Source organism: Erwinia sp. MYb416, from assembly GCF_037479575.1.
Lineage (GTDB): Bacteria > Pseudomonadota > Gammaproteobacteria > Enterobacterales > Enterobacteriaceae > Erwinia > Erwinia rhapontici.
Window position 1 is genome coordinate 553,172 of record NZ_JBBGYT010000441.1, and the last position, 48,541, is coordinate 601,712.

At 53.0% G+C, this 48,541-nt stretch carries 45 protein-coding genes, 1 rRNA gene and 1 pseudogene (1 of these 47 only partly in view); 31 read left to right on the top strand and 16 right to left on the bottom strand.

Features of this window, described 5'->3' with window-relative positions:
• Positions 1-59, bottom strand: partial view of a glutamate-1-semialdehyde 2,1-aminomutase gene (gene hemL / locus WH277_RS26010; protein ID WP_133842210.1) — the beginning only. Its footprint begins 1,222 nt before the window's first position; only the first 59 of its 1,281 coding nucleotides appear in the window; the start codon lies at positions 57-59; its stop codon lies off the left edge, out of view.
• A gap of 168 nt (positions 60-227) precedes the next feature.
• Here hemL and clcA point away from each other — a divergent pair, with 168 nt between their 5' ends.
• Both clcA and erpA read left to right on the top strand, forming a co-directional pair.
• A complete protein-coding gene (gene clcA, locus WH277_RS26015) occupies positions 228-1,643 on the top strand; it encodes a H(+)/Cl(-) exchange transporter ClcA (RefSeq protein ID WP_339507338.1) in 1,416 nt (471 codons plus the stop codon).
• A gap of 100 nt (positions 1,644-1,743) precedes the next feature.
• Positions 1,744-2,088, top strand: coding sequence for an iron-sulfur cluster insertion protein ErpA (gene erpA / locus WH277_RS26020; protein WP_133842208.1), 345 nt, complete (start codon positions 1,744-1,746; stop codon positions 2,086-2,088).
• A gap of 148 nt (positions 2,089-2,236) precedes the next feature.
• Here erpA and WH277_RS26025 read toward each other — a convergent pair whose 3' ends face one another.
• The 3 genes from WH277_RS26025 to mtnN form a co-directional block, all read right to left on the bottom strand.
• A complete protein-coding gene (locus WH277_RS26025; protein ID WP_133842207.1) occupies positions 2,237-2,491 on the bottom strand; it encodes a hypothetical protein in 255 nt (84 codons plus the stop codon).
• Between the two features lie 120 nt (positions 2,492-2,611).
• A complete protein-coding gene (gene btuF, locus WH277_RS26030) occupies positions 2,612-3,421 on the bottom strand; it encodes a vitamin B12 ABC transporter substrate-binding protein BtuF (protein WP_339507339.1) in 810 nt (269 codons plus the stop codon).
• Positions 3,414-4,112 carry a 5'-methylthioadenosine/S-adenosylhomocysteine nucleosidase gene (gene mtnN / locus WH277_RS26035; protein ID WP_339507340.1) on the bottom strand — a complete coding sequence of 233 codons (699 nt, stop codon included), beginning with the start codon at positions 4,110-4,112 and terminating at the stop codon, positions 3,414-3,416. The genes btuF and mtnN overlap by 8 nt, the downstream gene beginning before the upstream one ends.
• Before the next feature lie 196 nt (positions 4,113-4,308).
• Between mtnN and dgt the strand changes: the two are divergent.
• Positions 4,309-5,814, top strand: a pseudogene (gene dgt, locus WH277_RS26040) (dGTPase).
• 147 nt (positions 5,815-5,961) lie between these two features.
• Positions 5,962-7,407 (top strand): serine endoprotease DegP, encoded by a 1,446-nt coding sequence (degP, locus tag WH277_RS26045; RefSeq protein ID WP_133842203.1) that lies wholly within the window; start codon positions 5,962-5,964, stop codon positions 7,405-7,407.
• A gap of 98 nt (positions 7,408-7,505) precedes the next feature.
• On the opposite strand, the gene WH277_RS26050 is transcribed toward degP, so the two are convergent.
• The 4 genes from WH277_RS26050 to map all read right to left on the bottom strand — a co-directional run bounded on the left by WH277_RS26050 (position 7,506) and on the right by map (position 12,684).
• On the bottom strand, positions 7,506-7,898 hold the full coding sequence (locus tag WH277_RS26050) for a DUF3461 family protein (protein WP_133842202.1): 393 nt from the start codon (positions 7,896-7,898) through the stop codon (positions 7,506-7,508).
• A 229-nt stretch (positions 7,899-8,127) separates the two neighbouring features.
• A complete protein-coding gene (gene dapD, locus WH277_RS26055; RefSeq protein WP_212815673.1) occupies positions 8,128-8,952 on the bottom strand; it encodes a 2,3,4,5-tetrahydropyridine-2,6-dicarboxylate N-succinyltransferase in 825 nt (274 codons plus the stop codon).
• A gap of 173 nt (positions 8,953-9,125) precedes the next feature.
• Positions 9,126-11,783 (bottom strand): bifunctional uridylyltransferase/uridylyl-removing protein GlnD, encoded by a 2,658-nt coding sequence (glnD, locus tag WH277_RS26060; protein WP_133842200.1) that lies wholly within the window; start codon positions 11,781-11,783, stop codon positions 9,126-9,128.
• A 109-nt stretch (positions 11,784-11,892) separates the two neighbouring features.
• Positions 11,893-12,684 (bottom strand): type I methionyl aminopeptidase, encoded by a 792-nt coding sequence (gene map, locus WH277_RS26065; protein WP_133842199.1) that lies wholly within the window; start codon positions 12,682-12,684, stop codon positions 11,893-11,895.
• Positions 12,685-13,054: 370 nt separating this feature from the next.
• On the opposite strand from map, the gene rpsB reads away from it, so the two are divergent.
• The 21 genes from rpsB to WH277_RS26170 all read left to right on the top strand — a co-directional run bounded on the left by rpsB (position 13,055) and on the right by WH277_RS26170 (position 37,277).
• Positions 13,055-13,780, top strand: a complete 726-nt coding sequence (gene rpsB, locus WH277_RS26070; protein WP_133842198.1) for a 30S ribosomal protein S2 — start codon at positions 13,055-13,057, stop codon at positions 13,778-13,780.
• Between the two features lie 199 nt (positions 13,781-13,979).
• Complete coding sequence (tsf, locus tag WH277_RS26075; protein ID WP_133842197.1) at positions 13,980-14,831, top strand: translation elongation factor Ts; 852 nt, start codon at positions 13,980-13,982, stop codon at positions 14,829-14,831.
• Positions 14,832-14,985: 154 nt separating this feature from the next.
• Positions 14,986-15,711, top strand: coding sequence for a UMP kinase (gene pyrH / locus WH277_RS26080; RefSeq protein WP_339507341.1), 726 nt, complete (start codon positions 14,986-14,988; stop codon positions 15,709-15,711).
• 128 nt (positions 15,712-15,839) lie between these two features.
• On the top strand, positions 15,840-16,397 hold the full coding sequence (frr, locus tag WH277_RS26085; RefSeq protein WP_133842195.1) for a ribosome recycling factor: 558 nt from the start codon (positions 15,840-15,842) through the stop codon (positions 16,395-16,397).
• A gap of 149 nt (positions 16,398-16,546) precedes the next feature.
• Positions 16,547-17,761: a 1-deoxy-D-xylulose-5-phosphate reductoisomerase gene (ispC, locus tag WH277_RS26090; RefSeq protein ID WP_159336922.1), complete on the top strand. Its 1,215-nt coding sequence runs from the start codon at positions 16,547-16,549 to the stop codon at positions 17,759-17,761.
• Between the two features lie 293 nt (positions 17,762-18,054).
• Positions 18,055-18,807 carry a (2E,6E)-farnesyl-diphosphate-specific ditrans,polycis-undecaprenyl-diphosphate synthase gene (gene ispU / locus WH277_RS26095; protein WP_133842193.1) on the top strand — a complete coding sequence of 251 codons (753 nt, stop codon included), beginning with the start codon at positions 18,055-18,057 and terminating at the stop codon, positions 18,805-18,807.
• Between the two features lie 18 nt (positions 18,808-18,825).
• Positions 18,826-19,683 (top strand): phosphatidate cytidylyltransferase, encoded by an 858-nt coding sequence (gene cdsA, locus WH277_RS26100; protein ID WP_159336923.1) that lies wholly within the window; start codon positions 18,826-18,828, stop codon positions 19,681-19,683.
• Between the two features lie 9 nt (positions 19,684-19,692).
• Complete coding sequence (gene rseP / locus WH277_RS26105) at positions 19,693-21,042, top strand: sigma E protease regulator RseP (RefSeq protein WP_133842191.1); 1,350 nt, start codon at positions 19,693-19,695, stop codon at positions 21,040-21,042.
• 55 nt (positions 21,043-21,097) lie between these two features.
• Entirely contained in the window at positions 21,098-23,509 is a 2,412-nt protein-coding gene (gene bamA, locus WH277_RS26110) for an outer membrane protein assembly factor BamA (RefSeq protein ID WP_133842190.1), read from the top strand.
• A gap of 117 nt (positions 23,510-23,626) precedes the next feature.
• A complete protein-coding gene (gene skp / locus WH277_RS26115; protein ID WP_133842189.1) occupies positions 23,627-24,124 on the top strand; it encodes a molecular chaperone Skp in 498 nt (165 codons plus the stop codon).
• Positions 24,125-24,127: 3 nt separating this feature from the next.
• Positions 24,128-25,150 carry a UDP-3-O-(3-hydroxymyristoyl)glucosamine N-acyltransferase gene (gene lpxD / locus WH277_RS26120; protein WP_133842188.1) on the top strand — a complete coding sequence of 341 codons (1,023 nt, stop codon included), beginning with the start codon at positions 24,128-24,130 and terminating at the stop codon, positions 25,148-25,150.
• Between the two features lie 148 nt (positions 25,151-25,298).
• On the top strand, positions 25,299-25,754 hold the full coding sequence (fabZ, locus tag WH277_RS26125) for a 3-hydroxyacyl-ACP dehydratase FabZ (protein WP_133842187.1): 456 nt from the start codon (positions 25,299-25,301) through the stop codon (positions 25,752-25,754).
• 3 nt (positions 25,755-25,757) lie between these two features.
• A complete protein-coding gene (lpxA, locus tag WH277_RS26130) occupies positions 25,758-26,546 on the top strand; it encodes an acyl-ACP--UDP-N-acetylglucosamine O-acyltransferase (RefSeq protein ID WP_133842186.1) in 789 nt (262 codons plus the stop codon).
• Positions 26,547-26,549: 3 nt separating this feature from the next.
• Complete coding sequence (gene lpxB / locus WH277_RS26135) at positions 26,550-27,695, top strand: lipid-A-disaccharide synthase (protein ID WP_133842185.1); 1,146 nt, start codon at positions 26,550-26,552, stop codon at positions 27,693-27,695.
• Positions 27,692-28,324, top strand: a complete 633-nt coding sequence (gene rnhB / locus WH277_RS26140) for a ribonuclease HII (protein ID WP_159336926.1) — start codon at positions 27,692-27,694, stop codon at positions 28,322-28,324. The genes lpxB and rnhB overlap by 4 nt, the downstream gene beginning before the upstream one ends.
• 76 nt (positions 28,325-28,400) lie before the next feature.
• Entirely contained in the window at positions 28,401-31,883 is a 3,483-nt protein-coding gene (gene dnaE, locus WH277_RS26145; RefSeq protein ID WP_339507342.1) for a DNA polymerase III subunit alpha, read from the top strand.
• A 12-nt stretch (positions 31,884-31,895) separates the two neighbouring features.
• Positions 31,896-32,855 (top strand): acetyl-CoA carboxylase carboxyl transferase subunit alpha, encoded by a 960-nt coding sequence (accA, locus tag WH277_RS26150; RefSeq protein WP_133842182.1) that lies wholly within the window; start codon positions 31,896-31,898, stop codon positions 32,853-32,855.
• 101 nt (positions 32,856-32,956) lie between these two features.
• Positions 32,957-35,107 carry a lysine decarboxylase LdcC gene (locus WH277_RS26155; RefSeq protein WP_159336928.1) on the top strand — a complete coding sequence of 717 codons (2,151 nt, stop codon included), beginning with the start codon at positions 32,957-32,959 and terminating at the stop codon, positions 35,105-35,107.
• 90 nt (positions 35,108-35,197) lie between these two features.
• On the top strand, positions 35,198-35,593 hold the full coding sequence (locus WH277_RS26160) for a VOC family protein (protein ID WP_133842180.1): 396 nt from the start codon (positions 35,198-35,200) through the stop codon (positions 35,591-35,593).
• Positions 35,594-35,646: 53 nt separating this feature from the next.
• Positions 35,647-36,948: a tRNA lysidine(34) synthetase TilS gene (tilS, locus tag WH277_RS26165; RefSeq protein WP_133842179.1), complete on the top strand. Its 1,302-nt coding sequence runs from the start codon at positions 35,647-35,649 to the stop codon at positions 36,946-36,948.
• Between the two features lie 14 nt (positions 36,949-36,962).
• Positions 36,963-37,277, top strand: a complete 315-nt coding sequence (locus tag WH277_RS26170; RefSeq protein ID WP_133842178.1) for a c-type cytochrome — start codon at positions 36,963-36,965, stop codon at positions 37,275-37,277.
• Positions 37,278-37,314: 37 nt separating this feature from the next.
• On the opposite strand, the gene rof is transcribed toward WH277_RS26170, so the two are convergent.
• Both rof and WH277_RS26180 read right to left on the bottom strand, forming a co-directional pair.
• Positions 37,315-37,581 (bottom strand): Rho-binding antiterminator, encoded by a 267-nt coding sequence (gene rof / locus WH277_RS26175; protein ID WP_133842177.1) that lies wholly within the window; start codon positions 37,579-37,581, stop codon positions 37,315-37,317.
• Positions 37,565-37,768: a YaeP family protein gene (locus WH277_RS26180; protein WP_133842176.1), complete on the bottom strand. Its 204-nt coding sequence runs from the start codon at positions 37,766-37,768 to the stop codon at positions 37,565-37,567. Before WH277_RS26180 ends, rof begins: the two co-directional genes overlap by 17 nt.
• A gap of 132 nt (positions 37,769-37,900) precedes the next feature.
• Here WH277_RS26180 and WH277_RS26185 point away from each other — a divergent pair, with 132 nt between their 5' ends.
• The 4 genes from WH277_RS26185 (at position 37,901) to WH277_RS26200 (ending at position 41,499) form a co-directional block, all read left to right on the top strand.
• A complete protein-coding gene (locus WH277_RS26185) occupies positions 37,901-38,455 on the top strand; it encodes a YaeQ family protein (protein ID WP_133842175.1) in 555 nt (184 codons plus the stop codon).
• Positions 38,452-38,868, top strand: a complete 417-nt coding sequence (gene arfB, locus WH277_RS26190; RefSeq protein ID WP_133842174.1) for an alternative ribosome rescue aminoacyl-tRNA hydrolase ArfB — start codon at positions 38,452-38,454, stop codon at positions 38,866-38,868. Before WH277_RS26185 ends, arfB begins: the two co-directional genes overlap by 4 nt.
• A 26-nt stretch (positions 38,869-38,894) precedes the next feature.
• Entirely contained in the window at positions 38,895-39,305 is a 411-nt protein-coding gene (locus WH277_RS26195) for a copper resistance protein NlpE N-terminal domain-containing protein (RefSeq protein ID WP_133842173.1), read from the top strand.
• A gap of 337 nt (positions 39,306-39,642) precedes the next feature.
• Entirely contained in the window at positions 39,643-41,499 is a 1,857-nt protein-coding gene (locus tag WH277_RS26200; RefSeq protein ID WP_159336932.1) for a M48 family metallopeptidase, read from the top strand.
• A gap of 80 nt (positions 41,500-41,579) precedes the next feature.
• Here WH277_RS26200 and proS read toward each other — a convergent pair whose 3' ends face one another.
• The 6 genes from proS to metN form a co-directional block, all read right to left on the bottom strand.
• Positions 41,580-43,298, bottom strand: a complete 1,719-nt coding sequence (gene proS, locus WH277_RS26205; RefSeq protein WP_133842171.1) for a proline--tRNA ligase — start codon at positions 43,296-43,298, stop codon at positions 41,580-41,582.
• A gap of 90 nt (positions 43,299-43,388) precedes the next feature.
• Positions 43,389-44,096 carry a tRNA (N6-threonylcarbamoyladenosine(37)-N6)-methyltransferase TrmO gene (tsaA, locus tag WH277_RS26210; protein ID WP_339507343.1) on the bottom strand — a complete coding sequence of 236 codons (708 nt, stop codon included), beginning with the start codon at positions 44,094-44,096 and terminating at the stop codon, positions 43,389-43,391.
• The gene (gene rcsF / locus WH277_RS26215; protein WP_133842169.1) at positions 44,093-44,497 is read right to left on the bottom strand and encodes an Rcs stress response system protein RcsF; all 405 of its coding nucleotides are present in this window, start codon (positions 44,495-44,497) and stop codon (positions 44,093-44,095) included. Before rcsF ends, tsaA begins: the two co-directional genes overlap by 4 nt.
• Positions 44,498-44,637: 140 nt before the next feature.
• Positions 44,638-45,453 (bottom strand): MetQ/NlpA family lipoprotein, encoded by an 816-nt coding sequence (locus WH277_RS26220; RefSeq protein ID WP_133842168.1) that lies wholly within the window; start codon positions 45,451-45,453, stop codon positions 44,638-44,640.
• Between the two features lie 36 nt (positions 45,454-45,489).
• Positions 45,490-46,143, bottom strand: a complete 654-nt coding sequence (locus WH277_RS26225) for a methionine ABC transporter permease MetI (protein ID WP_133842167.1) — start codon at positions 46,141-46,143, stop codon at positions 45,490-45,492.
• Complete coding sequence (gene metN, locus WH277_RS26230; protein WP_133842166.1) at positions 46,136-47,167, bottom strand: methionine ABC transporter ATP-binding protein MetN; 1,032 nt, start codon at positions 47,165-47,167, stop codon at positions 46,136-46,138. Before metN ends, WH277_RS26225 begins: the two co-directional genes overlap by 8 nt.
• 188 nt (positions 47,168-47,355) lie before the next feature.
• On the opposite strand from metN, the gene gmhB reads away from it, so the two are divergent.
• Positions 47,356-47,916: a D-glycero-beta-D-manno-heptose 1,7-bisphosphate 7-phosphatase gene (gene gmhB, locus WH277_RS26235; RefSeq protein ID WP_133842165.1), complete on the top strand. Its 561-nt coding sequence runs from the start codon at positions 47,356-47,358 to the stop codon at positions 47,914-47,916.
• A gap of 411 nt (positions 47,917-48,327) precedes the next feature.
• Positions 48,328-48,541: ribosomal RNA gene (locus WH277_RS26240) — 16S ribosomal RNA — on the top strand; the annotation flags it as partial.

Genomic DNA, 48,541 nt, shown 5'->3' on the forward strand with positions numbered 1-48,541 from the left:
TTTACGCCACCGGGAATTAACTGCTGCGCCTGGGCGTACAGGTTTTCAGACTTACTCATGGAACCGCTCCTGATCATTCATTTAAAAACCCCTCTATTCTAAGTGAACATCATGGGGTAGCGAAAGGCTACTCGCATCTGCGACACGATTAGAGAGCCTTAAATGCGGGCATTCAGCGTGAGAATACGTAAAATGCTGACATGGATTGACAATGTTATGAATGGCTCATGAATCAACAATCACTTTCTACCAACGAACTGAATGTTGTGCCTGCCCGGCGCGGTGATTTCCTGCGGATGTTGTTACGCCGCGATAAAACGCCGCTGGCGGTGCTGGTGATGGCGGGAATTGTTGGCACACTGACTGGCCTGGTGGGCGTGGGTTTCGAGCTGGCCGTCAACGAGATTATTCACCAGCGCACCCGTTGGCTTGCCACGTTGGGAAGCCATCCTGGGGTGATGGTGCTGTGCGCATTTCTGGTCTCCGCGCTATTGGCCACTATCGGCTATTACCTGGTGCGCCGCTTTGCACCAGAGGCGGCGGGGTCGGGGATTCCGGAGATTGAAGGTGCCCTGGAGGAACTGCGTCCGGTGCGCTGGTGGCGGGTGATCCCAGTGAAGTTTATCGGCGGGATGGGCACGCTGGGAGCGGGGATGGTGCTGGGACGTGAAGGACCAACGGTTCAGTTGGGTGGCAATATTGGCCGCATGATGCTGGATATTTTCAGGATGAGAAGCACTGAGGCGCGGCACACGCTGCTGGCAACGGGCGCGGCGGCGGGTCTGTCGGCTGCCTTTAATGCCCCTCTTGCCGGGATCCTGTTTATTATTGAAGAGATGCGTCTGCAATTTCGCTACAGTCTGATTTCCATTAAAGCCGTGTTCGTTGGCGTGATTATGTCGAGCGTGGTGTTTCGGATTTTTAACGGTGAACATGCGGTGATCGAGATAGGCCGCCTGACCGATGCCCCTGTCAATACTCTGTGGCTCTATCTGCTGCTCGGTATGGTGTTTGGCGTGGTGGGGGTGCTGTTCAATCAGCTGATTTTCCGCATCCAGGATCTGTTCCAGCGTTTCCACGGCGGACGTTTAGGTAAAATACTGTTGGTGGGGGCTGTGCTGGGAGGGGCGTGCGGCGTATTGGGGGTGTTTCTGCCCGCGGCGGCCGGAGGGGGAGCCAGCCTGATCCCACTGGCGGCGGCGGGAAACTTTTCTATCGGCATGTTGCTGTTTCTGTTTATTGTTCGACTGATTACCACTTTACTGTGCTTCTGTTCCGGCGCACCCGGCGGGATTTTTGCCCCGATGCTGGCACTCGGCACGCTGCTGGGAACGGCATTTGGCCTGTGCGCCTCAAGCTGGCTCCCGGAGTATCACTTGCAGGCCGGCACCTTTGCCATTGCCGGGATGGGCGCGCTGTTTGCCGCCTCGGTACGTGCGCCACTGACCGGTATTATACTGGTACTGGAGATGACGGATAACTATCAGCTGATTTTACCGATGATTATTACCTGCCTTGGCGCGACGCTATTAGCCCAGTTTCTTGGCGGGCAACCCTTGTATTCGTCACTGCTTACCCGCACTCTGGCGAAACAACAGCAGCAGGAAACGGCTAATGCTACCGCACAGGGTGGTACAGCCTGAGCTTGATTGCTATACCAGTGTGTAAGATAATAACAACAATTATGGTCGATTTGTGACCTGTCAGGCACCCGGCCTGTACGTATGTATACTGGAGTTACCTATGAGCGACGATGTAGCACTGCCCCTGCAATTTACTGAAGCAGCGGCCAGTAAAGTCAAAAACCTGATTTCCGATGAAAACAATCCGGATCTGAAACTGCGCGTCTACATCACCGGCGGCGGTTGCAGCGGCTTCCAGTACGGTTTTACCTTTGACGATAAGATTAACGATGGTGATATGACCATTGAGAAAGCGGGCGTGGCGCTGGTTGTTGACCCGATGAGTCTGCAATATCTGGTGGGTGGCGCAGTGGATTATACCGAAGGGCTGGAAGGGTCGCGCTTTATTGTGACCAACCCGAATGCCAAGACCACCTGTGGCTGCGGATCGTCCTTCAGTATCTGATTTACCCTTCATACTTGACGCCGCTGCTGTGTTGGCTGCGAACCCTCACCCCGGTCACTTACTGATGTAAGCTCCCGGGGATTCAAGCACTTTCCGCCTTGCTGCACCGCCAATTATTCTGGGTAAACAGATACTGTTTAGTAAGAACTTACCATTCGACGGTCACTAACCTTGCTTCCTGCCGCGTATCCGCATTACGTGATATAACGCTTTGCGTCACTTTTGGCTGCGCATCAGGCTGAGCTCCACACACAACACCGGGTAAATTGACAGCAGACAAGCTGCGACTCTCTACGCTGCACTGTGAGTAGATGGTTAATTTCACGCCAATGCTGCCGGTAATCGAAGCGGCAAAGGCGTGACCCGTCATCATCAGCCCGAGGGCCAGATAAACGGTTTTCATGTTGCAATTTCCTGGTCAAAATCAGAGCAAAAAGCCCTGAATAAAAAACGAGCGTAAAGTCGCCCGTTATCTTTGGTTAACGGCAATTTTTGTCAGAACTTTACTCACCTTTGGCGGCGATTATTGCGGTTTTGACGTGCCGATGGTGTGTAATTCACTGCACAATTTTTGTGCGGCCAGAATCATACGCGGTCCGGCTCGGCTTATCCAGTCATCATTGATGGCGATGACCGGGAGTGTGAGCTGGGGTTGCCAGAACTGCACAATCTGCTGTGCATGAGTATGATCGCCGGGGATGACGACAGCGGCGGGATGGCGTAACAATACCTGCTCGCGGCTCACCTGTGGCCAGGGCACGCGGGCATCGGCAAAGATGTTCTCTCCGCCACATAAGCGCAGAACTTCATCCTGTAAGGTATTGCCCGATGCGGTAAACAGCGGTTTGAGGCCAAACTGAAGAAAGACGCGCTGCCTGGGTGAGTGCTGATAGCGTTGGCGCAGGTTAGCAAACTGCTGTTGCAGCGTGGCAGCCGACTGCTCTGCCTGTTGCGGTTGCGGGCTCCAGGCGGCAAGCTGACGCAGGCTGGCAATCAACTGATCGATAGAATCCGGTGCCAGCCAGACCACCCTGATGCCCAACGCCTGAAGCTGATCGACCTGGCGTTGCGGCGTGCCGCCTTTCCAGGCAACCACGACATCCGGCTTCAGCCTGAGTAGCTTTTCGCTGTTGATCCCCTGCCAGTTAGCGACCTGTTCGATGTGCTGTGCGGCGGCAGGGTAATCGGAATAAGCGCTGACGCCCACCGGAGTAATTCCGGCAGCAAAGGCCAGTTCGGTAATATTGGGTGCCAGCGTGACCACGCGGGGGGCGGCCTGAGCTGTGGCGGCGCAGGCCAGCCACAGCAGCAGGCAAACAAGGCGTTTAGCCACGAGACAGATGGGTCAGCAGGGTTTCCACCATCAGTGATGATTGCTGTGCTGCCACCACCAGGAATTCATCAAAGCTGAGGTGTGATTCTTGATCGGCTACATCGGAGATAGCACGGACCACGACAAACGGTGTGCCGAATTGATGGCAAACGTGGCCAATCGCGGTCGCTTCCATCTCAACCGCAATGGCCTGCGGGAAGGTGCTGCGAATACGTGACAGCGGCGCTGCGCCATTGATAAAGGCATCGCCGCTCACCACCAGACCACGGACTGCGTTGAGGTTCAGTTCGCCAATGCACTGTTCGGCAGCGGCAATCAGCTTATCATCCGCCTTGAACGCCGCCGGGCAGCCCGCCATCTGGCCAGGTTCATAGCCAAAGGCCGTCACATCGGCGTCGTGATAACGCACTTCATCAGACACCACAATATCACCCACTTTCAGCGTAGGGGCCAGGCCGCCAGCTGAACCGGTATTGATGACCACATCGGGTTTGCACAGTTGCAGCAGCAGGGTGGTGCCCAGCGCCGCAGACACTTTACCGATGCCCGACTTCAGCAGAGCAACTTGAACGCCATTCAGTGTACCGGTGTAAATTTCACAGCCCGCCAGGGTGAGGGTCTGACGGTTTTCAATTTTGTCACGCAGCAGCGTCACTTCCTGTTCCATTGCGCCAATAATGCCTGCTTTCATAGGGATACTCTCTGAAGTTGTGGAATGTATTATTCATTGCGGCGCATAGTTTATCATGACAAACATCATCGCTATACCCGTCATACTTCAAGCTGCACAGGCGTTGGCTGCATCAAAAGTAGGCCCCATGAGGGGACTCGAATTATTTTGGGTATACTGCGAGAATGACTGCGCCATTTATCAGAGGGAATAAGGTATGACTGGGATCGATTTTCGCATAAAAATCAACTGGCAGCGGCGCTATCGCCCCTATCAGGGACCGAAGGATGAACATGAAATCCTGCGCATATTTGAAAGCGATCGTGGTCGTATTATTAATTCAGCAGCTATCCGCCGACTGCAGCAGAAAACCCAGGTCTTCCCGCTTGAGCGTAATGCCGCCGTTCGCACCCGGCTGACGCATTCGCTGGAAGTGCAGCAGGTGGGGCGCTATATCGCAAAAGAAGTACTGACACGCTTGCAGGAAGCTGACCGTTTAGTCTCTTTGGGGCTGGCGCAGTTGACCGGGCCATTTGAGAGTATCGTCGAGATGGCTTGCCTGATGCACGATATTGGCAATCCGCCGTTTGGTCACTTTGGTGAGGCAGCGATCAATGACTGGTTCCGTCAGCAGTTTGATACAAGCTGGCAGCCGGAGAGCGGACGGGAAGATCGCTGTGTACCCGAGGTATTACGCCATCAGGATGATGGCTTGAATGCGCTGCGGGCTAAAGTCCGTCAGGACCTGTCTCATTTTGAAGGCAACGCGCAGGCAATCCGCACGGTGCATACGCTGATGAAGATGAACCTGACCTGGGCGCAGGTCGGCTGTATTTTAAAATACACGCGTCCTGCCTGGCATAGCGGAGCCATTCCCGCCAGCCATGATTATTTAATGAAGAAACCGGGATACTACCTGGCAGAAGAAGAATATATCGCGCGACTGCGTGAGCAATTAGATCTTCAGCCGCATTGCCGTTTTCCGCTGACTTATATTATGGAAGCTGCTGACGATATCTCTTACTGCGTAGCCGATTTAGAAGATGCCGTAGAAAAAAATATCTTTACTGTTGAACAACTGTATCATTATTTATTCCAACTCTGGCCTGACCATCAGGCAGGCGATCTGTTTGCCACCGTGGTGACCAGCGCGTTAGATAAATCACGCAGTCGCCGCACAAATCGCAGCAGTGAAGACCAGTTCTTTATGTATTTACGTGTGAATACGGTGGCAGAACTGGTGCCCCATGCGGCCAGCCGTTTTATCGAGCATTTGCCTGCGGTGTACCACGGCGAGTTTAATGAGGCGCTGCTGGAAGATGGTAGCCCGCATAGTCAGCTATTAGATATTTTCAAAAAAGTCGCTTTTCGTCATGTGTTTAACCATCCTGAAGTGGAACAGTTAGAGTTGCAAGGGTATCGGGTGATCAGCGGCTTGCTGGATATTTACCAGCCACTGTTGCTGTTGACGCGCGAAGAGTTCAGCGAATTGACGTAAAAGGATTATTTAAAAGGTTATCCGATTGAAACACGCCTGTTCCATAAGCTTTCGACGCGTTTTCGTCTTGCTTACAGCGAAGCGGTGGAGTCTCTGGATAAAAATCCCGACGAAGAGAATATATGGGAATACTATTATCGCGTTCGTTTATTGCAGGACTACATTAGCGGGATGACAGATTTGTATGCCTGGGATGAGTATCGACGGTTAATGGCCGTGGAATAAATCCATCAGTCGTGATGATTTGTAAAGAAGAACAATATTTTTTTACTTTTTCTTAGTGGTTAAATATGAACTTAGGGATAAAAAATTAATCTCACCTTCACAACCACAGCAATGGTTATCCCACAGAATCACTTGAGAATCCGACGAATGAAAAAAACCACGTTAGTATTGAGCGCATTGGCTCTGAGCCTTGGGCTGGCGTTAAACCCTTTAGCGGCGAGTGCTGCTGAAACGGCCTCTTCCTCTTCAAGCCAGCCATTACCCAGTCTGGCTCCTATGCTGGAAACAGTGATGCCTTCGGTTGTCAGCATTAATGTTGAGGGCAGCACGACGGTACGTACGCCGCGCATGCCTCAGCAGTTCCAGCAGTTCTTTGGCGATAATTCCCCATTCTGTCAGGACGGTTCTCCATTCCAGGGATCGCCGATGTGTCAGGAAGGTGGCCCGGAAGGGAAGGGCAACGGCGGCGCTGACAGCCAGCAGCAGAAATTCCGCGCACTGGGTTCCGGTGTGGTGATTGATGCCGCTAAAGGCTACGTCGTAACCAACAACCACGTGGTCGACAATGCGACAAAAATTCAGGTTCAATTGAGCGATGGTCGTAAATACGATGCAAAAGTGATTGGTAAAGATCCGCGTTCTGATATTGCGCTGATCCAGTTGAAAGAGGCGAAAAACCTGACCGCGATTAAGCTTGCTGACTCCGATAATCTGCGCGTGGGCGATTACACGGTAGCGATTGGTAACCCGTATGGTCTGGGGGAAACGGTTACCTCCGGTATTGTCTCTGCCCTTGGCCGCAGTGGTCTGAACCTGGAAAACTACGAAAACTTTATCCAGACTGATGCCGCGATTAACCGGGGTAATTCCGGGGGGGCGCTGGTGAACCTGAATGGTGAGCTGATTGGGATTAACACGGCGATACTCGCGCCAGACGGCGGCAACATCGGTATTGGCTTCGCCATCCCAAGTAATATGGTGAAAAACCTGACGTCACAGATGGTTGAATTCGGTCAGGTGAAACGCGGTGAGCTGGGGATCATGGGCACCGAACTGAACTCCGAACTCGCGAAGGCGATGAAAGTTGATGCCCAGCGCGGTGCGTTCGTCAGTCAGGTATTGCCGAAGTCTTCAGCGGCGCAGGCGGGCATTAAAGCCGGTGACGTGATTGTGTCGATCAACAACAAGCCGATCTCCAGTTTCTCTGCGTTGCGTGCGGAAGTGGGGTCGTTGCCGGTTGGCACCAAAATGGAACTGGGCCTGATCCGGGATGGCAAGCCAATGAAAGTGAACGTGGCGTTGCAACAAAGCGCCGCAGCGAAAGTCGATTCTGGCACTATCTATAACGGTATCGAAGGGGCTGACCTGAGCAACTTTGATGCGAAAGGCGTTAAGGGTGTGAAAGTGGACAGCGTTAAAGCGGGTTCTGCGGCAGCGCGCGTTGGCCTGAAGAAAGATGATGTGATTTTAGGCGTTAACCAACAGCCGGTCGCGAATCTGGGCGAATTGCGCAAAATCCTGGATACCAAACCGTCAGTGCTGGCGCTGAATATCCAGCGTGGCGATGCCAGTATTTATTTGCTGATGCAGTAAGTTATGCTGAAAAGTGCCGTTCGAAAATAAGAGCGGCACCGGACAAAAAAAAGGGGTGACCAGTATTCTGGTCACCCCTTTTTATGTCAGAAAAGGAATTAACGACCGCCGCGGGTCAGTTTATCCAGGTCTGATTCAATTTCAGCAATCTTGTTGGAGACCACGCTCTCCAGATGACGCAGGTCATCAAGAATTTTGCGCTTCAGATCAACTTCTACCTGGTCACGTTGGCAAATCTGGTCAAGTTCATCAATCACATAGCGCAGGTTCGGGCTGATTTCCTGAACTTCTTTGTAACCCTGGCTGGCATTGTCAGCTACCACGGTTTTGCGCTGGCGCGGATATTTAAATTTCACGCTTTTGGCAAAGAACTCGCCTTTATCTTTACGGAAATAGATTTTCAGGATGTCATTGTTGGCTTCCTGACGCAGGCTGTAACGGTCGATATCTTCCGGCGTCGCGATGCCCAAACCCTTGAGATTGTCGTACATGGTATTTTCCTTTAAGAGACTATCGATCCAGATGCGATCAGAGTAGTCGCTATCCGAGAAACGGAAAAGGATCGTTTAATTTAAATACAGTATTTTCTGGCGCGGATTATGGCGCAGATTGTGCACAATAGCACCACTTGTTTCGTGACGTGAAAGAGGTAGTTCAGGGCAGGAGTGTAAAACTTACTTTACAGTAAGGTGCGGACCACTGGTGTGGCCCGCAGGAGGATCAATCGATAGTGCGCAGGAGTTCGTTGATGCCGGTTTTGCTCAGCGTTTTCGCATCGACTTTTTTCACGATAACGGCGCAGTACAGGCTGTAAGTTCCGTCTTTCGATGGCAGGTTGCCTGAAACGACAACGGAACCCGCAGGGACACGGCCGTAATGCACTTCCCCGGTTTCGCGGTCGAAGATCTTGGTGCTCTGGCCGATATAAACGCCCATTGAAATCACGGAACCTTCTTCTACGATCACGCCTTCAACGATTTCTGAACGCGCACCGATGAAGCAGTTGTCTTCAATGATGGTTGGATTGGCCTGCAATGGCTCCAGTACGCCACCAATGCCAACGCCGCCAGACAGGTGAACGTTTTTACCGATCTGCGCGCAGGAACCTACGGTGACCCAGGTATCAACCATCGTGCCTTCGTCAACGTAAGCGCCGATGTTAACGTAAGAAGGCATCAGCACGGTGTTACGTGCGATGAATGCGCCCTGGCGTACTGCCGCTGGTGGAACAACGCGGAAGCCTTCTTTTTTGAAGCGTGCTTCGTCGTAGTCAGCGAATTTCATCGGAACTTTGTCGTAATAACGGCTTTCTGCGCCATCAATTACCTGATTGTCATTGATGCGGAAAGAGAGCAGGACCGCTTTCTTCAACCACTGATGCGTAACCCATTCGCCGTCGATTTTCTCAGAGACGCGCAGGGCACCGTTATCCAGCTGGGCGATAACCTGGTTGACGGCTTCGCGGGTTGCGGCGTCAGCGTTTGCTGGGGTAATGTCCGCACGGCGTTCGAAGGCCGCTTCAATAACACTCTGTAACTGTTGCATATTAGATCTCTCAATTTCAGTGAGTTCGGTGTAACAGGCTATTTTACTTGCCATTTTGAGCGCAGGCAGTGCTCGCCATCCTCACGTACTTCAGTACGCTGCGCTGTCTGCGCTCAAACTGCCTGCGACAATGACGCCTGTGTCACTCTTTAGGGATGAAAAGTAAATCTGGGTCACACTTTATCGTTTGGAACAAGGGCCTCTGTCAACCGTTGTTGCAGCCGTTGGCGCAAATCGGCATCCAATGCCCGGCGCTCGCTATTGGCGAGAATAAACAAATCCTCGACGCGTTCACCGATGGTACTGATGCGCGCACCGTGCAGCGACACGTTCAGGTCAGCAAAAACTTCGCCAACGCGCGCCAGCAATCCCGGCTGATCCAGCGCGACTAATTCCAGATAAGTTCGCCTGTCAGTGTGTGTGGGTAAGAAGTTGACCGCGGTATCGACATTAAAATGCTTCAAACGAGCTGACTGACGGCGCGTGCGCGGAGGCTGCCAGCTGGTCTGGCAGATCGCCTGTTCCAGCGCCTGGCGTGTCATCTCATGGCGGTCAGTCGCCAGCGGGCTTCCATCCGGCTCCAGCACGATAAAGGTGTCCATTGCCATGCCGTCGCGGCTGGTGAAGATCTGGGCATCATGGACGCTCAGATTACGACGATCCAGCTCACCGGCTACAGTGGCAAACAGGTACGGGCGGTCCGGGCTCCAGATAAAGATCTCGGTACCGCCGCGTGTCGCCTGCGGGCTAACGAGGATCAGGGGCTGGTTGAGATCGTGATTCATCAGATGACGCGCATGCCACGCGAGCTGGTTTGGCGTGTGCCGCAGGAAATAGTCGGCGCGGCAGCGGCCCCAGATGCTGTGCAACGCTTCTTCGTCGATATTATCCATGCGCAGTAAGGCCAGCGCCTGAAGCCGATGATGGCGCACGCGTTCGCGCAGGTCCGGGCTGTTTTCCATTCCACGGCGCAGCTGTTTCTCTGTGGCGAAAAACAGCTCGCGTAACAGGCTTTGCTTCCAGCTGTTCCATAAGGTTTCATTGGTGGCACAGATATCGGCAACGGTCAGGCACACCAGATAACGCAGGCGGTTTTCATTCTGCATCACCTCGGCAAACTGCTGGATCTCCGTCGGGTCTTGAATATCGCGGCGCTGGGCGGTGACCGACATCAGCAGGTGATGGCGCACAAGCCAGGCAACCAGCTGCGTCTCGCGTGAGTTCAGGCCGTGCATCTCGGCAAACTCCAGCGCATCCTGGGCCCCGAGAATGGAATGATCGCCGCCGCGCCCTTTGGCGATATCGTGAAACAGCGCCGCCATCAGCAGTAATTCCAACTGCGGCAGGCGTGGCCAGAGTTCAACGCACAGCGGATGTTGCTGACGTGTACGTTCGTCGGCAAAGCTTTCCAGCTTTTGCAGTACGCGAATGGTGTGTTCATCGACCGTATAGGCGTGGAACAGATCAAACTGCATCTGACCAACGATGTTGCTCCACTGCGGCATATAAGCCCACAGCACACTGTGGCGGTGCATAGGCACCAGTGCCCGGCTGACTGCACCTGGATGGCGCAGTATCGACAGGAACAGCTCCCGGGCCTCTGGGATGGTACACAGGGGCTGCTTCAGGTTACGGCGCGCGTGACGCAAATGACGCAGCGTATTGGAGTAGATACCGGTAATTTTCGGTGTACGCGCCATGGTGTAGAACATACGCATGATGGACTCTGGCTGACGTGCAAACAGCGTATCATCACGCAGATCAATCAGCGTGCCGCGTAGCTGGAATTCATCGTCCAGCGGGCGGGGTTTCTCGTCGGTTGGCAGCGCCAGAATGGCTTCATCAAACAGCTGTAACAGCATCTGGTTTAACTCGCCAACGCGGCGTGTGACACGGAAGAAATCCTTCATCATGCGCTCAACCGGCTCGTTCCCTTCGCCCTGATAGTTCAGGCGTTGGGCAACATTGAGCTGACGATCAAACAGCAGGCGGTTGTCGTAGCGCGTCAGTGTCAGGTGCAGGGCAAAACGGATGCGCCACAGGAAGCTCTGGCACTCGTTCAGCTCGTTACGCTCGGCTTCCGTCAGAAAGCCAAAACCGACCATTTCATCCAGTGAGGTCGCGCCGAAGTGACGGCGTGCCACCCACAACAGCGTGTGAATGTCGCGTAGGCCACCGGGGCTGCTCTTGATGTCCGGTTCCAGATTGTAGCTGGTGCCGTGATAGCGTTGATGACGTACCTGTTGTTCATCAATTTTTGCTGCGAAAAAGCGGTCTGACGGCCAAAAGCCATCGCTGAAGACGTTCTTCTGCATCTCAAGAAATAACGTGAGATCGCCGGTCAACATGCGCGATTCAATCAGGTTGGTTGAGACGGTGAGGTCGGACAACCCTTCGAGCAAACACTCTTCCAGCGTTCGCACGCTGTGACCGACTTCCAGCTTGAGGTCCCACATCAGGGTCAGCAACTCACTGGTACGACGGGCATCTTCCTCGGACAGGGGTTTACGACTGAGGATCAGGACATCAATATCCGATAGTGGATGCAGTTCACCCCGACCGTAGCCACCGACCGCAACCAGTGCAATGCCGTCTTTTTCCGGGAATCCGAAGAAGCGCCACAGGCGCCGGAGAAGGCGATCGATGAAGAGGGTACGGGCGTCGATCAGGCTTTCTGCATCCTGCCCGGCGTCAAAAGCGGCAGCGAGATGCTGCTGGAAAACATCCAGGTGATGCCTGAGCGTATCGCGGTTCAGTTCGGCATCTTCCCAGCGGCGCGGGGCCTTGGTGAGTTTTTTCAGGATGCTGGCTTCAGGTACGTCTTTATTCATTTCACCGCCCCAATGTGGATCTGATCATACTGAACACGTAAAAAAGCCGGCTGGCGCCGGCTTTAAATTTGACCCGGGTTGACCGGAAGATAAGGTCAGCCCCTACGCATTATTCTGCGACCAGAATGGCCGGAATGGTGTCATCTTTGCGCAGCGTCATAATTTCGCAGCCGTTTTCTGTCACCACAATAGTGTGTTCGTACTGAGCGGACAAGCTGCGATCTTTCGTTTTTACCGTCCAGCCATCTTTCATGACGCGAATGCGGTAATCACCGGCGTTGACCATTGGCTCAACGGTGAAAGCCATACCGGCCTGCAAGACGACACCGCCGTCATCGGCATCGTAGTGCAATACTTGTGGCTCTTCGTGGAAGCCCTTACCGATACCGTGACCACAATATTCACGCACAACAGAAAAATCCTGTGCTTCAACAAATTTCTGAATTTCGCGGCCCAGGGTACGCAGGCGAATGCCGGGTTTGATCATGCGCAGAGCCAGATACAGGCTTTCCTGAGTCACACGGCACAGACGCTCGCCCTGAATGGTCGGTTTACCGACGATGAACATGGTAGAGGTATCACCGTGGTATTCATCTTTAATGACGGTGACATCGATATTGACGATATCGCCATCTTTGAGGATTTTCTCGTCGCTGGGAATACCGTGGCACACCACTTCATTCACAGAGATGCATACAGATTTAGGGAAACCGTGGTAGCCCAGGCTGGCAGAAACCGCATGCTGCTGGTTCACAATATGATCGTTACACAGGCGGTCAAGTTCACCGGTGCTGACGCCCGGTTTAACGTGCGCTTCAATCATTTCAAGAACTTCGGCGGCCAGGCGGCCAGCCACGCGCATTTTTTGGATTTCTTCCGGGGTTTTAATTGAAATAGCCATTCATCAGGTCCGCATTTGTCGTCATTTTCGACAATAATAAAGAAAGTGCTGCAATGGTAGCAGTCCCCCCGGACGCTGCCAATTGTAGTTTGTAGCGTAAACCGCGGCGCAGACGTGAGTCAGCCCATTTCGGTGAATAAGGCAACTACCAGTTGGCTTCAATGCCTCATTTATGGTATAAAGCGCGCCGACGATTCTCTGTTCGGTGATTCTCACTGCGATGAGAGAAACGCATAAATCTCACTATGTGTAAATAACACACACGTATCGACACCTACGCCGGGGTGCCTTGCTGGTTCGAAAGAGCCGATGGGTCGGTTGTATGGGATACGTGGAGGCTTAACCCCAAACTATATCTATAGAGGTAATCATGGCAACTGTTTCCATGCGCGACATGCTCAAGGCCGGTGTACACTTCGGTCACCAGACCCGTTACTGGAACCCGAAAATGAAGCCATTCATCTTCGGCGCTCGTAACAAAGTTCACATCATCAACCTTGAGAAAACTGTACCAATGTTCAACGAAGCTCTGGCTGAGTTGAGCAAGATCTCTTCCCGTAAAGGTAAGATTCTGTTCGTTGGTACTAAGCGCGCTGCAAGCGAAGCGGTAAAAGAGCACGCTCTGAGCTGCGACCAGTTCTTCGTTAATCACCGCTGGTTGGGTGGTATGCTGACTAACTGGAAAACTGTTCGTCAGTCAATCAAACGTCTGAAAGATCTGGAAATTCAGTCTCAGGACGGCACTTTCGACAAACTGACCAAGAAAGAAGCGTTGATGCGCGACCGCGAACTGGCCAAGCTGGAAAACAGCCTGGGCGGTATCAAAGATATGGGCGGCCTGCCAGACGCACTGTTTGTTGTTGATGCAGATCACGAACACATCGCTATCAAAGAAGCAAACAACCTGGGTATCCCAGTATTTGCTATCGTTGATACCAACTCTGATCCAGACGGTGTTGACTTCATTATCCCTGGTAATGACGATGCAATCCGTGCTGTTAGCCTGTACCTGACTGCAGTGGCTACCACTGTACGTGAAGGTCGCTCTCAGGACCTGGCTCAGCAAGCTGAAGAAACCTTCGCTGAAGCTGAGTAATAAGGCTTGCTCTTTAGAGAGCCCTTGTACATCAGATGTGAATCTGTAAGGAAGGGGCCTTGATTGGCCCCTTTATTTTTTCGACTTCGCTTTGCCGGTTGTCACAATCGGCGGGGCAGAATGTTTCTCCCGAGACCAGGCATCTCAAGCGAACGCCGCAAGGCGAGCTGGCAGATGCAAGCTAACCGAGGATTAGAGAATGGCTGATATTACCGCTGCTCTGGTAAAAGAACTGCGCGAGCGCACTGGCGCTGGCATGATGGATTGTAAAAAAGCACTGACCGAAGCCAACGGCGACATCGAGCTGGCGATCGAGAACATGCGTAAATCTGGCGCGATCAAAGCCGCTAAGAAAGCAGGCAACGTTGCTGCTGACGGCGTGATCAAAACTAAGATCGATGGCAACTACGCAGTGATTCTGGAAGTTAACTGCCAGACTGACTTCGTTGCTAAAGATTCTGGTTTCCAGGCTTTCGCTGACAAAGTGCTGGATGCTGCTGTTGCAGGCAAAATCACTGACGTTGAAGTGCTGAAAGCACAGTTCGAAGAAGAGCGCGTTGCACTGGTTGCTAAAATCGGTGAAAACATCAACATTCGTCGCGTATCTACTCTGGAAGGCGAAGTACTGGGTAGCTACCTGCACGGTGCTCGCATCGGCGTTCTGATCGCGGCTAAAAGCGCTGACGAAGAGCTGGTTAAGCAGCTGGCAATGCATGTTGCTGCAAGCAAACCAGAATTCGTTAAGCCTGAAGACGTGTCTGCTGAAGTGGTAGAGAAAGAGTACCAGGTTCAGCTGGACATCGCTATGCAGTCTGGCAAGCCAAAAGAAATCGCAGAGAAAATGGTTGAAGGCCGTATGAAGAAATTCACCGGCGAAGTTTCTCTGACCGGCCAGCCTTTCGTCATTGACCCAAGCAAAACTGTGGGCCAACTGTTGAAAGAGAAAAACGCAGACGTGACCAACTTCATCCGCTTTGAAGTGGGCGAAGGCATTGAGAAAGCTGAGACAGATTTTGCGGCAGAAGTTGCTGCCATGTCCAAGCAGTCTTAATGATCCGAAAAGAACCGCCAAATGGCGGTTCTTTTTTGCCTGCTTTTGGCAGCGCATTTTCAGTCTCATCCCAATAGTATTTCTCTGATGCTTTTAGGATGATACCGCACACAGTTAACACCCCTTTTCGACGATATCTTCCAGGAAAAAAACCATGGCGACCAATGCAAAACCCGTATATCAACGTATCCTGCTAAAACTGAGTGGCGAAGCCCTGCAAGGTGCTGAAGGCTTCGGTATCGATGCCAGCGTGCTGGATCGTATGGCTCAGGAAGTGAAAGAACTGGTAGAACTGGGCATTCAGGTAGGTGTGGTTATCGGTGGTGGTAATCTGTTCCGCGGTGCTGGTCTGGCTCAAGCTGGTATGAACCGTGTTGTTGGCGACCATATGGGTATGCTGGCAACCGTGATGAATGGCCTGGCGATGCGTGATGCGTTGCACCGTGCCTATGTTAACGCCCGCCTGATGTCAGCTATTCCGCTGAACGGTGTGTGTGACAACTACAGCTGGGCAGAAGCCATCAGCCTGCTGCGTAATAACCGCGTGGTGATTTTCTCCGCCGGTACCGGTAACCCGTTCTTTACCACAGATTCTGCAGCCTGCCTGCGTGGCATTGAAATCGAAGCCGATGTGGTGCTGAAGGCCACCAAAGTGGATGGCGTGTACTCCTCCGACCCGGTGAAGAACCCGGATGCGGTCCTGCACGAGCAGTTGACCTATACTGAAGTGCTGGATAAAGAACTGAAAGTGATGGATCTGGCCGCCTTTACCCTGGCGCGTGACCATTCACTGCCAATCCGCGTGTTCAATATGAACAAGCCGGGCGCACTGCGTCGCGGAGTGATGGGTGAAAAAGAAGGCACACTGATTACGCATTAATATCAGTCTACGGTTAAAAGGGTTAAAATAAGGTATATTCTGCATGTCAGGATTATCTTTAAATGTATTTGAACGGCTTCTGGCGATGCCAGAGGCTGGTGGATCAAACAGAATCCAAGGGTTCCCACGTGATTAACGACATCAAGAAAGATGCAGAAACGCGCATGGATAAATGCGTCGAGGCATTCAAAAGCCATATCAGCAAAATCCGCACCGGCCGTGCATCGCCGAGTATTCTCGACGGTATCATGGTCGATTATTACGGTTCTTCAACCCCGCTGCGTCAGCTGGCCAGTGTGACGGTAGAAGATTCGCGTACGCTGAAAGTCAACGTCTTCGACCGCTCTATCAGCGCTGCCGTTGAAAAAGCGATCATGGCGTCTGATCTGGGTCTGAACCCAATGTCAGCAGGCACAGACATCCGTGTTCCATTGCCAGCATTGACCGAAGAGCGTCGTAAAGACCTGATCAAAATCGTGCGCGGTGAAGCTGAGCAGGGTCGTGTGTCTGTGCGTAACGTTCGTCGTGATGCGAATGACAAAGTGAAAGCACTGCTGAAAGACAAAGAGATCAGTGAAGACGATGATCGTCGTTCACAGGAAGATGTACAGAAAATGACTGACGTATTTATCAAGAAAATTGATACTGCGCTGGCCGAAAAAGAAGCGGAGCTGATGGACTTCTGAGTTCGTCATCACCCAATGAAACGCCGTACAGATTGCCATTCACATGAAGGGTCGGTCTTACGGCGTTTTGCATTTGTTAACTTCCCCGGCAGGTTTCTCTCCCTTCTCCTGATTGCTGCCTGCGCCGGGTCATTACACAGAGCAGCCTCATGAAACACTTGACGATCCTCGGTTCGACCGGCTCTATCGGGACCAGCACGCTGGCCGTGGTACGTGCTAACCCTCACTTGTTTGCCGTGAAGGCACTGGTTGCCGGGCGCAATGTGGAACTGATGGCCGAACAATGCCTGGCATTTCGCCCGGATTACGCCGCAATGTCAGATAGTAAAGCGGCTGAAACACTGCGTCTTCGTCTGAAAGATCTGAATGTGGCCACTGAAGTGTTAAGCGGGGAGCAGGCTGCCTGCGATCTGGCCGCGTTGGATGGTGTGGACCAGGTAATGGCCGCGATTGTTGGTGCAGCAGGATTATTGCCTACCCTGGCTGCAATTCGCGCTGGAAAACAGGTGTTACTGGCCAATAAAGAGTCGCTTGTGACCTGCGGCCGCCTATTCCTGGAGGCAGTAAGCGCCTCGAAAGCGCAGTTGTTGCCCATCGATAGCGAGCACAACGCCATTTTTCAGAGTTTGCCTGCTTCCCTCCAGCAGCAGTTAGGGTACGCTTCTTTAGAAGATAATGGCATTGACAGCATTATCCTCACGGGGTCAGGTGGCCCGTTTCGTGAGACGCCGTTGGCAGAGTTACGCCATATGACGCCGGATCAGGCGTGTGCGCATCCGAACTGGTCGATGGGGCGAAAAATCTCTGTCGATTCGGCCACCATGATGAACAAAGGCCTGGAATATATTGAAGCCCGCTGGCTGTTTAATGCGACTGATGCGCAGATGGAAGTGGTTCTGCATCCGCAATCCGTTATTCATTCAATGGTCCGTTATCGTGATGGCAGTGTGATTGCCCAGCTTGGATCGCCGGATATGCGTACGCCAATTGCTCACGCGATGGCCTGGCCGCAGCGCGTGAATTCAGGTGCCCAACCGCTTGATTTCACACGTATGTCGGCATTGACCTTCTCTGAGCCTGATTATGCGCGCTATCCCTGCCTGAAACTGGCTATTGATGCCAGTATTACCGGGCAGGCGGCGACCACCATGCTGAATGCGGCGAATGAAATTGCGGTTGCCGCGTTTCTTGCGTCTGAGATCCGCTTTACCGATATTGCTGCTTTGAATGTTGCGGTACTGGAGACACTGTCCTGCAAGGAACCTTCTAGCGTCGACGCGGTGATTGCCATTGACCGGGAAGCCCGCGCGATGGCAAGTGCTTTACTGCCACGTTTTTCTGCAGGCAGAGCCAGCGCGATTTAACGCGCCGCTATTTGTGAGCGCTGGGCGGAGGTGGTATAGTCTTGCCCCACCGTTCCGGTGCCAGTGCGTGATTAAGCGGATAAGTTCGTGCAATTACAGTCTATTTACGCCGGGCGGGTGAGATATTTCAGAAGCCATTGCATACCCAAATCATTGGCGCTGCAGCAAGGCGGCAAGGCATTGTTCTGTTTACGCTTACAGTAGTAAGTGACAGGCGCGAATGTCGGCGGTCGGCGCAGCAGCAGCTTAAAATATGAAGGGTATATTTCTGAATAAGGAAATAATTACGCATTATGTCGTCCGAAAATCAATTACAAACCGATGACCAGCAGGGGGCAGGCCCCCGCCATGTGGCCATCATTATGGATGGCAATGGTCGCTGGGCTAAAAGCCAGGGCAAGCTGCGTATTTCTGGTCATAAAGCGGGAGTGAAATCCGTGCGTCGCGCCGTGAGTTTTGCGGTGAGCAATAAGCTGGATGCGCTCACACTCTATGCCTTCAGTAGTGAAAACTGGAACCGTCCTCAGCAGGAAGTTCTGGCACTGATGGAGTTGTTCGTTTGGGCACTCGACAGTGAAGTAAAAAGCCTGCACAAACATAATGTCCGGTTGAAAATTATCGGTGATATCAGTCGGTTCAACACACGTTTGCAAGAGCGTATTCGCCGTGCTGAAGAACTTACTCAACAAAATAATGGACTAACACTCAACATTGCCGCGAATTATGGCGGACGTTGGGATATTATCCACGGAGTCAGAAAAATAGCAGAACAGGTACAGGAAGGACTTCTTCGCCCGGATCAGATCGAAGAAGAGACCTTGCACCCGTATCTCTGCCTGAATGAACTGGCACCTGTGGATCTGGTAATAAGGACCGGGGGAGAGCATCGGATTAGTAACTTCCTGCTGTGGCAAGTCGCCTATGCAGAGTTTTGGTTTACCGATACTCTTTGGCCTGATTTTGATGAACAAGTTTTTGAAGGTGCACTGAATGCGTTTGCACAACGAGAGCGTCGGTTTGGCGGCGCAGCACCCGGCGGCGCATAAGCGCACTGGGGGTAATCTTTGTTAAAGTCTCGCCTGATTACCGCGTTTATATTAATACCTATCGTCATTGCAGCGCTGTTTATGCTGCCGCCGCTAGGGTTTGCCATCACAATTTTAGCGATCTGCATGCTGGCCGCGTGGGAATGGGGCCAGTTTGCGGGCTTTGCTGCCCGCTCACAGCGCATCTGGCTTGCACTGCTGTGTGGGCTGCTGCTGGCCTTTATGCTGTTTACATTGCCTGCATATCAGCACTCCGTGCATCTGCCGCAGATTGGTGGCGCCTTGTGGGTGTCACTTGGCTGGTGGATTGTGGCGCTACTTTTGGTCTTGTCCTATCCCGGTTCTGCCGCATTTTGGCGTAATTCCCGCCCATTACGTCTGGTATTTGGGTTGCTTACCATTGTCCCGTTCTTCTGGGGGATGCTGGCGCTGCGTCAGTATCACTACGAAGCTGACCATTATGCGGGTGCATGGTGGCTGCTTTATGTGATGTTCCTCGTGTGGGGAGCTGACTCTGGCGCGTATATGTTTGGCAAATTATTCGGCAAACACAAGCTGGCACCTAAGGTCTCACCAGGTAAAACGTGGGAAGGTTTCTTCGGCGGGCTGGTGACATCAGCAGTACTCTCATGGCTGTTTAGCGTGTTCGCTCCGCTTCAAGTGCCATTGTCGACATTGCTGATTTGTTCAATTACTGCCGCGCTTGCATCGGTCCTGGGTGATTTAACCGAGAGCATGTTTAAACGCGAAGCGGGCATTAAAGACAGCGGCAGTCTTATTCCAGGTCACGGCGGTATTCTTGATCGCATTGACAGCCTCACGGCAGCTGTACCGGTGTTTGCCTGCCTGTTGCTGCTGGTCTTTGGAACGCTGTAGGGAAACATTATGTTGAGCGTACTCTGGAGTTTTGCTGCCTTTATTGTTGCACTGGGGATATTAATCACCGTGCATGAATTTGGCCATTTCTGGGTAGCCCGCCGTTGCGGCGTGAAAGTTGAGCGCTTCTCCATTGGTTTCGGTAAAGCGCTGTGGCGGCGCCGTGACAAGCAGGGCACTGAGTACGTTATCGCGTTGATCCCGCTGGGCGGCTACGTCAAGATGCTCGATGAGCGTGTAGAAAGTGTACCGCCAGAACTTCGCCATCAATCCTTCAATAACAAAACGGTCCTCCAGCGTGCCGCGATCATCAGTGCCGGCCCTATCGCAAATTTCATCTTTGCCATCTTCGCCTATTGGCTGGTGTTTATCATCGGCGTTCCGGGTGTACGCCCGGTTGTTGGCGAAATAGTGAGCGGATCGCCAGCTGCTGAAGCGCAAATTACCCCAGGCACGGAACTTAAAGCCGTTGACGGTATCGAAACGCCTGATTGGGATGCTGTGCGTATGGCACTGGTTGCGAAGATTGGTGACGAAAGCACCACGTTAACCCTTGCGCCATTCGGCAGTGAAAAAACCAGTGATAAGACAGTGAATCTGCACGGCTGGCAGTTTGAGCCAGACAAGCAGGATCCCGTGACGTCATTGGGGATACAGCCGCGTGGACCACAGATCGAATCGGTGTTGGCACAGGTGCAAAAGGATTCCGCTGCAAGTCGAGCGGGTTTGCAAGCTGGCGACAGGATCGTTAAAGTCGATGGTCAGCCTTTAGACCAGTGGCAAAATTTTGTTGCCACAGTGCGCGATAATCCAGGTAAAGATATAGCCATTGAGGTGGAGCGTCAGGGCAGTACGGTCAGTTTGACACTGACACCGGACGTTAATCCTCATAACAAGGCCGAAGGGTTTGCCGGAGTGATACCGCGCATTATTCCTCTGCCTGAAGAGTACAGAACGGTGCGCCAGTATGGCCCGTTTGCCGCAATCGGTGAGGCCAGCGCGAAAACCTGGCAACTGATGAAGCTTACGGTCAGCATGCTGGGCAAACTGATTGTTGGTGATGTGAAGTTGAACAATCTCAGCGGGCCGATTTCGATCGCGCAGGGTGCTGGGATGTCAGCGGAATACGGTTTGATTTACTACCTGATGTTCCTCGCTCTGATTAGCGTGAACCTTGGAATTATCAATCTGTTCCCATTGCCGGTGTTAGATGGTGGCCATTTGCTGTTCCTGTTGATCGAAAAGATCAAGGGAGGGCCGGTGTCCGAGCGAGTTCAGGACTTCAGTTATCGTATCGGCTCGATTTTGCTGGTGCTGTTAATGGGGCTTGCGCTATTCAATGACTTCTCAAGGCTATAGTTTACCAATCGGTAAATTGTCTGTGAGAACTAGTTAGGAAGATTGCAGAAAAACGATGGCGATGAAAAAGTTGCTCATAGCGTCGCTGCTGCTTAGCAGCGCTACCGTATACGGTGCAGACGGATTCGTGGTGAATGATATTCACTTTGAAGGCCTGCAGCGAGTCGCCGTCGGTGCGGCATTGCTCAGTATGCCAGTCCGCGTTGGAGATACTGTCTCCGATGAAGATCTCAGTAACACCATTCGTGCACTGTTTGCCACCGGGAATTTTGAAGATGTTCAGGTCCTGCGCGACGGCAATACGTTGATCGTCCAGGTGAAAGAGCGTCCGACCATTGCCAGTATCACTTTCTCCGGTAACAAAGCGGTGAAAGAGGACATGCTCAAGCAGAACCTTGAAGCATCCGGTGTGCGAGTGGGTGAAGCTCTGGATCGCACCACGATCTCCTCCATTGAGAAAGGCCTGGAAGACTTCTATTACAGCGTCGGTAAATACAGTGCCAGCGTGAAAGCAGTGGTTACGCCACTGCCACGTAACCGTGTTGACCTGAAGCTGGTGTTTACTGAAGGTGTCTCTGCTCAGATCCAACAGATCAACATCGTGGGTAATAAAGCGTACAGTTCAGATGAACTGATCTCGCGCTTCCAGCTGCGTGATGATGTGCCATGGTGGAACGTCGTCGGCGATCGTAAATACCAGAAACAGAAACTGGCGGGTGACCTTGAAACCCTGCGCAGTTTCTATCTGGATCGCGGTTACGCACGATTCAATATCGACTCAACCCAGGTCAGCCTGACGCCAGATAAAAAAGGTATCTACATTACCGTTAACATCAATGAAGGCGAGCAGTACAAGCTTTCCGGTGTTGCGGTGACGGGTAATCTGGCCGGGCACTCAGCAGAAATCGAAACGCTGAGTAAAATCACCCCAGGTGAACTGTATAACGGTTCGAAAGTGACGCGCATCGAAGACGATATCAAGAAACTGCTGGGTCGTTATGGCTACGCTTATCCGCGTGTGCAGACACAGCCAGAAATTGATGATGCGAACAAAACCGTAAAATTACGTATCAATGTGGATGCGGGCAACCGTTTCTATGTGCGCAAAGTCCGCTTCGAAGGTAACGACACCTCTAAAGACTCTGTTCTGCGCCGCGAAATGCGCCAGATGGAAGGTGCCTGGTTAGGCAGCGACCTGGTCGAGCAGGGTAAAGAGCGTCTGAACCGTCTGGGTTACTTCGAAACTGTCGACACTGACACTCAGCGTGTGCCAGGTTCGCCTGACCAGGTCGACGTCGTGTACAAGGTGAAAGAACGCAACACCGGTACATTGAACTTCGGCGTGGGTTACGGCACCGAGAGTGGCGTGAGCTTCCAGGTCGGCGTCACCCAGGATAACTGGCTGGGTACGGGTAATACCGTTGGCATCAGCGGAACCAAGAACGATTACCAAACCTATGCTGAATTCTCACTGACTGACCCGTACTTCACGGTTGATGGTGTCAGCCTGGGTGGCCGCGTCTTCTATAATGACTTTAAAGCGGACGATGCTGACCTGTCTGACTACACCAATAAAAGTTATGGTGTGGATGGAACGCTGGGCTTCCCAATCAATGAGAACAACAGTTTGCGTGTTGGCCTGGGCTATGTTCATAACAGCCTGTCTAATATGCAGCCTCAGGTTGCCATGTGGCGCTACCTGCGTTCTGTGGGGCAGAATCCGACGTTGTCTGGTGATGAAGACTACTCCGCAGATGACTTCACCTTTAACTATGGCTGGACGTATAACACCCTTGACCGTGGGTTCTTCCCAACGGCGGGTAACCGTACCAACCTGAACGGTAAAGTGACCATCCCAGGTTCCGATAATGCCTTCTACAAAGCGACGCTGGATACGCAACAGTATCTGCCACTGAACCAGGATCGTACCTGGGTTCTGTTAGGTCGTGGCCGTGTGGGCTATGGGGATGGCCTGAGCGGTAAAGAAATGCCGTTCTATGAGAACTTCTATGCCGGTGGTTCCAGCACCGTTCGTGGTTTCCGTTCCAATAACATTGGTCCTAAAGCGGCTTACCTGAATAACGGTTCTTCGGACTGTTCAGGTACCGATGTGAATAAGGTGTGTAACTCCGATGATGCTATCGGTGGTAACGCCATGGCGGTTGCCAGCGCAGAGCTGATCACCCCAACGCCGTTCCTGAGTGAGAAGTACGCTAACTCTGTACGTACGTCCCTGTTTGTGGACGCTGGTACTGTGTGGGACACCAAATGGGAAAACACTGCTGCCACCCGTGCAGCAGGTATCCCGGACTACAGCGATCCAAGCAACATCCGTATGTCAGCAGGTCTGGCATTACAATGGATGTCCCCTCTGGGCCCGCTGGTGTTCTCTTACGCCCAGCCGTTCAAAAAGTATGATGGAGATAAGGCCGAACAGTTCCAATTTAACATTGGTAAAACCTGGTAATTCGGATTTGCACGGAAGCACTGCAAGAGAGTATCGCGCTTACTCTGTTTGAAAAAAGAGCGGGTAAGCGCAACACATGTGTCCGTGACACAAACGTTGATGGTGAGGAGTTTTATAGTGAAAAAGTTGTTGTGTGCCGCAGGTCTGGGTATTGCTCTGGCGGTTTCCGCCGGTGCTCAGGCTGCTGATAAAATTGCAGTGGTGAACGTTTCCAGCATTTTCCAACAGTTACCAGCGCGTGCGACCGTTGCGAAGCAATTGGAGAACGAATTCAAAGGCCGTGCAACTGAGTTGCAGGGTATGGAACGTGATCTGCAAACTAAAATGCAGCGTCTGCAGCGTGACGGTTCTACCATGAAGGCAGCCGACCGCAGCCGCATGGAAAAAGACGTGATGGCGCAGCGTGAAGCATTCTCATCGAAAGCGCAGGCTTTCGAGCAGGACAACCGTCGTCGTCAGATGGAAGAGCGTAACAAGATCCTGAGCCGTATCCAGGACGCCGTTCAGAAAGTGGCTGATAGCGAAGGTTACGATGTTGTAATCGATCAAAATGCGGTTGCATACTCTGCTAAATCTAAAGACATCACTGCTGATGTTCTGAAACAGGTTAAATAATTCATGTCTTCAATTCGACTGGCTGATTTAGCCCAGCAGTTGGATGCAGAATTGCACGGAGATGGCGATATCGCCATCTCCGGCATTGCTTCTATGCAATCCGCCCAAACCGGTCAGATCACGTTTCTTTCAAACAGCCGTTACCGCGAGCAGCTCGCAGCCTGTCAGGCTTCAGCCGTGGTGCTCACTGAAGCGGATCTGGAATTTTTCCCTGGCGCAGCGCTGGTGGTTAAAAACCCGTATCTGACCTACGCCCGTATGGCACAGTTGCTGGATACTACGCCGCAACCTGCCAAAAATATCGCCCCCAGCGCCGTGATTGATGCGAGCGCACAGCTTGGCAATAATGTCTCGATTGGCGCGAATGCGGTGATCGAATCTGATGTTACCCTTGGCGATAATGTTGTTATCGGCCCGGGGTGCTTTGTGGGTAAAAAGGCACGTATTGGTGCCGGTAGCCGCTTGTGGGCCAACGTTTCTGTCTACCATGAAGTTGAGATTGGCCGTGATTGCCTGATTCAGTCTGGCACAGTGATCGGTTCTGATGGCTTCGGTTATGCTAACGATCGTGGCAATTGGGTGAAAATTCCCCAGCTTGGCACGGTGATCATTGGCGATCGTGTAGAAATTGGTGCTTGTACCACCATCGATCGCGGTGCTCTCGATAACACCCAAATAGGGAATGGTGTTATCATAGATAACCAGTGCCAGATTGCTCACAATGTGGTGATTGGCGACAACACCGCAGTGGCCGGTGGCGTAATTATGGCTGGCAGCCTGAAAATTGGCCGCTATTGCATGATTGGTGGTGCCAGCGTGATTAATGGTCATATGGAAATTTGTGACAAAGTTACCGTCACAGGGATGGGAATGGTGATGAGGCCAATCACTGAACCTGGAGTATACTCCTCCGGGATTCCGCTACAGCCCAACAAATCCTGGCGCAAAACTGCAGCTCTGGTGATGAACATCGATGAAATAAGCAAACGCTTAAAAGCCATCGAACGCAAGGTCGGCAAAGACTAAGCGCGTCAACATCACGCTGCCCGGCTTTCATAAATACAATATGCGAAAGCGTTAGCGTACAGAAAAATTTGCGGCCTGCAGACGATGGGATGATCGTTGCGGGCCGTGTCATTGATGCCATCAGAATTTTTAGGACAGGAAGAGTATTTTGACTACTGAAACTCATACTCTGAAGATTGAAGAGATTATTGAACTTTTACCGCACCGTTATCCGTTTTTACTGGTTGATCGCGTCCTTGAGTTTGAAGAACACAAGTTCTTGCGTGCAGTAAAAAACGTCTCGGTCAACGAACCGTTTTTCCAGGGCCATTTCCCTGGTAAACCGATTTTTCCCGGTGTGCTGATTCTGGAAGCAATGGCACAGGCAACAGGTATTCTGGCGTTTAAAAGCGTTGGTAAACTTGAGCCGGGTGAGCTGTACTACTTTGCCGGTATTGACGATGCGCGCTTCAAGCGCCCCGTGGTACCAGGCGACCAAATGATCATGGAAGTCACTTTCGAAAAAACCCGCCGTGGTGTGACACGCTTTAAAGGTGTGGCCACTGTTGACGGTAAAATTGTCTGCGAAGCAACGATGATGTGTGCCCGCAGCCGGGAGGCTTAATTCGTGATTGATAGCACCGCCGTAATTCACCCCAGCTCGATCGTAGAAGAAGGCGCCATTATTGGTGCCGGTGTCCAGATTGGTCCGTTTTGCATCGTTGGTGCGAACGTTTCGATCGGCGAAGGCACGGTTCTGAAGTCCCATGTAGTGGTCAATGGTCACACCGTTATCGGTAAAGACAATACTATCTACCAGTTTGCTTCAATTGGTGAAGCGAATCAGGATCTGAAATACGCTGGTGAACCGACGCGAGTTGAGATCGGCGACCGTAACCGCATCCGTGAAAGCGTCACCATCCATCGTGGTACGGCGCAGTCCGGTGGGCTGACGAAAGTCGGTGATGACAACCTGCTGATGGTCAATGCGCACGTGGCGCACGACTGTGTGGTAGGAAGTCATTGCATCCTGGCGAATAACGCAACGCTGGCCGGCCATGTGACCGTCGATGATCATGCGATCATTGGGGGGATGACGGCAGTGCATCAGTTCTGCATCATCGGTGCTCATGTGATGGTAGGTGGTTGTTCTGGCGTTGCCCAGGATGTGCCACCCTACGTGATTGCGCAGGGTAACCATGCGACGCCGTTTGGTATTAACCTTGTGGGCCTGAAGCGCCGTGGGTTCAGCAAAGACGCGCTGCATGCGATTACTGCCGCCTACAAGCTGTTGTACCGCAGCGGCAAAACACTGGACGAAGTGAAACCTGAAATTGAGGAAATCGCGAAAGCGCATCCTGAAGTTCAGCCGTTCTATGACTTCTTTGCCCGCTCTACAAGGGGTTTGATTCGTTAACTCATGCCAAAGCATCCCTTAACGATTGCCCTTGTCGCCGGAGAAACCTCCGGCGATATTCTTGGTGCAGGTCTCATTCGTGCGCTGAAAGAAAAGCATCCTGACGCCCGTTTTGTTGGGGTGGCTGGCCCGCTGATGCAGGCTGAAGGCTGTGAAGCCTGGTATGAAATGGAAGAACTGGCGGTGATGGGCATTGTTGAAGTGCTCGGCCGCCTGCGTCGCCTGTTACATATACGCCGCGATCTGACCCGCCGCTTTACTGCGCTAAAGCCTGACGTTTTTGTCGGCATTGATGCGCCAGATTTCAATATCACCCTGGAAGGGCGTCTGAAACAGCAGGGCATCCGGACAATTCACTACGTCAGTCCGTCCGTTTGGGCATGGCGTCAGAAACGGGTGTTTAAGATTGGTCGCTCCACTGACCTGGTGCTGGCATTCCTGCCATTTGAAAAAGCTTTCTACGACCGTTTTAATGTGCCGTGTCGCTTTATTGGCCATACCATGGCTGATGCGATGCCGATAGAACCGGATAAAGAGGCTGCACGCCGCGAGCTGGGCATTGCCCCGGATGCACTTTGTCTGGCACTGCTTCCTGGCAGTCGTGGGGCTGAAGTCGAGATGCTCAGTGGCGATTTTCTGCGAACGGCGATGCTGCTTCGGGCAAAATACCCGGCGCTGGAAATTGTGGTGCCGCTGGTTAATCCGCGCCGTCGCGAGCAGTTTGAGAAAATCAAAGCCGAGGTTGCACCTGACCTGACCATGCATCTGCTGGATGGTAAAGGGCGACAGGCAATGGTCGCCAGTGATGCCGCACTGCTGGCTTCCGGTACGGCTGCGCTGGAGTGTATGTTGGCGAAGTGTCCGATGGTGGTGGGATATCGTATGAAGCCTTTCACCTTCTGGCTGGCAAAACGCCTGGTAAAGACGGATTACGTCTCACTGCCCAATCTGCTGGCGGGCCGTGAGTTGGTGAAAGAGCTGCTCCAGGATGAATGTCAGCCCGATCGGCTGGCCGCAGCATTAGAACCGCTGCTGGCACAAGGTGAAACCCGCGATAAACTGCTGGCGACTTTTGCTGAACTCCATCATCAGATCCGCTGGAATGCCGATGAGCAGGCAGCGGCAGCCGTACTGGAGCTGTGCCCATGAGTGAATTTATTTATCCCAATGCCGCGCTGATTGCGGGCGTTGATGAAGTTGGCCGTGGCCCGCTGGTGGGCGCCGTGGTGACTGCCGCCGTGATCCTCGATCCGGCGCGGCCTATTGTCGGGCTTGCCGACTCGAAAAAACTGTCGGAAAAACGCCGGCTGGCGTTGTACGATGAGATCAAAGAGAAGGCACTGAGCTGGAGTCTGGGCCGGGCAGAACCGGAAGAGATTGATCAGCTGAATATTCTGCATGCCACCATGCTGGCGATGCAGCGTGCGGTGGCCGGCTTGCACCTGACGCCAGACTTTGTACTGATTGACGGTAACCGTTGCCCGGCGCTGGCCATGCCCAGTCAGGCAGTGGTTAAAGGTGATAGCCTGGTGAAAGAAATCAGCGCCGCTTCAATTATTGCGAAGGTGACACGCGACCGCGAAATGGCTGAGCTGGATCGGCTCTATCCTGAATATGGTTTTGCCCAGCACAAAGGTTACCCGACCGCATTGCATATGGAAAAACTGACTCAGTTTGGCGCGACATCGCAGCATCGGCGCAGTTTCGCTCCGGTACGCAATGTCTTAATGGATGCCGATGTTGCCGCTACGGTTGCGTGTACGCGTGAGCCGATATAACGGTTACGGTGGCAGCGCTGCCGTTTCACGTTTGCAGAATAGTTAATCTTCTTCCTCTGTTTTAACAGGATCACCGATGGCCGAACCTCGTTTTATTCATTTACGCGTCCACAGCGACTACTCCATGATCGATGGGCTAGCCAAAACTGGCCCGTTGGTGAAAAACGCGGCAAAAATGGGCATGCCAGCCATCGCGATCACGGATTTCACCAACCTGTGTGGGCTGGTAAAATTTTACGGCACTGCACACGGTCAAGGCATGAAGCCGATTATTGGCGCAGATTTCAACGTCAGTAGTGAGGCCATGGGTGATGAGCTGTCCCAAATCACCGTACTGGCCGCCGATAACGACGGTTATCAAAACCTCACCTTGTTGATTTCCCGAGCCTACCAACGTGGCTACGGTCCGGCGGGCCCGACGATTGATCGGGACTGGCTGGTTGAGCATCAGCAGGGGATTATTTTATTGTCAGGCGGACGGCGTGGCGATGTCGGTAAAATGCTGTTGCGCGGCAACACGGCGCAGGTCGCAGAGTGTCTGGCGTTTTATCAGCATCATTTTCCCGATCGCTACTACCTTGAACTGATTCGTACCGGTCGCCCGGACGAAGAAACGTACCTGCATGCTGCCGTTGCGCTGGCGATGGAGAACGCGATCCCGGTGGTCGCCACCAACGAAGTCTGTTTCCTGACGGAATCAGAATTCGATGCACATGAAATCCGCGTCGCCATCCACGTTGGTTTTACCCTCGACGATCCAAAACGTCCGCGCAACTACAGTCCGCAGCAGTATATGCGTAGCAGTGAGGAGATGTGCGAGCTGTTCTCGGACATCCCGGAAGCGCTGGAAAACAGCGTGGAAATTGCCCGTCGTTGTAACGTCACTATCCGTCTGGGTGAGTACTTCCTGCCGCAGTTCCCGACGGGTGACATGACAACGGAAGATTTCCTGGTGGTGAAATCGAAAGAAGGGCTGGAAGATCGCCTGGCGTTTCTGTTCCCTGATGAGCAGGTGCGCGCCGAACGCCGCCCCGCCTATGATGAGCGCCTGGATATTGAACTCAACGTTATCAACCAGATGGGATTCCCTGGTTACTTCCTGATCGTGATGGAGTTTATCCAGTGGTCGAAGGATAACGATGTGCCAGTGGGGCCGGGACGTGGATCGGGTGCCGGTTCACTGGTGGCCTATGCGCTGAAAATTACCGACCTCGACCCGCTCGAATTTGATCTGCTGTTTGAACGTTTCCTCAACCCGGAACGTGTGTCGATGCCCGACTTCGACGTCGATTTCTGTATGGAAAAACGCGATCTGGTGATTGAGCATGTGGCTGAGATGTACGGGCGCCAGGCGGTTTCACAGATCATCACCTTTGGTACCATGGCGGCAAAAGCGGTCATCCGCGATGTCGGCCGCGTGCTGGGGCATCCTTACGGTTTCGTGGATCGCATCTCCAAACTGGTGCCACCTGACCCCGGTATGACGCTGGAAAAAGCCTTTGCCGCAGAACCGCAGCTGCCAGAAATCTATGAGGCAGATGAAGAGGTTAAAGCTCTGATCGACATGGCGCGCATTCTGGAAGGGGTGACGCGCAACGCCGGTAAGCATGCCGGGGGCGTGGTGATTGCGCCGACCAAAATTACTGATTTTGCCCCGCTCTACTGTGACGAAAATGGCCACCATCCGGTTACCCAGTTCGATAAGAACGATGTGGAATATGCCGGGCTGGTGAAATTTGACTTCCTGGGGCTGCGCACGCTGACGATCATCGACTGGGCGCTGGCGATGATCAACGCCCGTCGTGCGAAAGAAGGTAAAGATCCGATCGATATTGCGGCGATCCCGCTTGAAGATCAGAAAAGTTTCGATATGCTGCAACGCTCGGAAACCACGGCGGTGTTCCAGCTCGAATCACGCGGCATGAAAGACCTGATCAAACGCCTGAAGCCTGACTGCTTCGAGGATATGATCGCTCTGGTTGCCTTGTTCCGTCCCGGCCCGCTTCAGTCCGGCATGGTGGATAACTTCATTGACCGTAAACACGGGCGTGAGGCGATATCTTATCCGGATATTCAGTGGCAGCATGAGTCGCTGAAGCCCGTGCTGGAGCCGACCTACGGCATTATCCTCTATCAGGAACAGGTAATGCAGATCGCCCAGGTACTGGCAGGATACAGCTTAGGCGGGGCGGATATGCTGCGTCGTGCGATGGGTAAAAAGAACCCGGTTGAGATGGCCAAGCAGCGTGGCGGCTTTGAAGATGGGGCGAAATCACGCGGCATTGATGGCGAGCTGGCGGTTAAAATCTTCGACCTGGTGGAAAAATTCGCCGGGTACGGATTTAACAAATCTCACTCCGCCGCTTATGCGCTGGTCTCTTATCAGACTTTGTGGCTGAAAGCACACTATCCGGCTGAGTTTATGGCCGCCGTGATGACTGCCGATATGGACAACACCGAAAAGGTAGTTGGCCTGGTGGATGAGTGCTGGCGCATGGGGCTGAAGGTCTTACCGCCGGATATTAACTCCGGGCAGTACCAGTTCCACGTTAACGATAACGGCGAGATTGTTTACGGCATTGGCGCGATCAAAGGGGTGGGCGAAGGCCCGATCGAAGCCATCATTGACGCACGTAATGAGGGCGGGTATTTCCGCGAGCTGTTTGACCTCTGCGCACGCACCGATACCAAAAAGCTGAATAAGCGGGTGCTGGAAAAACTGATTATGTCCGGCGCGTTTGACCGTTTAGGTCCGCACCGCGCCGCCTTGATGAGCGCCTTACCGGATGCATTGAAAGCAGCCGACCAACATGCCAAAGCCGAAGCCATCGGCCAGGCAGATATGTTTGGTGTGCTGGCAGAAGCCCCGGAACAGGTAGAGAAGTCCTATTCGGACGTCACGCCATGGCCGGAACAGATTCAATTGGATGGCGAAAGAGAGACGTTAGGGCTTTACTTAACGGGTCACCCGATCAACCAGTACTTGAAAGAGATTGAGCGCTACGTCGGTGGACTGCGCCTGAAAGACATGCACCCGACCGAGCGTGGTAAGATGATCACCGCAGCCGGTCTGGTGGTGGCGGCCCGCGTCATGGTAACAAAACGCGGTAACCGTATTGGCATCTGCACCCTGGATGACCGTTCTGGTCGTCTGGAAGTGATGTTATTTACAGATGCGTTAGATAAGTTCCAGCATATGTTGGAGAAAGACCGTATCCTGATCGTCAGTGGGCAGGTCAGCTTCGATGACTTCAACGGCGGGCTTAAAATGATGGCCCGCGAGATGATGGACATTGATGAAGCACGTGAAAAATATGCACGTGGGCTTGCTATCTCGCTGACGGACAGGCAAATTGATGACCAGCTTTTGAACCGTCTCCGTCAATCCCTGGAACCCCATCGTTCGGGGACAATTCCGGTACATCTCTACTATCAGAGAGAGGATGCGCGGGCGAAGTTGCGCTTCGGTGCAACCTGGCGCGTGTCGCCGAGCGATCGTTTGCTGAACGATCTGCGATCGTTGATAGGATCGGAGCAGGTGGAACTGGAGTTTGACTAAAACAGGATTATTATGAGTCTTAATTACCTGGATTTCGAACAGCCAATCGCTGAGCTTGAAGCGAAAATTGATTCGCTCAAGTCGGTTGGCCGTCAGGATGAAAAACTGGATATTAATCTGGATGAAGAGATTCAGCGTCTGCGCGATAAAAGCGTTGAGCTGACCCGTAAAATCTTCTCAGATTTAGGTGCCTGGCAGATCGCGCAGCTTGCGCGTCATCCGCTGCGCCCGTATACGCTGGACTATGTTCGCAATGTGTTCACTGACTTTGACGAGCTGGCGGGCGACCGCGCCTATGCCGATGATAAAGCTATCGTTGGTGGTACTGCGCGTCTCGATGGCCGTCCGGTGATGATCATTGGTCATCAGAAAGGGCGTGAAACCAAAGAGAAAATTCGTCGTAACTTCGGCATGCCTGCGCCGGAAGGTTACCGTAAAGCGCTGCGCCTGATGGAGATGGCCGAGCGTTTTAATATGCCGATCATCACCTTTATCGACACCCCGGGTGCCTATCCTGGTGTGGGCGCAGAAGAGCGCGGTCAGTCTGAAGCCATCGCACGCAACCTGCGTGAGATGTCTGGCCTGACCGTGCCGGTTATCTGTACTGTTATCGGTGAGGGCGGTTCCGGTGGCGCACTGGCCATTGGTGTCGGTGACAAAGTGAACATGTTGCAGTACAGCACCTACTCGGTGATTTCGCCGGAAGGCTGTGCATCTATTCTGTGGAAAAGCGCCGACAAAGCGCCACTGGCCGCAGAAGCGATGGGCATCATTGCACCGCGTCTGAAAGAGCTGAAGCTGATTGATACTGTGATCCCGGAACCCCTGGGCGGCGCACACCGCAACCCACTGGCGATTGGTGTGTCACTGAAGGCCCAGCTGCTTGCCGATCTGGCCGATCTCGATACCTTCACGAAAGAAGAGTTGTTGGATCGCCGCTACCAACGTCTGATGAGCTACGGCTACGCCTGATCGTTCAGCATTCGTTACCCAAAGGGCCAGACATTGTCTGGCCCTTTTTGTTTTGCGTCCACTATGCTTACACACTGGAGCAAACCGACCAGGAGGCCACATTGAATATTATCGCGATCATGGGACCGCATAACGCATTCTATAAAGATGAACCCATCCGTGAACTCGACGCTACGTTAAAAAACCAGGGTTTTCAGACCATCTATCCGCACGATGCCAGCGACCTGCTGAAGCTGATTGAACACAACCCGCGCATCTGTGGCGTGGTGTTTGACTGGGACGAATACAGTCTCGAACTCTGCCGTGATATCAACCAGTTAAATGAGTATCTGCCGCTATACGCCTTTATCAACACCCACTCGACGATGGATGTCAGCATTAACGAAATGCGCATGACCCTCTGGTTCTTTGAATATGCCCTGAATGCGGCCGATGACATTGCTCAGCGCATACGGCACTACACCGATGAATACATCGATACCATCACGCCACCCCTGACCAAAGCGCTGTTTACCTATGTGAAGGAGGGTAAATACACCTTCTGTACGCCAGGGCATATGGCAGGAACGGCGTTCCAGAAAAGCCCGGTGGGCAGCCTGTTCTATGATTTCTTTGGTGCCAATACGCTGAAGGCGGATATCTCGATTTCCGTTACTGAACTGGGCTCGCTACTCGACCATACCGGCCCGCATCTTGAAGCTGAAGAGTATGTGGCGCGCACGTTTGGGGCCGAGCAGAGCTATATGGTCACCAATGGCACCTCGACCTCGAATAAGATCGTCGGTATGTACGCCGCCCCCGCAGGCAGCACCATGCTGGTGGATCGTAACTGCCATAAGTCGCTCACCCATTTGTTGATGATGAGCGATATCATCCCGATCTGGCTGAAACCGACGCGTAACGCGCTGGGTATTCTTGGCGGCATCCCGAAACGTGAATTCACCAAAGAGAGTATTGCCCTGAAAGTCGCGCAGACACCGCGTGCCAGCTGGCCGGTCCATGCGGTGATCACCAACTCGACGTATGACGGATTGCTGTATAACACGCAGTACATCAAAGAGACGCTGGATGTGCCGTCTATCCACTTTGATTCTGCCTGGGTGCCCTATACCAACTTTCACCCGATCTACCAGGGACTCAGCGGTATGAGCGGAGAGCGCACGCCGGGTAAGGTGATCTATGAAACCCAGTCGACGCACAAACTATTGGCGGCCTTTTCACAGGCCTCGCTGATTCATATTAAAGGTGACTATGACGAGCAAACCTTTAATGAAGCCTACATGATGCACACCACGACGTCCCCCAACTACGCGATTGTGGCTTCTATTGAGACGGCGGCAGCGATGCTGCGTGGTAATCCGGGTAAGCGTCTGATTAATCGGTCAGTGGAGCGGGCACTGCATTTTCGCCGCGAAGTTCAGCGTCTGCGCGAAGAGTCTGAGGGCTGGTTCTTTGATATCTGGCAGCCGGAAGGCGTCGATGAACCAGAATGCTGGGCGATTCAGCCCGGGGACGAGGAGTGGCACGGTTTCCGCGATGCAGATGCTGACCATATGTATCTCGACCCGATCAAAGTCACGATCCTGACACCAGGGATGAGCGAACTGGGTGAGATGGCAGAAGAGGGGATACCGGCGGCGCTGGTGGCGAAGTTCCTCGATGAACGTGGTGTGGTGGTGGAAAAAACCGGGCCATACAATTTGTTGTTCCTGTTCAGCATCGGTATTGATAAGACCAAAGCGATGAGCGTACTGCGCGGGCTGACCGAATTTAAGCGCTCGTACGATCTTAACCTCCGGGTGAAAAACATGCTGCCGGATCTGTATGCAGAAGATCCCGATTTTTACCGCACTATGCGTATTCAGGATCTGGCGCAGGGGATCCATACGCTGATCCGCCAACACGATCTGCCGCGTCTGATGTTACAGGCCTTTGCCACACTGCCCGAGATGAAGCTCACACCACATCATATGTTTCAGCAGCAGGTGAAGGGCAATATCGAAACAGTAGAGATCAGTGAGCTGGTGGGGCGTGTCTCGGCCAATATGATCCTGCCTTATCCTCCCGGCGTACCCGTGGTGATGCCGGGCGAGATGATCACCGAGCAGAGCCGGGCAGTGCTCGATTTTCTCCTGATGTTGTGCGCTATCGGCAAACACTATCCGGGGTTTGAGACCGATATTCATGGCGCGAAGCTCACCGATGAGGGGCAATATCTGGTGCGCGTGCTAAAGCACGACGTAGAGATTTAACCCAAGATCCAGAATCGTGCCATTGTCGCTGTCAGGCCTGGCGGTTAAGGTCGTCAGGCATGTATTTATCAGGAGCATTCAGGAGCCACAATGTCAGGTTTACAGTTAAAAAAAGTCCATCACGTGGCAATCATTGCCGGGAATTATGCGGTGAGTAAGGCATTTTACTGCGATATCCTGGGGTTCGGCCTGATGGGCGAAGTGTATCGCGAGGAGCGCGATTCGTGGAAAGGGGATCTGACGCTGAACGGTGAGTACATTATTGAGCTGTTCTCCTTCCCGCACCCCCCTGCACGACCAACTCAGCCTGAAGCCTGCGGTCTGCGCCATCTGGCATTTAGCGTGGAGGATGTTGATGCGGCGAAACGACAACTGGAAGCACACGGCGTGTCCTGTGAGGTGATCCGTATTGACCCGCTGACCGGTAAGCGCTTTACCTTCTTTAATGATCCGGATGGATTGCCGTTAGAGTTGTATCAGGCTTAAAATACCCCTCTGCTAAACCCGGCTTTTTGTCGGGTTCTTCTTTCAGGAAAGCCATGTCATCCCTTGCCCATCTTGAAGCCACACTGGCGAATGAGCACAGCCTGCTGCTGGCCTACAGTGGTGGGCTCGACTCCAGCGTATTGCTGCATCAACTGGTGTTGCTCAGACAGCAGCGTCCGGCGTTGCAGCTGCGGGCGGTGCATATTCATCATGGCCTCAACCCGCTGGCGGAGAGTTGGGTCGCGCACTGTCAGCAGCAGTGTGCACGCTGGCAGGTGCCACTGGAGGTGGTCTATGTCAGTGTGGATGCACGTCAGGGGGGGGTTGAAGCAGCCGCACGTACCGCACGCTATCTGGCCTTCCGTCAGCGGCTGCGGGCGGGGGAAACGCTGTTAACCGCCCAGCATCAGGACGATCAGAGCGAAACCCTGTTACTGGCGCTGAAGCGGGGCAGTGGGCCGGCTGGATTGGCGGCGATGCCGGAACAACACTGGCTGGGCGAACACCGGCATCTGCGTCCCTTGCTGACACACAGTCGTCAGCAACTGGAGGCCTGGGCCGAACAGCACCAGCTGATGTGGATTGAGGATGACAGCAACAGCGATGCGCGCTATGACCGGAATTTTCTGCGCCTCGAGGTGATGCCAATGCTGAATGCCCGCTGGCCGCACTTCTCACGTGCGGTGGCCCGCAGCGCAGCGCTGTGTGGCGAGCAGGAACAACTTCTGGATGAGTTACTGGCGGAGTCACTGGATTCGCTGATGGATGCATCCGGCACGTTGTCGATTCTCCCGATGCTGGAGATGAGTGAAGCCCGGCGCTTTGCCCTGCTGCGGCGCTGGATTGCGCATCAGCAGGGCAGTATGCCCTCGCGCGATGCGCTGCGGCGTGTATGGCAGGAGGTGGCCTGTAGCCGTGAGGATGCAGAGCCGCGGTTTCGGCTCGGGCAGAACGAGGTACGCCGTTTTCGTGGCCGTCTTTACTGGTTGCCATTACTGACATCGTTAAGCGAGCACGCGCTGCCGTGGCCGGATAGAGCACAACCGCTACAGCTGCCTGACGGGCTAGGGCAGTTGGAACAGCATAATGATGGTCTGGCGCTGCGGCGCCCCCTTTCCGGTGAGGCGGTCAGCGTACGCTTCCAGGCACAGGGATCGTTGCATATCGTCGGACGCGCAGGCAGTCGCCCGCTGAAAAAACTGTGGCAGGAACTGGCGGTGCCGCCGTGGCAGCGGGGTCGAATACCGCTGATTTTTTATGGCGACCGTCTGATTGCCGCCGCTGATTTTTTTGTCACCCGTGACGGTGCCCCAACGGCTGCGGATACGGACTGGTTTGTGTACTGGCGTCGCTAAATATTGAGAGAGTCATGATAATTATCAGAGTGATGGTGTTGCTGCTGCTGAGTGGTAGCCTGCCCGCCCTGGCCGCAGGAGACAGCGGCGCCGGGCAGGAAAAATCAGCGCGTTGTATGGCCTGCCACGGAACAGAAGGAAAAGCATCGGCACCGATCTACCCCAACCTTGCCGGGCAGCATGCGCCTTATCTGGCTCAGGCATTGCAGGCGTATAAAAGCGGTGCACGCAGCGGCGGCCAGGCGGAAGTGATGAAAGCGTTTGTTGCCGGGCTGAGTGATGAAGATATTGATGATTTAGCAGCGTATTATGCGGGGCTGAAGCCTTGAGAAGAGAGGCGGATCGACGATCCGCCTGACTGGGAGACTAATCGGATTCACTCACCACCACGGTACCGAGGTCGGGGTGGCTGAAGCTGGCAATATGGTCGAGGCGCAGATCGCGGTTTTCTCCGGCAATGTCAATGCTCAGGTATTCCACGTTCTTTCGCGACACCATATCTTTAGCCTTTGCCTTAAGCTGTTCACCGTCTTTTAACGCCAGTGTCAGCATCCAGTTATTCTGGCAGGCGAGTTCCAGGTTGTCATAGTCATCACAGTTGATCGGTTTGTAGGCTTCATCTTTCGTCAACATAGTCGCTCACCAATAAGTTCGCGGCAGCAAACGCTGCCTTTTCCCTGATGGAAGACGGTAGCACAGGATCGCCCGCTACTTCATCAAGCGCTTTCAACACGCACGCTAATGCGTCAGGCACGTATCCCAGGTCGCCACTGCCTATTTCGGCATATTTCCGGCGAACTAATTCACAATACTTTTGCACATGCACCCCCTTCCGAGTTTTCTCTGGCGATTATCCGACTATAGCACAGGCATTTACGGGAAATCAGCCTGCGAGCGGGTGATTTGCTTCGTCATCAGGTTACAATAGCGGGTAACTGAGATAAGGATCCTTATGGCACTGAAAGCAACGATTTATAAAGCCACGGTTAACGTCGCAGACATGGACCGCAATGTATTTATCGATAATACCCTGACGCTGGCCCGCCACCCTTCGGAAACCGAAGAGCGTTTGATGCTGCGTCTGCTGGCCTGGCTGGTTCATGCGAATGAGCGTTTGACCTTTACGCGTGGACTGAGCGCAGAAGATGAGCCAGAAATCTGGCAGCTGAACGATCATGGTGGGATTGATGTTTGGGTGGATCTCGGTCTGCCAGATGAGCGCAGAATTAAAAAGGCCTGTAGTCGTTCTCAACATGTCTGGCTGTACACCTATAACTGGCGCGCGGCACAGCCCTGGTGGCAGCAGCATCAAAACAAACTGACCCAGCATGATAATCTGACGATACGTTACCTCAATGACGAGCAACTGAGTGCTCTGACGCAACTGGCTTCACGCTCAATGACGTTACAGGCCACTATCCAGGACGGCACTATCTGGCTCTCCGATGAGACTCATCATCTTGAAATTCAGTTTGAGCAGTGGCTGGAGGCAGGAAAAAGGGTATGATTGTATTATCACGTAGCGTCACTATTCCTGATGCCGAAATCGAAATCACCGCGATCAGAGCGCAGGGAAACGGTGGTCAGAACGTGAATAAAAGTTCGACGGCAATCCATTTGCGCTTTGATATTCGGCGCTCCAGCCTGCCGGTGTTTTATCAGGAAAGGATGATGGCTGTCAGCCACCATCTGATCACTCCCGAAGGCATTGTGATTATTAAGGCGCAGGAATATCGCAGCCAGGAGATGAATCGTGAGGCGGCATTAAAGCGGCTGGAGAATTTGATTCTTGAGCTTACCGTGGTGGAGAAAACCCGCCGCGCAACGCGTCCGACGCTGGCATCAAAAAAGCGTCGGCTGGAAGGTAAAGCGCATAAGGCCTCAACCAAATCGCTGCGGGGTAAAGTTCGCGGCGACTGACTTGTTTATTTTTTGCAGGAGCGACTATGAAAGCTGTTGTTCTCACGCTGTTTGCCACACTGGCATTGGGCGCGTTATTTGGCTGTAATAACCGACAAAACGCACAACAACCCTCACCGCTGGAGCCGATGCAGCAGAGTTATAGCGGGTTGCTGCCCTGCGGACCTGCCTGTCAGGACAGTGAATCCTCGTTGTTCCTGGCTGCCGATGGCAGTTATGTGCTGGAGCAGCGTGCGGGCGGAGAGAGTACGCTACGTAGTGCGCAGTATGGTAAATGGGCGCGCACGGCTGATACGCTGACGCTGGTGGCCATGAACGGTGAGAAACAACGTTTTCGCCCCACGGAAAATGGCCTCGACGTGATTTCCTGGCGCTCGGTGGCAATGAACAGTCAGCATCCTTATCATCTCACGGCGAATAACCGTAAGGTGTTATAAAAGTCCCTTAAATCATCCCGTATTTATTAACGTGATGCATTTCCGGGATTAAGTGGAATTAACTCAAATTAATATGGCCATTGTAGAACAGAACGATTCTCTGCAATGGTCATGGCGCACTTCCCCAGGTAAATAATCCTAAAACGTGGCTAACCTCTTGTTGCTTCGGTTCATTTATCGTTTTATATCCTCGTTCTGACCTTTATTATCCAATATAGCTGAAGCACGCCAGAGAAGGATCTCACGCCATTTCCCATTATGTCGGGAGATCACTCTTTCGGTATTGCCTGATATAAGCAGCTTTGTCTTCTTACACACAGTTTGCGAGTTTATAATTTTGAATCAATTAACGGCATTGAAAAAAGGCTATGCAAAAGTCTTCCTGTGGCTTTTAGTCACGCTTTTCCTGATCCCCACTATTACGCTGGTTTTTGCTGAATACGGCACACGCCAGCTCGATCAGGAATACAGCGAAATTTTTATTGATGATGCCCGCGGGCAAGGTCAGGACGTCAATAAACTGACTGCTTTCCTGCAACAGAATCCCCCTTCCAGCGTTTGTGGTGTGGTACCGGACGATCTGCTCGACTATCAGGGGGCGGTTTGTGCAGAGAAGTCAGAGCTGTGGCAGTTCTGGATGATGGATAAAGTTGCCTTCTGGACGTTGGTGGGCGGTGTCGCCATGCTGCTGATGATTGTTCTGTTCAGCGCGCTGGCATTTAAAAATCGTCAGGGACAGTTGCAAAGCCTGACGCTGGCACGTCCCTTCCTGATGCTGGCCAGTGCGCTGGAAGTGCTGGTGCAGGGAGGTATGCTGGTCTGGCTCTCCTTCTGGGGAACGGCATTCTTTACCCAAACCTATTATCCGAAGCTGGTTATGGCGATGGGCCTGCTGGTGCTGGTCGCGATGTTCTATATGATCAGAGGCATCTTCAAAAAGCTGCCACGTGATGAGGATGTTGAAGGTGAAGTGGTCACGCGCGAAGCCGCACCTGAACTCTGGGCACGCATTGATGCACTGGCGTCGCAGGTGGGGACCACGCCGCCGGATCATATTATTGCGGGTATCGATACCAACTTTTATGTTACTGAAGCGCCTCTCAGCGTGAATGAGCAGGCACTGAATGGTCGCAAACTGTACGTCAGTATTCCCTTGCTGCGCCAGCTAACTACGGCACAGGCAGATGGCGTGATGGTGCATGAATTAACGCACCTGCATGAGGGGGATACTGCCTCGGGTGCCCTGCTGGGGCCGAAGCTGCATCGCTTCGATCAGTACATTCATCTGATGAGCAGCGATGTGTCTACGCTGGTGGTGTTCTATCCGCTCTGCCTGTATCGCATGCTGTTTGAACTGGCGTGGCAGCGTAACAGCCGTGAGCGCGAATTTGTGGCTGACCGCAGTGCCGCAAACGTAATTACCCCGGCGGCGATCGTCGAGTCGCTGATTAAAATCTCGGCCTATGCCAGCTATCGTAGTGAAGTTGAGCAAATGCTGTTTGAAAATAAAACCCTGCATGGGAATGAGCTGGGGATCAGTAAAGCGATTGCCATTGGCCTGCCTCAGCACGTTAATTCACCTGACTTTATTAGCGTGATGCGTGAACAGAACGTACCGCATCCGTTCGATTCGCATCCGCCGCTGGCCGATCGCATGCGCAATGTCGGTTATACGATCGACGAAACGTGTTATGCCGCAATCGCGGCGGAACTGCCGACGGAGAGCTGGGTCGACCTGATGCCAGTGGCGTCAGACATTGAACAACACCTTTGGCAGAAATATGAGCAGGATTTCTCATCTGCTCATGAACAGAGCCTTGCATGGCGTTATGAGCCGGAAGGTGAAGAAGAGACGGCGTTGGTACTGAAGCATTTCCCACCGGCGGCCTGGACGCTGAAAGACGGCAACCCGATTGAGATTACGTATCAGGGGATTGTGAAGCCAGGGACCGCTGAACTGTTACCGTGGGATAATATTAAAAATATCAATGTGATTCGCCGTTTCGGCACTGACGTGCTTTATCTACAACATGTTCAGCCTAATGCAGCGGGTAAAAAACGCACTGAGATCCGTTTGCCTGGGGTGAAGAAGGATATTGAGGTATTTAAATACACACTGAGTCACTACTGGCAGCGCCATCAGACAATGCGGGCGTTACAGGAACAAGACCAGGCTCTGGCAGCGCAAAGCTAAAAGCTAAAAGCTAAAACGAAAAAGCCACCGCATGCGGTGGCTTTTTTATGTCTGATCGCTTTGGTCAGTAGTCGTGGATCTTAAACCGCCAGCTCACTCACCAGGAAATCAACGATTTCATTGGTTTTGATCATACGTTTCTCACCGGCACGACGCGCTTTATACTCAACTTCTTCGCTATCGAGGTTACGGTCGCCAATCACGATGGTATGCGGTACGCCAATCAGTTCCATATCGGCAAACATCACACCCGGGCGCTCTTTGCGGTCGTCGAGGATCACATCAATCCCTTTAGCACGCAGAGTGGCATATAGCTCTTCCGCCAGCTCTTTCACGCGGAATGACTTCTGCATGTTCATTGGCAGGATGGCCACCTGGAAAGGTGCCAGCGCAGGAGACCAGATAATGCCGCGCTCATCGTGGTTCTGCTCAATGGCCGCCGCAACGATGCGCGTAATACCAATCCCGTAGCAGCCCATGGTCATAATCTGGTTACGGCCGTCTTCACCCTGTACCGATGCTTTCATCGCTTCAGAGTACTTGGTGCCCAGCTGGAAGATATGGCCAACTTCAATACCGCGTTTGATCAACAGCGTACCTTTCCCATCCGGGCTGGCATCACCTTCGACCACATTGCGGATATCCGCAACGCGTGGCAGCGGCAAATCGCGCTCCCAGTTGATGCCTTTCAGGTGCTGTCCGTCAATATTGGCACCTGCGCTGAAATCGCTCATCGCTGCCACAGTACGGTCTGCAATGATCGGCATGTTCAGGCCTACCGGACCGAGGGAGCCAGGGCCCGCGTTAACCAGCGCACGGATTTCTTCTTCTGTTGCGAAGGTCAGCGGGGCAGCAACGATATCAATATGTTCCGCTTTCACTTCATTCAGCTCATGATCGCCACGAACCAGCAGGGCAACCAGCGTATGGCCGCTCTCTTTGGTTGCCTGCACCATCAGTGTCTTGACGGTTTTCTCGATCGGCAACCCAAACTGTTCTACCAGTTCGGCGATGGTTTTTGCATTTGGCGTGTCGAACTGCACCATCGGTTGCGTGGCGGTTGCACGGCCACCGGCAGGGGCGACTGCTTCTGCTTTTTCAATATTGGCGGCGTAGTCAGATTCGGTAGAGAACACCACATCGTCTTCACCGCTCTGCGCCAGCACCTGGAACTCATGGGAGGCGCTGCCGCCGATAGAGCCGGTATCTGCATCAACGGCGCGGAAGTCCAGCCCCATACGGCTGAAACTCTGGCTGTAGGCACGATACATCGCATCGTAGGTTTCCTGCAGCGACTCCTGCGAAGTATGAAACGAGTAGGCATCTTTCATGATGAATTCACGTGAGCGCATTACACCAAAGCGTGGACGCACTTCATCACGGAATTTAGTCTGGATCTGGAACAGGTTCAGCGGTAATTGCTTATAGGAGCTGAGTTCGTTACGGATCAGATCGGTAATCACTTCTTCATGCGTTGGGCCGAGAACAAACGGGCGTTCGCCACGGTCAACGAAGCGCAGTAACTCCGGGCCATATTGCTCCCAACGACCACTCTCCTGCCACAGATCCGCAGGCTGAACGACGGGCATAGAAATCTCAATGGCACCGGCGTTGTTCATCTCTTCGCGCACGATGTTTTCAACTTTTTTCAGCACGCGTAAACCGGTCGGCAACCAGGTGTACAGACCGGATGCCAGTTTACGGATCATCCCGGCGCGCAGCATCAGCTGGTGGCTGATCACTTCAGCGTCGGCAGGTGTCTCCTTCAGAGTGGAGAGCAGGTATTGAGTAGTACGCATGAATTACGATTCCATATGAACGCATAAAGCCAAAAAACGTGGACGCTAGTGTACCAGCGTGTCAGGTGAGTCAAAAGATGCCGGGAGAAATTAACGCGGGTCGATGGCGATAACTTCCGTACCGGACTGGGTCACGCGCCAGCGTACATTGAATTCCAGCAGCCAGGCGGCATATTCCCGGTCCGGTTCTTCGCCTTTGCGATATGCTGGCCGGGGATCCTGAGCCAGCACCTGAGCGATAAAGCGTTCAAGGTGCGGATAGTGCCGCTGATGCTGTTGTAACTGCTGTTGTGCCGGGAGGCTGAAGCAGACCGGCATATCGGCATCGGGGGCTTGCTGGGCAAACCCGGCGCGCGCTTCGGGGAGCGCCTCGGCAAACGGCAGATAAGGTTTGATATCCACGATGGGCGTGCCGTCAACCAGGTCGAGGCTGCCTAATTCGAGGATCACCTGCTGCAGTTCACAACGAACGCCCTTTAACTCAACCAGCGACATGCCGATAGGATTTGGACGGAAGGTTGAGCGGGTGGCAAACACACCCATGCGCGCATTACCCCCTAACCGCGGTGGCCGTACGGTAGGCCGCCAGCCGCCTTCCATCGTCTGATGAAAAACAAACAACAGCCAGAGATGACTGAATGCTTCAAGCCCACGTACGGCTTCCGGCTGGTTATAAGGCGCTTGCAGATGCAGCTCGCCGCCACCATCCTGTATCAAACCAGGCTGACGGGGAACGGCAAATTTCTCCTTCCACGGTGAATGGATCACGCCAATCTGATCGAAGGAGAAACGACTCATTGATTGCTGACTTTGAGGGCTGAACCCTGGCATACGGCCTGACGCACGCAGCCCTGAGCGCCACTCACGATCTCACATTTATGTACCAGCACCGCATTGGCTTTCATACCGGATGCCCGGATCTGCAGACGTTTACGTGCGGTGGCGAGATTCGGTGGTGAATCCTGTGCGCTGCTCTGGCAATCTTCGCCATAGACTTCGCCCAGGTCAGCAAAAGGTTTGCTAACGAGGTCAGCAGGGTCGGTATACAGTTTTACCGGGGCAGGGCGGGCTGCGGGTTTCGACTGAGATGCGCCAGTTTGCGTAGACTGTGGAAAAGGTTTCACAGGCTCATAGGGCCGTGGTACCAACGAGCACCCTGTCAGCGTTAGCGCTAACAAACAGAGCGGTAAAACACGCATGGGAAAATCCTCACGATCGGTAAAAGTGGCGTTATTGAAGCAAGCCGGGAGGGAAATAACAAGCGGAGAGCGTACAGTCTGGCACGTATGGACGATGAGAATGTGATAGCGGGCGGCAGAAGCCACCCGCATTGGTTAAATTACCAGCCTTTCACTGCGCCGCCGTTGAACACTTTGTTCGCTGCGTCGTTAACTTCATCTGACTGATAAGCCTGTACGAATTTCTTCACGTTTTCCGCGTCTTTATTATCTTCGCGGGCAACGAGCAGGTTTACGTACGGCGAGTTTTTATCTTCAACGAAGATGCCGTCTTTTGCTGGCGTCAGGTTAATCTGGCTGGCGTAAGTGGTGTTGATCACTGCCAGGGCAATTTGCTGATCGTCCAGGGAACGTGGCAACTGCGGTGCTTCCAGTTCAACCAGTTTCAGGTTTTTCGGGTTCTCAACCACATCCAGTGAGGTTGGCAGCAGGCCAACACCCTCTTTCAGTTTGATCAAGCCCACTTTCTGCAGCAGAAGCAGTGAACGACCCAGGTTGGTTGGGTCGTTAGGGATAGCCACCTGTGCACCGTTTTGCAGTTCATCCAGCGTTTTAATCTTTTTCGAGTAACCCGCAATCGGATAAACGAAGGTGCTGCCTACAGAAACCAGCTTGTAACCGCGATCTTTGATCTGCTGGTCCAGGTAAGGTTTATGCTGGAAGGCGTTAAGGTCGATATCGCCTTTGCTCAATGCTTCGTTAGGCAGTACGTAGTCGTTGAAGGTCACCAGCTCAACATCCAGGCCGTATTTATCTTTTGCCACTTTCGCGGCGACTTCAGCTACCTGCTGCTCGCTACCCACGATCACACCCACTTTAATGTGGTTTGGATCTTTCTCTTTCTGATCGCAGCCAGCCAGTGCCAGAGTACCGATAAGTGCGCCAACAGCGGCAAGCGTTTTAACGTTAAAAGACATATCCCTTCCTTAAATAGAGAGAAATTACTGTTGTGTTTACTTGTGGCTAACCGCACGAACAATGCGATCGCCACAGAACTGAATCAAATACACCAAAACAACCAGCAGAACCAATACCGTATTCATCACTGTCGCGTTGTAACCGATATAGCCGTACTGATAGCCAATCTGACCCAGACCGCCTGCGCCGACTGCGCCACCCATTGCTGAGTAGCCGACCAGAGTAATCAGAGTAATAGTAGCGGCATTCACCAGACCTGGCAGTGCTTCAGGCAGCAGAACCTTACGGATAATCTGCAATGGTGTGGCACCCATGGCGCGTGATGCTTCAATCAGGCCGGTAGGTAATTCAAGCAGGGCATTCTCAACCATACGGGCAATAAAGGGTGCTGCGCCTACGGTGAGCGGAACAATCGCGGCCTGCAGACCAATTGAGGTACCGACGATAATCCGGGTGAAGGGGATCATCCACACCAACAAAATAATGAAAGGAATCGAGCGGAAGATATTCACCGCGGCTGACAGCACGCGATAAAGCTTCGCGTTCGCCACGATCTGCCCAGGACGGGTAACATAAAGAAGCACACCAACGGGCAGCCCAAGCACAAAACCGAAAAAGCCGGAGACAAAGGTCATCATCAGGGTTTCCCAGATGCCGCGGCCCATTAACCACATCATCGCCTCAGACATAACCTAATACCTCTATCTTCACATGGTGCTCTTGCAGGAACGCGATGGCCGCTTGAGTATCGGCTGACTCACCGTGGATTTCGGCCAGCATAATGCCGAACTTCACGCCACCGGCGTAATCCATCTGCGCGCTGATAATATTGTTGTTCACATTGAAACGGCGTGCTGACTCAGACAGCAGCGGGGCATCCACTGACTGACCGGTGAATTCCAGGCGTAATAAAGGAACGGTTGTTGCGCTGGGTTCTGGGGAGAGACGTTTCAGGTAGTCTTCCGGGATATCCAGATGCAGCGTTGATTGAATAAACTGTTGGGCCAGCGGCGTCTTTGGATGAGAGAACACTTCACTCACCGTATCCTGCTCAATCAACTCACCGTTGCTGATGACCGCAACGCAATCGCAGATACGTTTCACCACGTCCATCTCATGAGTGATCAGCAGGATAGTGATCCCAAGACGACGGTTGATGTCTTTCAGCAATTCAAGAATGGAACGGGTGGTCGCCGGGTCCAGCGCGCTGGTGGCTTCGTCACACAGCAGCACTTTGGGGTTGCTGGCCAGCGCACGGGCAATGGCCACGCGCTGCTTCTGCCCGCCGGAGAGATTGGCAGGCCAGGCATCGTGTTTATCCGCCAGGCCAACCAGGTCAAGTAATTCACTGACACGGGCTTTAATCTCAGCCTTTGACAGGTTGCCCAGCTCCAGCGGCAGTGCAACGTTACCGGCGACGGTACGTGAGTTCAGCAGGTTGAAGTGCTGGAAGATCATGCCAATCTGGCGACGCGCCAGTGTTAACTGGCTTTCTGATAGTGTGGTGAGATCCTGGTTATCAACCAGCACGCTGCCGGAAGTTGGACGCTCCAGCAAATTGACGCAGCGGATTAAGGTGCTTTTACCTGCACCGGAAGCGCCGATCACGCCATAAATTTGTCCGGCGGGCACATGCAGGCTGACATCAGACAGCGCTGTAATCGTGCGTGAACCCTGCTGGAACACTTTGGTGATATTTGAAAGTTTAATCATTGATTTATTTATTATCGTGATGGGAGTTATCCGTGGCATTCATTATAACGGCATCCCGCATTGAAGGGACTGGATGGATGGTAGGGCATCCAGACGTCTAAATCAATCGAAGTCATTCAATCTGCCATTCTCTCTTTTATGGTAGTGATGCGATACACTACGGCAAATTTTGTAGCAGGAGTTACTACGTGGCTGAGAAAGTCCCCGCAATTTTCCTCGATCGGGATGGCACCATTAATGTCGATCACGGTTATGTGTTTGAAAGCGACAACTTTGAGTTTATTGATGGTGTGATTGATGCCATGCGTGAACTGAAAGAAATGGGCTTTGCGCTGGTGCTGGTGACAAACCAGTCCGGTATCGCGCGCGGCTTGTTTACCGAAGATCAGTTTATGCATCTGACCGAATGGATGGACTGGTCGCTGGCCGACCGCGATGTCGATCTGGATGGCATCTATTTCTGTCCGCATCATCCGGAAGCCATAGTAGAAGAGTTACGTCAGTCATGTGATTGCCGTAAGCCGCAGCCGGGAATGTTCCTGACCGCGCAGCAGGAGCTGAACATCGATATGGCCGCTTCTTATATGGTTGGCGATAAAATTGAGGACATGCAGGCCGCTTTAGCTGCCGGAGTCGGTAAAAAAGTACTGGTTCGTAGCGGGAAGCCTGTCACTGCTGAAGGCGAGAGTGCAGCGGATTGGGTGCTTAATAGCCTGAAAGAGCTGCCTGGACGTATCAAACAGGGCTAAAAAGCAGCGTTTCGCTGGAACTTTCAGCAGGCAGTGAAAAAGTTGAGATTACTGCTTGCGTTCCCGGAGCGCCTGTCTATAATGCGCAACCACTGAGACGGCACAACGGCTTACGGCCAGCGGCTCAGGAGGTTCAGGAAGCATCTGAACCGCCGGAAAAAACTTCTCAAAAAGAAGTTGACTCCGAAGGAGGAAAGCGTAATATACGCCACCTCGCAACAGGAAGCTTCGGCACTGATTGCACCGCTCTTTAACAATTTATCAGACAATCTGTGTGGGTACTCGCAGGATTGATATCAGTCACCTCCGGGTGACAAAAAATATCAAGTCTTAAGAGTGAACACATAATGAAATTCATTATGACGTTTTACACTTGAGCATCGCTGCACTTGTTGCAGCAAATCGAACTTTTAATTGAAGAGTTTGATCATGGCTCAGATTGAACGCTGGCGGCAGGCCTAACACATGCAAGTCGAACGGTAGCACAGAGGAGCTTGCTCCTTGGGTGACGAGTGGCGGACGGGTGAGTAATGCCTGGGAAACTGCCCGATGGAGGGGGATAACTACTGGAAACGGTAGCTAATACCGCATAACGTCTTCGGACCAAAGTGGGGGACCTTCGGGC

Bases quoted from the DNA above. Each gene is read 5' to 3' on its own strand.
- WH277_RS26195 (WP_133842173.1), top strand. From the start codon at position 38,895: ATGAAAGCTGTTGTTCTCACGCTGTTTGCCACACTGGCATTGGGCGCG.
- tsaA (WP_339507343.1), bottom strand. From the start codon at position 44,096: ATGAGTCGTTTCTCCTTCGATCAGATTGGCGTGATCCATTCACCGTGG.
- lpxB (WP_133842185.1), top strand. From the start codon at position 26,550: ATGCCAAAGCATCCCTTAACGATTGCCCTTGTCGCCGGAGAAACCTCC.
- map (WP_133842199.1), bottom strand. From the start codon at position 12,684: ATGGCTATTTCAATTAAAACCCCGGAAGAAATCCAAAAAATGCGCGTG.
- erpA (WP_133842208.1), top strand. From the start codon at position 1,744: ATGAGCGACGATGTAGCACTGCCCCTGCAATTTACTGAAGCAGCGGCC.
- dapD (WP_212815673.1), bottom strand. From the start codon at position 8,952: ATGCAACAGTTACAGAGTGTTATTGAAGCGGCCTTCGAACGCCGTGCG.
- WH277_RS26025 (WP_133842207.1), bottom strand. From the start codon at position 2,491: ATGAAAACCGTTTATCTGGCCCTCGGGCTGATGATGACGGGTCACGCC.
- rnhB (WP_159336926.1), top strand. From the start codon at position 27,692: ATGAGTGAATTTATTTATCCCAATGCCGCGCTGATTGCGGGCGTTGAT.
- rseP (WP_133842191.1), top strand. From the start codon at position 19,693: ATGTTGAGCGTACTCTGGAGTTTTGCTGCCTTTATTGTTGCACTGGGG.
- tsf (WP_133842197.1), top strand. From the start codon at position 13,980: ATGGCTGATATTACCGCTGCTCTGGTAAAAGAACTGCGCGAGCGCACT.
- WH277_RS26170 (WP_133842178.1), top strand. From the start codon at position 36,963: ATGATAATTATCAGAGTGATGGTGTTGCTGCTGCTGAGTGGTAGCCTG.
- rpsB (WP_133842198.1), top strand. From the start codon at position 13,055: ATGGCAACTGTTTCCATGCGCGACATGCTCAAGGCCGGTGTACACTTC.
- WH277_RS26160 (WP_133842180.1), top strand. From the start codon at position 35,198: ATGTCAGGTTTACAGTTAAAAAAAGTCCATCACGTGGCAATCATTGCC.
- WH277_RS26220 (WP_133842168.1), bottom strand. From the start codon at position 45,453: ATGTCTTTTAACGTTAAAACGCTTGCCGCTGTTGGCGCACTTATCGGT.
- arfB (WP_133842174.1), top strand. From the start codon at position 38,452: ATGATTGTATTATCACGTAGCGTCACTATTCCTGATGCCGAAATCGAA.
- ispC (WP_159336922.1), top strand. From the start codon at position 16,547: ATGAAACACTTGACGATCCTCGGTTCGACCGGCTCTATCGGGACCAGC.
- WH277_RS26050 (WP_133842202.1), bottom strand. From the start codon at position 7,898: ATGTACGACAATCTCAAGGGTTTGGGCATCGCGACGCCGGAAGATATC.
- rcsF (WP_133842169.1), bottom strand. From the start codon at position 44,497: ATGCGTGTTTTACCGCTCTGTTTGTTAGCGCTAACGCTGACAGGGTGC.
- rof (WP_133842177.1), bottom strand. From the start codon at position 37,581: ATGTTGACGAAAGATGAAGCCTACAAACCGATCAACTGTGATGACTAT.
- accA (WP_133842182.1), top strand. From the start codon at position 31,896: ATGAGTCTTAATTACCTGGATTTCGAACAGCCAATCGCTGAGCTTGAA.
- tilS (WP_133842179.1), top strand. From the start codon at position 35,647: ATGTCATCCCTTGCCCATCTTGAAGCCACACTGGCGAATGAGCACAGC.
- degP (WP_133842203.1), top strand. From the start codon at position 5,962: ATGAAAAAAACCACGTTAGTATTGAGCGCATTGGCTCTGAGCCTTGGG.
- WH277_RS26185 (WP_133842175.1), top strand. From the start codon at position 37,901: ATGGCACTGAAAGCAACGATTTATAAAGCCACGGTTAACGTCGCAGAC.
- lpxD (WP_133842188.1), top strand. From the start codon at position 24,128: ATGTCTTCAATTCGACTGGCTGATTTAGCCCAGCAGTTGGATGCAGAA.
- clcA (WP_339507338.1), top strand. From the start codon at position 228: ATGAATCAACAATCACTTTCTACCAACGAACTGAATGTTGTGCCTGCC.
- WH277_RS26225 (WP_133842167.1), bottom strand. From the start codon at position 46,143: ATGTCTGAGGCGATGATGTGGTTAATGGGCCGCGGCATCTGGGAAACC.
- metN (WP_133842166.1), bottom strand. From the start codon at position 47,167: ATGATTAAACTTTCAAATATCACCAAAGTGTTCCAGCAGGGTTCACGC.
- glnD (WP_133842200.1), bottom strand. From the start codon at position 11,783: ATGAATAAAGACGTACCTGAAGCCAGCATCCTGAAAAAACTCACCAAG.
- proS (WP_133842171.1), bottom strand. From the start codon at position 43,298: ATGCGTACTACTCAATACCTGCTCTCCACTCTGAAGGAGACACCTGCC.
- bamA (WP_133842190.1), top strand. From the start codon at position 21,098: ATGGCGATGAAAAAGTTGCTCATAGCGTCGCTGCTGCTTAGCAGCGCT.
- ispU (WP_133842193.1), top strand. From the start codon at position 18,055: ATGTCGTCCGAAAATCAATTACAAACCGATGACCAGCAGGGGGCAGGC.
- pyrH (WP_339507341.1), top strand. From the start codon at position 14,986: ATGGCGACCAATGCAAAACCCGTATATCAACGTATCCTGCTAAAACTG.
- mtnN (WP_339507340.1), bottom strand. From the start codon at position 4,112: ATGAAAGCAGGCATTATTGGCGCAATGGAACAGGAAGTGACGCTGCTG.
- dnaE (WP_339507342.1), top strand. From the start codon at position 28,401: ATGGCCGAACCTCGTTTTATTCATTTACGCGTCCACAGCGACTACTCC.